The organism is Xanthomonas cassavae CFBP 4642 (genome assembly GCF_000454545.1).
GTDB classification, from domain to species: Bacteria; Pseudomonadota; Gammaproteobacteria; order Xanthomonadales; family Xanthomonadaceae; genus Xanthomonas; species Xanthomonas cassavae.
This window is the reverse complement of sequence record NZ_CM002139.1, coordinates 2,537,535-2,594,520: the sequence shown is the minus strand read 5'-3', so window position 1 is coordinate 2,594,520 and position 56,986 is coordinate 2,537,535. Positions and strand designations below refer to the sequence as shown.

44 protein-coding genes and 11 pseudogenes (2 of these 55 only partly in view) are annotated in these 56,986 nt (G+C 65.0%); 17 read left to right on the top strand and 38 right to left on the bottom strand.

The annotated features are described in order from the left end of the window. The 4 genes and pseudogenes from XCSCFBP4642_RS24650 to XCSCFBP4642_RS26975 all read right to left on the bottom strand — a co-directional run. On the bottom strand, positions 1-751 hold the 5' portion of the coding sequence (locus tag XCSCFBP4642_RS24650; protein ID WP_033899135.1) for a M61 metallopeptidase family protein. Its footprint begins 26 nt before the window's first position; only the first 751 of its 777 coding nucleotides appear in the window; its start codon is at positions 749-751; its stop codon lies off the left edge, out of view. A gap of 159 nt (positions 752-910) precedes the next feature. Then, positions 911-1,351 (bottom strand): annotated as a pseudogene (locus XCSCFBP4642_RS30485) (hypothetical protein); the annotation flags it as partial. Between the two features lie 492 nt (positions 1,352-1,843). Continuing rightward, positions 1,844-2,149: pseudogene (locus tag XCSCFBP4642_RS0111435) on the bottom strand (Tn3 family transposase); the annotation flags it as partial. 1 nt (position 2,150) lies between these two features. Next, positions 2,151-2,600 (bottom strand): hypothetical protein, encoded by a 450-nt coding sequence (locus XCSCFBP4642_RS26975; RefSeq protein ID WP_235048295.1) that lies wholly within the window; start codon positions 2,598-2,600, stop codon positions 2,151-2,153. A gap of 249 nt (positions 2,601-2,849) precedes the next feature. On the opposite strand from XCSCFBP4642_RS26975, the pseudogene XCSCFBP4642_RS0111430 reads away from it, so the two are divergent. The 3 genes and pseudogenes from XCSCFBP4642_RS0111430 to XCSCFBP4642_RS0111420 all read left to right on the top strand — a co-directional run. Continuing rightward, a pseudogene (locus XCSCFBP4642_RS0111430) lies at positions 2,850-4,985 on the top strand (Tn3 family transposase); the annotation flags it as partial. Positions 4,986-5,180: 195 nt separating this feature from the next. Continuing rightward, positions 5,181-5,429, top strand: a pseudogene (locus tag XCSCFBP4642_RS0111425) (cytochrome-c peroxidase); the annotation flags it as partial. A gap of 47 nt (positions 5,430-5,476) precedes the next feature. After that, a complete protein-coding gene (locus tag XCSCFBP4642_RS0111420) occupies positions 5,477-5,857 on the top strand; it encodes a DAHL domain-containing protein (protein ID WP_029219896.1) in 381 nt (126 codons plus the stop codon). 433 nt (positions 5,858-6,290) lie between these two features. Here the strand turns inward: XCSCFBP4642_RS0111420 and XCSCFBP4642_RS24640 are convergent. From XCSCFBP4642_RS24640 to XCSCFBP4642_RS0111380, 7 genes and pseudogenes are all read right to left on the bottom strand, one after another. Further along, positions 6,291-6,575, bottom strand: a pseudogene (locus tag XCSCFBP4642_RS24640) (SDR family NAD(P)-dependent oxidoreductase); the annotation flags it as partial. A gap of 43 nt (positions 6,576-6,618) precedes the next feature. Next, positions 6,619-8,145: a GMC family oxidoreductase gene (locus XCSCFBP4642_RS0111410; RefSeq protein ID WP_029219895.1), complete on the bottom strand. Its 1,527-nt coding sequence runs from the start codon at positions 8,143-8,145 to the stop codon at positions 6,619-6,621. Further along, positions 8,142-9,503, bottom strand: a complete 1,362-nt coding sequence (locus tag XCSCFBP4642_RS0111405) for an alpha/beta fold hydrolase (protein WP_029219894.1) — start codon at positions 9,501-9,503, stop codon at positions 8,142-8,144. Before XCSCFBP4642_RS0111405 ends, XCSCFBP4642_RS0111410 begins: the two co-directional genes overlap by 4 nt. Before the next feature lie 295 nt (positions 9,504-9,798). Then, positions 9,799-10,467: pseudogene (locus tag XCSCFBP4642_RS24635) on the bottom strand (glycosyltransferase family 2 protein). Beyond that, positions 10,464-11,066 carry a class I SAM-dependent DNA methyltransferase gene (locus XCSCFBP4642_RS0111395; protein ID WP_029219893.1) on the bottom strand — a complete coding sequence of 201 codons (603 nt, stop codon included), beginning with the start codon at positions 11,064-11,066 and terminating at the stop codon, positions 10,464-10,466. Before XCSCFBP4642_RS0111395 ends, XCSCFBP4642_RS24635 begins: the two are co-directional and overlap by 4 nt. Further along, on the bottom strand, positions 11,063-11,821 hold the full coding sequence (locus tag XCSCFBP4642_RS24630) for a PIG-L deacetylase family protein (RefSeq protein WP_033898287.1): 759 nt from the start codon (positions 11,819-11,821) through the stop codon (positions 11,063-11,065). The genes XCSCFBP4642_RS0111395 and XCSCFBP4642_RS24630 overlap by 4 nt, the downstream gene beginning before the upstream one ends. Next, positions 11,809-12,327: an acyl-CoA dehydrogenase family protein gene (locus tag XCSCFBP4642_RS0111380; RefSeq protein WP_029219891.1), complete on the bottom strand. Its 519-nt coding sequence runs from the start codon at positions 12,325-12,327 to the stop codon at positions 11,809-11,811. Before XCSCFBP4642_RS0111380 ends, XCSCFBP4642_RS24630 begins: the two co-directional genes overlap by 13 nt. A 926-nt stretch (positions 12,328-13,253) precedes the next feature. On the opposite strand from XCSCFBP4642_RS0111380, the pseudogene XCSCFBP4642_RS0111375 reads away from it, so the two are divergent. Both XCSCFBP4642_RS0111375 and XCSCFBP4642_RS0111370 read left to right on the top strand, forming a co-directional pair. Further along, positions 13,254-13,538, top strand: a pseudogene (locus XCSCFBP4642_RS0111375) (YqaA family protein); the annotation flags it as partial. A gap of 148 nt (positions 13,539-13,686) precedes the next feature. Continuing rightward, positions 13,687-13,962, top strand: a complete 276-nt coding sequence (locus XCSCFBP4642_RS0111370) for a hypothetical protein (RefSeq protein ID WP_029219889.1) — start codon at positions 13,687-13,689, stop codon at positions 13,960-13,962. Between the two features lie 328 nt (positions 13,963-14,290). Here the strand turns inward: XCSCFBP4642_RS0111370 and feaR are convergent, their stop codons facing one another. Beyond that, positions 14,291-15,445 carry a transcriptional regulator FeaR gene (gene feaR / locus XCSCFBP4642_RS0111365; protein WP_160170368.1) on the bottom strand — a complete coding sequence of 385 codons (1,155 nt, stop codon included), beginning with the start codon at positions 15,443-15,445 and terminating at the stop codon, positions 14,291-14,293. A 193-nt stretch (positions 15,446-15,638) separates the two neighbouring features. On the opposite strand from feaR, the pseudogene XCSCFBP4642_RS30765 reads away from it, so the two are divergent. The 6 genes and pseudogenes from XCSCFBP4642_RS30765 to XCSCFBP4642_RS0111335 all read left to right on the top strand — a co-directional run bounded on the left by XCSCFBP4642_RS30765 (position 15,639) and on the right by XCSCFBP4642_RS0111335 (position 22,209). Further along, positions 15,639-16,921 (top strand): annotated as a pseudogene (locus XCSCFBP4642_RS30765) (NAD(P)/FAD-dependent oxidoreductase). 62 nt (positions 16,922-16,983) lie between these two features. Beyond that, positions 16,984-17,190, top strand: a complete 207-nt coding sequence (locus tag XCSCFBP4642_RS0111355) for a hypothetical protein (RefSeq protein ID WP_029219887.1) — start codon at positions 16,984-16,986, stop codon at positions 17,188-17,190. 288 nt (positions 17,191-17,478) lie between these two features. Then, on the top strand, positions 17,479-18,447 hold the full coding sequence (locus XCSCFBP4642_RS0111350) for a helix-turn-helix domain-containing protein (protein WP_053329553.1): 969 nt from the start codon (positions 17,479-17,481) through the stop codon (positions 18,445-18,447). 224 nt (positions 18,448-18,671) lie between these two features. Continuing rightward, complete coding sequence (locus XCSCFBP4642_RS0111345) at positions 18,672-19,496, top strand: SphA family protein (protein WP_200859752.1); 825 nt, start codon at positions 18,672-18,674, stop codon at positions 19,494-19,496. Between the two features lie 33 nt (positions 19,497-19,529). Next, positions 19,530-20,747: an MFS transporter gene (locus XCSCFBP4642_RS0111340; protein WP_029219884.1), complete on the top strand. Its 1,218-nt coding sequence runs from the start codon at positions 19,530-19,532 to the stop codon at positions 20,745-20,747. 4 nt (positions 20,748-20,751) lie between these two features. Next, positions 20,752-22,209 carry an amidase gene (locus XCSCFBP4642_RS0111335; protein ID WP_200859751.1) on the top strand — a complete coding sequence of 486 codons (1,458 nt, stop codon included), beginning with the start codon at positions 20,752-20,754 and terminating at the stop codon, positions 22,207-22,209. 297 nt (positions 22,210-22,506) lie between these two features. Here the strand turns inward: XCSCFBP4642_RS0111335 and XCSCFBP4642_RS0111330 are convergent, their stop codons facing one another. Both XCSCFBP4642_RS0111330 and XCSCFBP4642_RS0111325 read right to left on the bottom strand, forming a co-directional pair. Continuing rightward, complete coding sequence (locus XCSCFBP4642_RS0111330; protein WP_029219882.1) at positions 22,507-23,829, bottom strand: PQQ-dependent sugar dehydrogenase; 1,323 nt, start codon at positions 23,827-23,829, stop codon at positions 22,507-22,509. After that, entirely contained in the window at positions 23,826-24,242 is a 417-nt protein-coding gene (locus XCSCFBP4642_RS0111325) for a hypothetical protein (RefSeq protein ID WP_029219881.1), read from the bottom strand. Before XCSCFBP4642_RS0111325 ends, XCSCFBP4642_RS0111330 begins: the two co-directional genes overlap by 4 nt. Before the next feature lie 524 nt (positions 24,243-24,766). Between XCSCFBP4642_RS0111325 and XCSCFBP4642_RS0111320 the strand changes: the two genes are divergently transcribed. Next, the gene (locus tag XCSCFBP4642_RS0111320; protein WP_029219880.1) at positions 24,767-26,134 is read left to right on the top strand and encodes a serine hydrolase domain-containing protein; all 1,368 of its coding nucleotides are present in this window, start codon (positions 24,767-24,769) and stop codon (positions 26,132-26,134) included. 8 nt (positions 26,135-26,142) lie between these two features. Here XCSCFBP4642_RS0111320 and XCSCFBP4642_RS0111315 read toward each other — a convergent pair whose 3' ends face one another. Further along, on the bottom strand, positions 26,143-26,847 hold the full coding sequence (locus XCSCFBP4642_RS0111315) for a LytR/AlgR family response regulator transcription factor (protein ID WP_029219879.1): 705 nt from the start codon (positions 26,845-26,847) through the stop codon (positions 26,143-26,145). After that, positions 26,844-27,866: a sensor histidine kinase gene (locus XCSCFBP4642_RS0111310; protein ID WP_029219878.1), complete on the bottom strand. Its 1,023-nt coding sequence runs from the start codon at positions 27,864-27,866 to the stop codon at positions 26,844-26,846. Before XCSCFBP4642_RS0111310 ends, XCSCFBP4642_RS0111315 begins: the two co-directional genes overlap by 4 nt. 612 nt (positions 27,867-28,478) lie before the next feature. Between XCSCFBP4642_RS0111310 and XCSCFBP4642_RS24620 the strand changes: the two genes are divergently transcribed. Next, entirely contained in the window at positions 28,479-29,111 is a 633-nt protein-coding gene (locus XCSCFBP4642_RS24620; RefSeq protein ID WP_033898281.1) for a carboxymuconolactone decarboxylase family protein, read from the top strand. Positions 29,112-29,207: 96 nt separating this feature from the next. Here the strand turns inward: XCSCFBP4642_RS24620 and XCSCFBP4642_RS0111300 are convergent. Next, positions 29,208-29,381 (bottom strand): annotated as a pseudogene (locus tag XCSCFBP4642_RS0111300) (IS5/IS1182 family transposase); the annotation flags it as partial. 57 nt (positions 29,382-29,438) lie between these two features. On the opposite strand from XCSCFBP4642_RS0111300, the gene XCSCFBP4642_RS0111295 reads away from it, so the two are divergent. Further along, on the top strand, positions 29,439-30,455 hold the full coding sequence (locus XCSCFBP4642_RS0111295; protein WP_029218148.1) for an IS30 family transposase: 1,017 nt from the start codon (positions 29,439-29,441) through the stop codon (positions 30,453-30,455). On the opposite strand, the pseudogene XCSCFBP4642_RS29395 reads toward XCSCFBP4642_RS0111295, so the two are convergent. Beyond that, positions 30,445-30,588: pseudogene (locus XCSCFBP4642_RS29395) on the bottom strand (IS5/IS1182 family transposase); the annotation flags it as partial. The gene XCSCFBP4642_RS0111295 and the pseudogene XCSCFBP4642_RS29395 overlap by 11 nt on opposite strands. Continuing rightward, positions 30,580-31,451, bottom strand: a pseudogene (locus XCSCFBP4642_RS29655) (autotransporter-associated beta strand repeat-containing protein); the annotation flags it as partial. The pseudogenes XCSCFBP4642_RS29655 and XCSCFBP4642_RS29395, both read right to left, overlap by 9 nt. A 713-nt stretch (positions 31,452-32,164) precedes the next feature. Between XCSCFBP4642_RS29655 and XCSCFBP4642_RS0111280 the strand changes: the two are divergent. Next, positions 32,165-33,976 (top strand): EAL domain-containing protein, encoded by a 1,812-nt coding sequence (locus XCSCFBP4642_RS0111280; RefSeq protein WP_029219874.1) that lies wholly within the window; start codon positions 32,165-32,167, stop codon positions 33,974-33,976. Between the two features lie 94 nt (positions 33,977-34,070). Here the strand turns inward: XCSCFBP4642_RS0111280 and XCSCFBP4642_RS0111275 are convergent, their stop codons facing one another. The 10 genes from XCSCFBP4642_RS0111275 to XCSCFBP4642_RS0111235 all read right to left on the bottom strand — a co-directional run bounded on the left by XCSCFBP4642_RS0111275 (position 34,071) and on the right by XCSCFBP4642_RS0111235 (position 46,786). Then, the gene (locus XCSCFBP4642_RS0111275) at positions 34,071-34,991 is read right to left on the bottom strand and encodes a M14 family metallopeptidase (RefSeq protein ID WP_029219873.1); all 921 of its coding nucleotides are present in this window, start codon (positions 34,989-34,991) and stop codon (positions 34,071-34,073) included. An 838-nt stretch (positions 34,992-35,829) separates the two neighbouring features. Further along, positions 35,830-36,087: a KGG domain-containing protein gene (locus XCSCFBP4642_RS0111270; RefSeq protein ID WP_005990975.1), complete on the bottom strand. Its 258-nt coding sequence runs from the start codon at positions 36,085-36,087 to the stop codon at positions 35,830-35,832. Positions 36,088-36,131: 44 nt separating this feature from the next. Further along, entirely contained in the window at positions 36,132-36,500 is a 369-nt protein-coding gene (locus XCSCFBP4642_RS30040; protein WP_235048291.1) for a hypothetical protein, read from the bottom strand. A 292-nt stretch (positions 36,501-36,792) separates the two neighbouring features. Then, entirely contained in the window at positions 36,793-37,539 is a 747-nt protein-coding gene (cobA, locus tag XCSCFBP4642_RS0111265) for a uroporphyrinogen-III C-methyltransferase (protein ID WP_029219872.1), read from the bottom strand. A gap of 65 nt (positions 37,540-37,604) precedes the next feature. Beyond that, positions 37,605-40,403, bottom strand: a complete 2,799-nt coding sequence (locus XCSCFBP4642_RS0111260) for a nitrate reductase (RefSeq protein WP_029219871.1) — start codon at positions 40,401-40,403, stop codon at positions 37,605-37,607. Continuing rightward, positions 40,400-40,765, bottom strand: coding sequence for a nitrite reductase small subunit NirD (gene nirD / locus XCSCFBP4642_RS0111255; RefSeq protein WP_029219870.1), 366 nt, complete (start codon positions 40,763-40,765; stop codon positions 40,400-40,402). Before nirD ends, XCSCFBP4642_RS0111260 begins: the two co-directional genes overlap by 4 nt. Continuing rightward, the gene (gene nirB, locus XCSCFBP4642_RS0111250) at positions 40,762-43,179 is read right to left on the bottom strand and encodes a nitrite reductase large subunit NirB (protein ID WP_029219869.1); all 2,418 of its coding nucleotides are present in this window, start codon (positions 43,177-43,179) and stop codon (positions 40,762-40,764) included. Before nirB ends, nirD begins: the two co-directional genes overlap by 4 nt. 58 nt (positions 43,180-43,237) lie before the next feature. Continuing rightward, the gene (locus XCSCFBP4642_RS0111245) at positions 43,238-44,407 is read right to left on the bottom strand and encodes a nitrate/nitrite transporter (protein ID WP_029219868.1); all 1,170 of its coding nucleotides are present in this window, start codon (positions 44,405-44,407) and stop codon (positions 43,238-43,240) included. Between the two features lie 737 nt (positions 44,408-45,144). Continuing rightward, a complete protein-coding gene (locus XCSCFBP4642_RS0111240) occupies positions 45,145-46,209 on the bottom strand; it encodes a CmpA/NrtA family ABC transporter substrate-binding protein (RefSeq protein ID WP_029219867.1) in 1,065 nt (354 codons plus the stop codon). A gap of 4 nt (positions 46,210-46,213) precedes the next feature. Continuing rightward, on the bottom strand, positions 46,214-46,786 hold the full coding sequence (locus XCSCFBP4642_RS0111235) for an ANTAR domain-containing response regulator (RefSeq protein ID WP_029219866.1): 573 nt from the start codon (positions 46,784-46,786) through the stop codon (positions 46,214-46,216). An 84-nt stretch (positions 46,787-46,870) separates the two neighbouring features. Here XCSCFBP4642_RS0111235 and XCSCFBP4642_RS0111230 point away from each other — a divergent pair, with 84 nt between their 5' ends. Next, a complete protein-coding gene (locus XCSCFBP4642_RS0111230; RefSeq protein ID WP_029219865.1) occupies positions 46,871-47,875 on the top strand; it encodes an NAD(P)-dependent oxidoreductase in 1,005 nt (334 codons plus the stop codon). Between the two features lie 128 nt (positions 47,876-48,003). On the opposite strand, the gene XCSCFBP4642_RS0111225 is transcribed toward XCSCFBP4642_RS0111230, so the two are convergent. The 6 genes from XCSCFBP4642_RS0111225 to XCSCFBP4642_RS0111200 form a co-directional block, all read right to left on the bottom strand. Continuing rightward, positions 48,004-48,366, bottom strand: coding sequence for a hypothetical protein (locus tag XCSCFBP4642_RS0111225; RefSeq protein WP_029219864.1), 363 nt, complete (start codon positions 48,364-48,366; stop codon positions 48,004-48,006). Beyond that, entirely contained in the window at positions 48,350-48,919 is a 570-nt protein-coding gene (locus XCSCFBP4642_RS0111220) for a molybdenum cofactor guanylyltransferase (RefSeq protein ID WP_029219863.1), read from the bottom strand. The genes XCSCFBP4642_RS0111225 and XCSCFBP4642_RS0111220 overlap by 17 nt, the downstream gene beginning before the upstream one ends. A gap of 37 nt (positions 48,920-48,956) precedes the next feature. Next, the gene (locus XCSCFBP4642_RS0111215; RefSeq protein ID WP_029219862.1) at positions 48,957-50,210 is read right to left on the bottom strand and encodes a molybdopterin molybdotransferase MoeA; all 1,254 of its coding nucleotides are present in this window, start codon (positions 50,208-50,210) and stop codon (positions 48,957-48,959) included. Between the two features lie 340 nt (positions 50,211-50,550). Continuing rightward, complete coding sequence (xth, locus tag XCSCFBP4642_RS0111210; protein WP_029219861.1) at positions 50,551-51,603, bottom strand: exodeoxyribonuclease III; 1,053 nt, start codon at positions 51,601-51,603, stop codon at positions 50,551-50,553. A 223-nt stretch (positions 51,604-51,826) separates the two neighbouring features. Then, positions 51,827-52,042 carry a hypothetical protein gene (locus tag XCSCFBP4642_RS0111205; RefSeq protein WP_029219860.1) on the bottom strand — a complete coding sequence of 72 codons (216 nt, stop codon included), beginning with the start codon at positions 52,040-52,042 and terminating at the stop codon, positions 51,827-51,829. Between the two features lie 107 nt (positions 52,043-52,149). Next, positions 52,150-52,413 carry a hypothetical protein gene (locus tag XCSCFBP4642_RS0111200; RefSeq protein ID WP_029219859.1) on the bottom strand — a complete coding sequence of 88 codons (264 nt, stop codon included), beginning with the start codon at positions 52,411-52,413 and terminating at the stop codon, positions 52,150-52,152. 263 nt (positions 52,414-52,676) lie between these two features. Between XCSCFBP4642_RS0111200 and moeB the strand changes: the two genes are divergently transcribed. Further along, a complete protein-coding gene (gene moeB / locus XCSCFBP4642_RS0111195) occupies positions 52,677-53,819 on the top strand; it encodes a molybdopterin-synthase adenylyltransferase MoeB (protein WP_029219858.1) in 1,143 nt (380 codons plus the stop codon). A 113-nt stretch (positions 53,820-53,932) separates the two neighbouring features. Here the strand turns inward: moeB and XCSCFBP4642_RS0111190 are convergent, their stop codons facing one another. From XCSCFBP4642_RS0111190 to bamB, 3 genes are all read right to left on the bottom strand, one after another. Beyond that, positions 53,933-55,153 (bottom strand): molybdopterin molybdotransferase MoeA, encoded by a 1,221-nt coding sequence (locus tag XCSCFBP4642_RS0111190; RefSeq protein WP_029219857.1) that lies wholly within the window; start codon positions 55,151-55,153, stop codon positions 53,933-53,935. 158 nt (positions 55,154-55,311) lie between these two features. After that, positions 55,312-56,709 carry a ribosome biogenesis GTPase Der gene (gene der, locus XCSCFBP4642_RS0111185; RefSeq protein WP_029219856.1) on the bottom strand — a complete coding sequence of 466 codons (1,398 nt, stop codon included), beginning with the start codon at positions 56,707-56,709 and terminating at the stop codon, positions 55,312-55,314. A 10-nt stretch (positions 56,710-56,719) separates the two neighbouring features. Beyond that, positions 56,720-56,986: the end of an outer membrane protein assembly factor BamB gene (gene bamB, locus XCSCFBP4642_RS0111180; protein ID WP_029219855.1), read on the bottom strand. 951 nt of this gene lie beyond the right edge of the window; 267 of the gene's 1,218 nt are visible here — the last part of the coding sequence; its start codon lies off the right edge, out of view; it ends in the stop codon at positions 56,720-56,722.

Below are 56,986 nucleotides of genomic sequence, written 5' to 3'. Positions count from 1 at the left end.
CGTCGATATCGCCCTGTGGCGTCGGCCAGCGATGCGCAACGCGACGCAGCTGCGGACCGAAGAGGTCTTCCGGCATTGCCGCATCCTCGCTGCCATCGATGAGCACGGCGCGAAACCTCTGCACCGCTTGCGGCCCCAGCTCGCGTGCCACGAAGGCCTCCCAATCCTGCTGTTCAAACCGGCCTCCGGCCTGGCGCGAGGCGAAGAGCGGGCGCATCGCCATCAGCAGCCCGCGCCGTCCCGCCGAACGCTGCCGCAGCTGCGCATCGACACCGGCGAAATACACCAGGCCGCGCGCATACGGCACACGCCGCACCGATTCTTGATCGAATCCGGCCGAATTGATGTGCTGCAACGACCAGCGTCGCCCCTCGCTACGGTAGAGATCGCCCAACTGCGTGTTGATCCGGGCCGCGCAGGCTGACCAGGGCATTACGGAGGCGCGACACGGGACGGTGGATTCGGCGAAGACATTGAAACCTTCGGCGAACCAGGGCTCCACGCCACTGGTGAGCTGGCCGGTCCACTGATGCGCCATCTCGTGGACCAGCAAACTACGCAATGCCTCGACTCCGTAGCCGTCGGAAAAGACACTGCCCACGGTAATCAAGGCGCCGCAGCCGCCGAGCCGTGCGGTGCCGGTTTCAAATGAGGGAATGTCCAGCGCACATATCAACAGCGTATAGGACGGGCGGCCCAAATAACCAAACGCGTCGGCAAGTGCATTGTAGGCTTGGCGTGCCCAGGCCATTTCTACTGGTGCGTCGAATGGCGGGCTACCGATGAGATACGCGTTGAAGCCGGTGTTCTGCTGCGCTTGTCCACGCAGTGCCGGCCCAGCCAGCAGCCAGTGGTCGTCGAGCGCGGAGGGTGGCCCTGGAATCACCAGCGTGCCCTCCCCGCCGCTGGCCACGCCGATGGAGCCCGGCGCCAACGCCTTGAGATCCCAGGCAAGCCGGCTGGCCTGGCTGGAGACATTTTCTGGAATCAGCAGGAAGCTCTTGGTGCTACCGGCCACGCCCTGCCCGGCAGCCTTGATGCCGTAGGGCGGGCCACCGGCCTGCGGCCGCTGCAGTCCGGCGCGGTAACGCAGCGAAACTTGACCCGCGACTGCCCTTTGTGCGGTCCATCGGCGCAGCGGGAACGCCTCTCCGTCAACATCCGAGGTGCGCAGTGCCACCTCGCCGCCGGCATCACGCATCAGCAGTTCAGTGATTGCATCGGCGTTGCGCGGTGCGCCCGGCATGGCCAGCGGAAGCACCAGCGTCAGCACGGATGGCGTATCGCCCAATGCAATGCGCTCTTCCACCGCCATCCCGTCCACGCGCCCGTCGGACGCCACCGATGGCATCAGCACGACCTCAAAGCCTGCCGCCGGCAAGCCATCGACCTTACTGTCAACTGCCAGCGCGGGGTTGATGGTCAACGCGACCATGCAGCAGGCAGCGGACACCACATGCAGCACAGACGATCTCATCATCAATCACACCCTCGGGTTACCAACAATGAAAAGCCGCACACGCCTTGGTGTGGTCGACAAAAAGCGGCGGTTCGCGTTGCCGTGGCAACGCAGTGCGCGTCGTCACGCGTCAGCCGACATCTGCTGGAATGACCCCGCGACAGGCATGCTGACAGAATTTCGGCCTGCAAACTGATGCAGTCCAACCCAGGCTCAGCATTGGCCGAATGACACAAGGCGTGTCTGCAACGCTCCCGAGCGAGCTCGGCAGCCGTCGTATCGCGTCCTGCATGGGGGTTCAGCCGACATACGTGTAAAAATAGCTCACAAGATCGGATTTCATCCATTGCATCAGTGAGTTAGCGGATATTTTGGCGACCAAAACTACCCTGCCAATGCCAGTTCAGTCTCATACGGTTCCGGGACCGCCTCCACATCAATCAGGTAATCCCCGAAGCGCTTCACATGGCTGGTCACGTACGGGCTGAGGAACGCCACGTCCTCCCGCGTGATCTTCCACCCCTGCCGCATCAGAGACGTCATGATTCGGGTCTGTTCGACCACGTTGTAGAAGATGACGACATTGGAGACCAGGTCGTTGTATTGGACGGCCTTCTCCTGCTCAACGGGGTCATTGTCGGCAATCACTCCTTCCCCGCCGAAGAAGAAATACTTTGCATTGTACGAATCCCTACCGATCCTCAAATTGGGGGCGCTCAAAAAAATTAGGATAATCAGCCACAAATTGACTTTCAGATCTAAGCATTGCCTCGATATCGGGAACTATTCCATGTCTAAATGGGGGCATTTCGATACCATGAGCTGAGGCGATTGATCGTGCCGCGAACTCGGCTTTCGCGGCACTGCCGCGCTTATCTGACGCTCCACTTGCTGCCCACCAGTGCAGTCGGGCTATTAGCTCAAAGGCCTCATGCTTCTCAAGCGATGGATCAATTGCTTGCAAGTACAGAGACTCCAGATGATCTTTTATAGTTTTAATACATTCTGAGCCAGTATGGGTGATCATATTAGGATGTGAAGCTGCCATGCTTTCTCTTGCCTGTTGGCGTTTATCTTTCGGAAAGTTTCGCAGCCTCGCGCTAATGGCATTATCATCCACTGCCGCACTGACTGTCGTCATTGGGATAGTTTCCCCTGAAATCACTCCATACTGCCGATACACCTGGCGGTCTCAACTTGCAAGTGCAACACGTGAGTTGAATTGAGCGATCTCTTCTTCCAGCGCCTGGTTCGGCGTCTTCCAGCCAAGCGTCTGCCGTGGCCGGGCGTTCATCANACGCCGACGGCCTATGCCCAGCACCTGGCCAACAGCGATATCATCAACCCCGGACTCTAAACCCGACTGCTACTCAGGATGGGGGGACGTCGGATCCACCGGGCCCGGGTCCAGACGCGCGACGATCTCGCGGAGATGTTCATCAAACGCATGGGGAACATCCACAACCGGGGCCGAGAGGAATTGGAGCGGCTGAGGGCACGCTATCGCGAAAATACCGAGGCAATTGTGGCGACGATGTCGGATGTAGCCCGCCTCCTCGACAGTCATACGAGCGACACCGCGGCGGGGCGTGAAATTCGTCGCCTAGTTGACAATCACGGCGGCGTGCAGACTCTGCAGGCCGACTGCAATGCCATCACGGCGCACAGTGGCGACAACTACTTGCCGCTGCTGTGGCCGTTTTACAAGAGTCACCGCGCCACGATCCTACGGATGGTGCGAATGCTCGACTTGGCCACGACCACAGAGGATCGTTCACTGGTCAACGCGATCGAGCTGATCCTGACGCAGGAACGAAGCCGCAGCAATTGGTTGGACGAAGCGGTCGATCTGGCATTCACCACCCAGATCTGGCGCAAGACCATCGTCCATCGCACCGAAGTGGGCGGCGAGGAGCGCATCCACCGGCGCCTGTTCGAGGTCTGCGTGTTCTCGTCGCTCGCCAACGAACAGAAATCGGGCGACGTGGCTGTGCGCGGATCGGAAACCTACGCCGACTACCGCGAGCAATTGCTTCCGTGGGACCAGTGCGAACCTCTGTTGAAGGATTACTGCAAGCAGGTGCGGCTGCCGGCCACAGCCGTGGGCGTCGTCAATGCCTTGCAATCGCGCCTGACGCAGGTCGCCGAGCTGACCGATCAGGGCTATCTGGAGAACGGCCAAGTGGTCATCGGCGAGGATGGCATTCCGGTACTCAAGCGCAGCAAGGCCAAGGAGATGAGCTGCGGAGCCCGTACCCTGGAAACCGCCATCCTAGAGCGCATGCGCGAACGCAGCGTCATCGAGATCCTGTGCGATGTGGCCCACTGGACGCGCTGGCCCCGGCACTTCGGTCCTCTATCCGGCTCGGACGCCAAGATCGAGCAACCGACCGAGCGCTACGTCCTCACCGCCTTCACCTATGGTTGCAACCTCGGACCGGCCCAGGCTGCCCGACACCTGCGTGGCGCCGTCTCGGCACACATGCTGTCGTTCGTCAACCGCCGGCATGTGGATGCCAACAAACTGGCGGCGGCCTGTCGGGACATCATCAACAGCTACGCCGGCCTGCAGATCCCCAAATGCTGGGGCGATGGCAAGAGCGCAGCCGCCGACGGCACCAAGTACGACCTCTACGACCAGAATCTGCTCGCTTCGTACCACATCCGCTATGGCGGCTACGGCGGCATCGCCTATCACCACGTGTCCGATACGTACGTCGCGCTGTTCAGCCACTTCATTCCGTGCGGTGTCTGGGAGGCGGTCTACATCATCGATGGCCTGCTGAAGAACACCTCCGACATCCAGCCTGACACCGTCCACGCCGACACGCAGGGGCAGTCGCTGCCGGTGTTCGGCCTTTCGCATCTGCTGGGCATCCAGCTGATGCCGCGCATCCGCAACTGGCGCGAATACAAGTTCTTCCGTCCCGATGAGGACATTCGTTACGAACACATCGATGCGCTGTTCCGCGACACTGTCGACTGGGATCTGATCGAGACCCACTGGAAAGACCTGATGCAGGTCGTGCTCTCAATCAAGACCGGCAAGATCGCGGCTTCGACGCTGATGCGCAAGCTGGGCAACTACAGCCGCAAGAACCGGCTGTACCAGGCCTTCAAGGCGCTCGGTTCGGCCGTGCGCACCTTGTTCCTGCTGCAGTACATCTCCAACCGCGAGCTGCGCGAGCAGATCACCGCCTCGACGAACAAGGTGGAGGCCTACAACGGCTTCGCGAAATATTTCTTCTTCGGCGGGGAAGGGGTGATTGCCGACAATGACCCCGTTGAGCAGGAGAAGGCCGTCCAATACAACGACCTAGTCTCCAATGCCGTCATCTTCTACAACGTGGTCGAACAGACCCGAATCATGACGTCTCTGATGCGGCAGGGATGGAAGATCACGCGGGAGGACGTGGCGTTCCTCAGCCCGTACGTGACCAGCCATGTAAACCGCTTCGGGGATTACCTGATTGATGTGGAGGCGGTCCCGGAACCGTATGAGACTGAACTGGCATTGGTAGGGTAGTTTTGGTGCGCCAAAATATCCGCTAACTCACTGATGCAATGGATGAAATCCGATCTTGTGAGCTATTTTTACACGCATGTCGGCTGAACCCCTGCATGCACCTCCAAGCATGCTGCGTGGGTGTGACGGTCCGACGGCATCCCCTCACGCGCCCGCGCGCTTTTGAAACGCAAACGCGGTGGGGCGAGCCGATTCCTATCCTGTCACCAGGGCGCCACTGTAGGAGGCAACCTGTTCCAGCGTAGCGGCATCTTCGTGCCGGCAACGCAGGATGGCAGGCCGGTGCTGCGCGTTTCCAGCTTGCGCAACCTTGCCACCACCGCGCCCTACTTCCACGACGGCAGCGCAGCGACGCTGCCCGAGGCCATCAAGGCGATGGGCACCGCACAGCTCGGCGTGACCCTGGAGGCGGCGGAGGTGGCGGATATTGCCGCGTTCCTGTAGACCCCGACCGGCACCTACCAGGGCCGGCCAGTGACGACGCCCGATCATTGAAATGGGCAGCGATCCTCAGCGCGCTGTTACTGGCGGGGCTGATCTTTTTCAGCCTGTTCATGGGCTCGCTCGACTGCGATACGCGGCGTTATGGACCCGCGGTGGATGCGCTGGACGCACTGGCGTTGGTCGATACCGGCATTGACTACGATGTACTGAAGGCACGCGTCAGCCTGCTGCGCGATGACGACTCGTTGGTAGCCGGCGATCTGCGCGCACGCGCCACGCTGCAGCACCTGCGGCATCTCGCCAGCGACGAGCCGCCGCTGCTGCAGGCGATTGAAGACCTGGAGTCGAGCTACGAGGCAAAGTCGCTGCAACTGGAGGTGTTCAAGTCGCAGAATTCGCTGCTGTCCAATTCGCTGGCGTATTTCTGAAGCGAAAGCAAGCGCCCAATCCTGCAGGGCGGCAAGACCAGCGCCGGCCGTGCCGCCAGCCTGCCGACCAGCGCCGTGCATCGCCTGAGCCTGGATACCACCAGCGATGCCGTCACGCAGGCACGCCGGCGCCTGGACGGGGAAATCGAGTATGGGCTGGCGCGACTGGCGCGCTGGATGCACCTGCCAAGCGCCCGGCTTGCGCTGATGCCGGCTGGCGGCGTTGCACGCATCTGGCCCGCAGGACGAGACGTTCCGGACCATTGTTGCCGCGGTGGCGACGTCCCGGCCCGATGCGGCCAGCACGCTGGTTGTGGATGCCGACGGCTCCATCCCACGCGCTGCGCGAGCCCGGGCGTGCAAGCGGGGCGCAGTGGCTGCGCCTGCGAAAACATGCAGAAACCGGTACGCGCGCCTTGCCGTGCTTTCGCCTTCCGGTGACGCCGGCCGCATTGATGTAGATGTCCGGCTCACCCAGCTGTTCGCGCACCTGCGCCCAGATGGCGGTGACGTCCTGTTCGCGCGTCACATCGCCTTCGATGGCGATGATCTCTCCCAGGCCGGACAATTCGACCAGTGCCTGGTCGAGTGTGCCATCGGGAAGATCGGTGATCGCCACGCGGACGCCTGCTTCGAGCAGCTGGCGAGCGGTCTCCTTGCCCATGCCGGAGTCGCCGCCGCAGACGAGGGCGATGCGCTGGTTGATTCCGAGATCCATGTCGAGCTCCTGGTAGCTGAAGGTCGTGGCGGCGCGCACGCCGCTAGCGCGCGAGGAAACGTTCTGCAGTACGCAGCCCCAGCGCCATTTGCGTCAGCGCCGGATTGGCCGCCAGTGCGCTGGGAAAGATCGAGTTGTCGCACACGTAGAGGTTCGGCACATCGAAGGCGCGGCCGTCGGGATCGACCACGGCTTGCGCGGGATTGGTGCCCATCCGGCAGGTCCCCAGCGTGTGCGCCGAGCGTGCGGCCGCGAAGACGTTGCGGGCGCCAGCGGCGCGCCAGATTTCCTGCAGCACGGCGCGCGCGTGGGCATCGATGGCCTGCTCGTTCGGCCCGTAGCTGAAATCGATACGCGCCTTGCGCTGCCCGAAGGCGTCCTGCTCGTCAGACAGCGTCAGCCGGTTGCCATCCTGCGGCAGGCATTCGCCATTGATGCCGATACCGGCCAGACGGTTGTAGCGCCGCATGGTGGCGATCAGCTGCCTGCCCCACAGGCCGGCGCCGCGTGCCAGCGTGTTGGCCAGCGTGACCGGCTGCACGCCCAGGCTCTGCACCAGATAGCCGCCGATGAAATCGGCATCGGCCGGGCGAAGCATGTCCTCGGTCATCAGCGAGGAAGGGTATCCCCGGTTCATGCGCATGTCGGCGTCGAATTCGCCCCAGACCTGGGTAGCCACATGCGCCATGAAATTGCACCCTACCTGTCCGCTGGAATTGGCCAACCGAAGGTTGAGCAGCAGGCGCGGCGTCTCTACCCCGCCAGCACACAGGAAGACGTTGCTGCATCGCTGGCGATACTCATGCCCATGCTGGCGATAGATCACTGCGGTCAGCGCACCGCGGCCATCGCGTTCCAGATCGATCACGCGGCTGTCGCTGCGCAGTTGCGCGCCGCACGCTTTTGCGAGCGGAAGCCAGGTGGTATCGACGCTGACCTTGGCCGCATTGCTGCAACCCTGGTGACAGGCGCCACAATTGTTGCAGGCCCCGCGCAGGCCCCAGTGCGGCTGCTGGTGAGGGCGGCTGACCAGTGCAGCGGGCGCATCGGTCGCGCTGATACCGAGAGCGCGGCAGCCGCGCTCCATGGCCGCGGCCGACGCGTTGCGTTGTGGCGGTGAATAGGCGTAGCTCCGCTGCGGATCCCACGGGTAATGCGCGGGACCGGAGACGCCGATAAACGCTTCGACGCGACAAATGTAGGACAGCAATTCCTGGTGCGGGATCGGCCAGTCGGCGCCCTGGCCGGTTTGAGTGAACAGCGTGAGGTCGCGCCGGTCCGGTCGTGGGCAAAACGCGCCCCAGTGTAGCGTGGAGCCGCCAAGCCCGGATCCGGAGTTATTCGGCCCGAACGCGGTCGGCGTCTGTCCACCGCTCAGGCGCTCGTCCATCCAGTAGATGCCGGTGGTCAATTCGTCGGGGATGTGGGACTGCGGCGTGAACGCCGCGCCCGCCTCCAGCACCACTACCGAAACGCCGGCCTGCGCCAGCCGCGCGGCCAGGGGGCCACCGCCAGCACCGCTGCCGATCACGACTGCATCGACAACATTCTGCGTACCAGCAGCCTTCATCGGTCGGCTCCGGAGGCGTGGAGTTGCCAGGGTTCATGCCGATCCGCGGCGGTTTCTTCGTAGCCCACGCCCCCGGTTCCCACATGTCCAACAGCAAACCCGTCGTAGCCCAGCGCAGCCATCGTGGCGGGAAGACTGGTCCAGATGCGGACCGTCTCGGCACGCACGTCCTCGAACCAGTGCGCCAGCTGGGCGGCATCCAGCCCATGCGCCGAGGTGTCGCCTATCGCCGCGTGCGCAATCTCCTGCAGCCAGCGCTCCTGGGCAGCGGCGGACTGTCCGGCAAAGCCGCCGGCCAGCCCATCGAGCACATCCAATCCCAGCGGTACTGCCAGGCGATCGGCCGGCAGATCCGCATGCCGCCAGCCATCGCCTGCGCCGGCTGCCAGCTGCACATCGATGCGCCGCGCAATCTGCCGCGGGTCGCCTTCGCCATCCAGCACGCGCGCGACCACTGCTGCCAGCACCTCCAGCTGGCGCAGGTTCAACACGCCGTCGGCCGTGGCAGGCGGGCCCGCGTGCCGCGCGAGCAGTGTCTTGCGCATGCGCGGCATGACGCGCCCGGAGTTCAGCAAAGCGATGAAGTCCTCGGGCAGGCAGTGCGGCCTGCAGTGCTCCACATGTGCCGCGATCAACCGTGCCAGCTGCTGTGGCTGCTCGTACGGGATCAGGTGCGCGGCATCGGCTACAATGGCAAGCTGCGCCTGCGCATAGTGCGGCGCATTCAAGCGCCGCTGCGCGGCCTCGCCCAGATCGCCATCCTGCCCACCGGCCACGATCATTGCCGGTACGCCGATGCACGCGGCTTGCGCCGTGCAGTCTTCGCGACTGGCGCGTGTGAGCCATGCACTCCACGCACTGGGCGCGGTACGCAGAACGTCGTTGATCGCGGCATCCCTAAGCTGATCCGGCAGCGTCGAGGCGCAATTGGCATCCACGAACTGTGCTGCCTCTGCATGCGTGGGCTGTCCCGATTCGAACCAGCCCAGCATGGTACGGCGGCGCGATTCCTCCATGGGTTCCGGCGCCGGTGGCGATGCGGCAACGAGCACCACGCCCGCCAACCCGGCCAGGCCTGCCACGCCATCGCGCGCGCGCGCCGCTGTCAACGTGGCGATCTTTCCGCCCATGCTGTGCCCGACCGCGAACCAGCATGCCGGTTGCCGCTCGATGATTGCAGCGCTGAACCAGTCGACCAACGCGTGCGTATCGACATGCTCCAACGCCGCCGCATCGCCGAAGCCGGGGATGTCCAGGGCAGCACAGTCGAACTGGTCACCAAGCTGCGCGATGACACTGCTCCACTCATGCCGGCTGCCCCCGAGGGCATGCAGGAAGAACAGAGTTGGCTTGGCCATGTCGCACCTTGATCTGCGGGTTCGGCATGGTGGCGTACGCTTCGTCCACGTCTCGTGCAGATGAGGTCGAAAGCCGGTCTATCGCAGGTAAGCGTGGTTGCGCGCGATGCCGTTGTTCAATCGCAGGCAGTTACAGGGAAATTTCCCTTCTCGGTTGCTTGCCCCGCTACGCCGCAACCTTGAGGACGCGGTGGCGATGAAAGTCTATCCGAATGACTTTCTGTGCAATTCGCAAGCTACGTATGGCAACCGATATCGCTCTTTCAAGACCGGCGTACCTTGGCTACATCGCCTCTTATGCCGGCACAAAAGGCAACGCTTCCAGCTGCTTCAAAAAGTCGGAGAAGCCACCGCGCGCGCGCGCGTGCCTGCGCGCACTGGTCCACACCACCGAGCGTGGCGACCAGGCGATGGACGCCTTGATCGCCTGCAGCGCGTGGACCAACGCAACATCTTCGCTGCAGGTCAACGCAGGGAATCCACCGCACTGTTGATACAAGTCAGCGCGAACCCCCAGGTTGGCACCGTGAATGCGTCCGTGCCCTTCACCGGTTGCCTGGGTCTGTTCGAACCGGTGGCGCACCTCATCGGAATAGTCCAGCCAGTCCTCCACTTCCACCACGCCGCAGAACACACCCGTGCCTGCGCGGCGTTGTTCCAGCAGCCAATCGGTGGGGACGCGCGAGTCGGCATCGGTCACGGCCAGCTAGTCGGCACCTAGCGCAATGGCCTGGGATGCGGCTGCGGCGCGCGCGATGCCCACGCCGCCTGGTATGGGGACGTCGACCACGTGCGCGCCCAACGCCAGCGCCAGCTCGGCGGTGGCATCCGTGCAGCGGTCCACCGCAACGATCACCTCCACCGGCTCATCCAGCTCGGGATGCGCTGCAGCACGGAAGACCGATGTCAGGCACGCGGCCATGCACTCGGCCTCGTTATGTGCGGGGATGATGACCGCAATCACCGCAAACCTTCCTGTTGCGCCACCGACAGCGGCTGGGCCGTCCACGCCTCCAACAGGAAATCACTGTCTTCGTAGCGGTAATTCAAGGGCAAGGTGAGCAACCGGGCGATGCAGGCATGCACGGCGAAGCCATCCTGCTGCGCCTGCTCGAACGGATGCTTCCAGTGGCAGGCCACCAGTAGTCCGTCTGGCGTGAGCGCCTCCTGCAGACGCACGATCAGGTCATCAAGTTCGACGGCCACAAGGTAGTAGCCGATCTCGCTCAGTACGATCAGATCGAAATTGCCAACCGGCCATTGCTGCGGATGGCAGGCCTGCACGATCTCGACATTGCTGCGCTGGCCTACGCGCTGTTTGGCTTGTTCCACGGCAGCCGCAGACATGTCGGTTGCCAGCAAGCGTTCACAGCGGGCTGCCAGCCCGCGCGTCGCTTCTCCGTTGGAACATCCCAGTTCCCAGCCGCGGGCGAATCCGATGCGAGGCAAGGTGGCCAACAGGATGTCGCGTTTGCGCGTCTCGTACCAACGCGTCCCATAGCCAAAGGGATCCTGCTGCTGGTAGATACTGTCGAAATACGCGGCATTGGCCTGGGCAGTCATGGGAGATAGACCTCGAAGTCGCGCCGGAACCGTGCCAGCGCCCAGTCGGGAAGGATGGGGTTGCGCAGCGCGGGCGTGACGTGACCGGTCTGCGTCCTGAACGCTGCCATCGCCTGCATCTTTGCAGCGTGAGCAGCGGACGGAAGCGCAAGCCGCGTAGCCGATGCCAGCATCTGGCTGTGGTCCGGGTTGTCCCAATGCCATGCCCATACCGGAAACTGGATCAACCGCGCCTCGCAACGGGAAGCGGCGTTGATCGCGGCATCGGCGCATGCTTCATGGTCGGGATGGCCATCGCGTGCATACGTCACCAGTACTGCGTCGCTTGGTTGCAGCAGTTCGGAAAGCTGCGCACCCAGTGCGCTCACGCCTGCGCGGACCTGGCCGTCTCCCGCGTCCAGCCTGACCAGGTGGCAGGGATCGATCCCCAGGCATGCCAGCGCATCGCGCAATTCGTCGCGACGCGCAGCGGCCAGACGGGCCGGCGGCCACGCGTCTTCCTGCGGATAGGCCGCTTCGCCGTCGGTGACGGAGACGATCAGCACCTGCCGTCCCGATGCGACCGCCATGGCAAGCAGCCCGCCACAGCCCAGCACTTCGTCGTCAGGATGTGGAGAGACCACTACCACACGGCTGGTGTCGCCAAGCAATTGCCCGATGCTGGTGGTGGGCAGTTCAATCAGTTGGCGCGATGCCTGCCAGCGCGTCTCGGGGACGCCCTGCCCTTCGATATGCTCGCCTCTCACAGCAGCCATGGGTTGCCCTCGCGTGCATGCAGCTGTTCACCCAGCCATTGCTCGTCCTTCTCGCCGTGGGATTGGCGGATGAAGGCAGCCAGGTCCGCGCATCGTTGCGCATGTTCGGCGTCGCAGCACAGCGAAGCAGGCCCTAGTGCCAGTGCGGCACGTTCGATCACGTCCCGGCAGATGCGGTCCATCAGGCTGCGTAGCCGCACGACCGCAAACTGATGGCTCTCGGTGGGCGCGGTATCGATCGCATCTGCCAGGTCCTGCAGCATCAACCGCGCCGCTGTCAGCTGTTCGTCGATCGCACCAAGGTGCGCTGCAGAAAACGGGTTGTTCGCCACCCGTGGCGAACGACGCACCTGCTCGGCGATGGCCATGGCGGCGCCATACCAGCACGCGGCGATGCCTGCCCCGCCATGCCAGAACCCCGGCCGCTGCAGATAGAACGCCGGTTCCCCCAACAGGGCGGCAGGGGCATGCGTGAAATGGCCGCTACCGGTCGCAACGCCGGCCATGCCCGGGCCGTGCCACCGACTTGCATCGAGGGCGAAGTGACGCTTGGCCAATGTCACTGCTGCAAGTGGTTGCTGTTGGCCGCTGCTCACCGTCACCAACGCATGCGTCACTACATCCAGCTCTGCACTACACCATGGTTTGATGCCGGAGACAGTGCATGAGCCTGCTTCGTATGTTGCGGTGTCTTGCGGCCCACCGGCAGCCCATACGGCCCAGATTTCCCCGGTTGCCGGCGCTGGCTGCCCGGCTTCTGAAAAGATCGACAGGGCGTCGTAATGGGCCTCCAGCACCTTGGCGAGCGGCAGGCTTTCAGCGCCCAATCTGCTCAGTGCCTGCCACCGCTCGCGCGTCTGCCCTGCCCCAGGATGCGGAAGCTGCGGTGTCGCGCGCACATACTCACGCACACGCTGCGCAAGCGCTGGATTTGTGGGTGTAGGAGGCGTGCCCGGCAGGTATTCACGGGCGTAGACTGGTTGAGACATGCGCCAATCTAGGCGCCGACTCGTCAACCCAGGGTGAGCCTGATACGCCTGCTCATAACACAATGATCATGTTGATCCACTGCATGGCCCAGGTCGGACAAGCCACGGGGCGAAGCATCCATCACGCGCTGAAGAACTCAGGCCATTACAACGAGCGCTACCTGAGATCAAGCGAGATCATTTCCTGGAGTCCGCGCCTCACCTATCACGCGGTCGCAGCAACGGGCTTGGATCTTCGAAAAGTCGTTGATCGTAGCAGCTGCCCGCAGTCCCGAGCAGAGCACTGCTGGTGCGCTTGCGACACGAAAAATTCTGCAGCAACGCCCGCCGTTTCGTTACAGGCGCCGGTTGGTCATGCGCGTCGGAATCGGCAACCATGCGCTCGAAACGACCGGATTGCCGGCATCCAGGCGTTCCTGCCTGACAGCGCTCGATGCCGCGCGTTGGGCTCGCTGATCACTTGGTGGATCGGGCGCGAGGCGCTGCGTTTCCAGGAGCGGCGCTGGTTTCCGGTCACGCCACGCGCCCTGCAGCGTGCCCGGCGCTGGTACGGAAAGTACGGCAGGTGGTCGCTGCCATTGAGCTGGATGCCGATCATCGGCGACCTGCTCACCTTGGCCGCCGGTGTGATGCGCGAGCCACTGCGCATCTTTCTGCAATTGGTAGCGATCGCCAAGACCGCACGTTACCTCGTGGTTGCAGCGGCAACGCTGGCGCTCATTCCCTGAGCCTTGAAGCAGCGCGCAGGATGCGTGGCGTGCCACGCCGCCACCCATGCGCACGAGCGTTTAACGCGACACGCCTATGCTATCGGCGCGCCGCAGGCCTTAAGCGGTGCACAGGACGCTGCACATTGGACATCGCAAAGGAGATCGTATGAAGACGCTGCATAGCATGCTGCTCGCCGGATGCCTGCTTGGCCTCAGCCCCCTGGCCTCTGCCGAGGTTGCCAACCTTACCAATAGCGCCGATGGCGCCAACCGCGAGGCCGGCATCACCTCGGTCAAGAAGAAGCTGCAGGACGCCTGCGAGTCGCGCAAGGGCAAGGTGGACATGGCCTCGTTCGAGGTGGTGTTCGAAAAGACCAGCACCAATCCGGACGTGCCCAACCCCTATTACGTGGACGGCAAGATCAAGTGCGATCTGCCCTGAGTCGCCGATAGCAGTGATGCTGCCATCTCAGTGGCTGAGAGTACCCATGAAAGCGGGTGCACCGCCACCGGCGGCGTGCGGTTGGTGCGCAACATCGGCACGGTCCGTTCGTGCACTCCGGTCCCGGGCGTGCCTTCCGCACCTATCTGACGTCTACGCGCGACGTGCTGTTCGCTGTTCTCGAATCGAGGCCAAGAGGCCCCGTGTTGCGGGACGTGTTGTTTCTGCCTGCGGTGTGTTCTTCGTCGCGCGGCGTTGGTCGCTGGCATGCTGCTCAGTCGCCGACAGCCGCGCGGCCGACACAGCGCCATTCTCACGCATCCCATCGTCACGCATCGTGGGCAAACACAGCGCACTGGACGTCGGCGCGATAGTCGCGTGGCGTGCAGGAAAATTGCTTCTTGAACGTGCGACTAAAGTGCGCCGAATCGGTGAAACCCCATCGCCCCGCGATCTGGGTGATCGACGCATGTCGCAGCTGCGGGCTGCGCAAATCGTCGGCGCTGCGCACCAGCCGGCGGCGCAGGATGTAGCGGCACACGGTGTCGCCATCGTCGAACAGGCGATACAACTGGCGCAGCGATACGCCAAGCTGGTGCGCCAGGGCCGCCGGCGCCAGCAAGGGGTTGTCGAGCTGGTGTTCGATCAACTGCTCGGCATGGCGCCGCAGTTGCGTGGACGCCGCATCCAGCAATCGCTGCCCGTCCGCACCGTGGGGACCAGTCCCCAGGGCCGAAGGCACCAGGGCCAGGATGGCCTCGCGCACCGCGCAGCGCTCGGCCCGGGTCAATGCCTCGCCCGCCTTCCACACCTGCTCAACCATGACGCGTAACATCTGGCCGCTGACCGCATGCGTGGAGAGCTTGCCGAACAGTGCCTGGCCCGGCGGCAGCCGCCGTTGCAGGTCGCGGCGATCCAGGTGAATGGAAAGGTGGTCTATCAATCCGCAGCCAACGATATCGTAGGGCTTTGCCGAATCCATCAGCATCATCTCTCCGGGCTGCAACTGCAACGTGTGCTCGCCCTGGTGCAGCATGCGGCTGCTCCCGCTGCATTGCAGGACCAGGAAGCAACTGCGGTCATCCAGCCGGTCTGTGCTGGTGCGTCGGTGCATGATATGCGCCACATTGGTGCGAATCAGCGAGGTCTTGAGCTCGCCGTCGTCGTCATGATCCAGTTCACCCACGAACCCGGCGCGTTGTGTATCCACGCTGGCGCGGAACCCGCCGCAAGCTGCATCCAGCGCATGGTTCCAGGCTTCGACATCGTTGCAGATCCGGACAGGTGCGCGCATTTCACACTGGAATGTGATGATTGACCTGTTTTTGTAACGCAAACACCATGCCAAGTCATGGTGGCGTGCAGCATCCAGGCCTCCGCCGCGAGCCTGAGGCTCGTTCGATAGACGATGCCGATCGATGACGCGCTCCGATATCGATGGAGCCAAGCACCGTCGTCGAATCGATGGCACGCCCTTTGCCACGTTGCCCGTGCCAGCACTGCGCTGATGGCCCAGCGTGCCGGCGAACGGCCCTGCGCGCTGCCCGGGCCTGAAGGCTGGGCACGCAGCGGCGGCTGGCACCGAGGATCAAGTCCGTTGGCAGGCAGCGACAAGCGTTGCGGTCGCGCCCGTGTTTACAGTGCAGGCGACCGCCGCGCAGGATCTCCGCCGCTCCATGATCAACACCGAAACCCCCACCTACTACACCGCCACCCGCAGGTACGCGCTGAGCTTCCGCTCGCTCGAGAAGGAGGTCGATGCGGAGGTCGTCATCATCGGCGGTGGTTTTTCAGGCATCAATACCGCGCTGGAACTGGCCGAGCACGGAGTGACCCACACCATCGTGCTGGAGGGCCGTCACCTGGGCTATGGCGGCCAGGTCATGGCCGGGATCGGCCACGACCTGGATGCGCTGGTGCGCGACGTCGGCCGGCAAGGCGTGCAGGCGCTGTTCGCGCTGAGCGATCTCGGGCCGCAGATCATGCGCGAGCGCATCGCCCGCTACGACATCGATGCCGACTTTCGCAGCGGCTACGGTTACATGGCCTTCAATGCACGCCAGGCCCGGACGCTGCGCGCGTGGGAAACCGAGTTCAAGTCGCTGGGGTCGCCGCACGAAATACGCTATCTGCAACGCTCGGAAATCCAGCAGGTGCTCGGCAGCGATGCCTACTGCGCCGGCCTGCTGCACATGGGAGGCGGCCATGTGCATTCGCTCACCTGCTGCTGGGCGAAGCCAAGGCGCTGAGCCAGAGTTACGGCGTGCGCATCTTCGAGCACAGCCCGGCGCTGGAGGTGAGCTACGGTAACCGGATCACGGTGCGTACCGCCAACGGTCGCGTGCGCGCGCGCAAACTGGTGTGGGCGATCGACGGCTTCAATAACGCAATGGTGCCGGAACTGCACGCCCGCACCATCAATGTCTACGCCTACAAGTCGGTGACCGAGCCGCTGAGCCGCGAACTGATCGAGCATATCAGCCCGATTCGCGGCGCCTTCAGCGACATCCGCCCGGTCATCGATTATTACCGCGTCACCAACGACAACCGGCTGATGTTTGGTTCGTCCACGCCGTTCGTCGAACACATTCCAGGCGATCTCAAACACTGGAATCGCCGCCTGATGCTGAAGATCTTTCCGTATCTAAAGGATGTCGCCATCGACCTGGCCTGGGGCGGCCCGCTGGCCTGTTCCAGGAATCTGTTCCCGCAGATCGGCACCTTGCCCGACCGCCCGAATGCCTTCTACGTGCAGGGGTATTCCGGCTTTGGAGTCACCCCCAGCCAGATCATCTGCAAGGTGCTGGCCGAAGGCATCCTGGGCGGATCGGAGCGCTACCGCCTGATCAGTTCGATCAACCACGCCGCCATTGCCGGCAAGGATCAATTCCGCAAACTGCTGGTGAGCCTGGGCAACCTGATGCACCAGGGCTCGGGCTACTGGCACGGGCGGCGTTGAGCCCTGCCCCGCGTTCGCCTCGTATCGCAGTTCACCTGACTATACCCAAAGGAGCCACCCGCATGACCTTTACGCCCATCACGCACGCGCTGAGCCTGGACGACCTGGACGACTGGGGCAATGTGACCGACCTTGGCGCGCAGATGCTCGGCGACGAGCTCAAGGCCTACGGCCGCATGACCCATGGCGCGCCGACCGATCCGATCAGTGCCGCCTATTTCGGCACCACCAAGGGCAGGTTCCGCATGACCCACCCCTTCGTCGTCTGAGCATACGCGCCAGCCAACTGCGCCGAGTGCTGCGCGGATCCAGCCGATGGACGGCGGGATCCGCGACACCGCACGGTGACCGCGCCGATACACACGCTGCGCTGCAGCGTGGCTGCAGACACTCATCGTGTCGCAGCGTGCTCGGGATGACACGCTCGCAGCCCGCCCGCGCCGGGATGCACCCATGCCCGATTCGTGCAACAGTGCGGTCTGCCGAAGGCGGCGCCACTGCGCGCCGGGGCTGCAGCGCTGTCGTCTTCGCACCTCCTTCCAGCTCCGGGACCTGCCATGTCAGCCAGTTCCGTTTCCGCATTCGTGGTCCAGCACTGCAGCACCGCTGCGGTGGAGGCACATGCTCAGGCCATGCCGCGCTGGCAGGTTCGTTACGACCAGACCAGCAGCGGGCGTTTCACCGGACACCTGGACGACTTGCAGCTGGATGGCATCCAGGTGGTGCGCGATCGCGCCAACCAAGCCATGCTCAAGTGCGGGGAAGCCTGGCCCGGCGCGCTGGTCATCAGCCTGCCGCTGCGCGGAGCCGACATGGAGATGTACTGCGAGGGCTATCGCTACCAGGATCCCTGCCTGCTGGTCACGCCCGGCCATCGCCTTCCCGAACTGCAGACGCCCGCGCAGGTGGAAGTGCTGTCGTTCGCGATTGACCAGCATCTGGTCGATTGGCTGCTCGAACGCCAGCACTGCCCGCCACCGGCACGCACGCGAACGTTGCGCCGGACGCCCCCGCGCACCCTGCACGCGATGCAGGGCGTCAGCCAGGACCTGTTCGATTCGCAAACGCTGACCACCGCGATGCACACACATGCCGTGGTGCGTCGCGGCACCCGGGACGGGCTGCTGCAACTGCTGCTGAACATGCTAGACACCACCGACGCCGCGCCGCTGCGTCCCAGCGCGAGAAAGCGCCTGGTCGATCGCGCGCGCGACTACGCGCTGGCACACGCCGAACGCGCGCCCACGGTACTGGAGTTGTGTGGGCATGTCGGTGCCAGCCGGCGCAAGCTGCAGTACTGTTTTCAGGAAAGCCTGGGCACCAATCCGGTGGCCTATCTGCGCACCCTGCGACTGAACCAGGTACGGCGCTCGCTGACCAGCAAGGGGCCGGGCCGCTCGGTGCAGGACATCGCTGCGGCCTGGGGATTCTGGCATCCGAGCCGGTTTGCCGGGGAGTACCGTCAGTTGTTCGGGCAAAGCCCGTCGGAAACCCGCCATCAGGCACTGGGCACCTTGGCGGGGTAGGACGAGCGTTACGCACGCGGCCGCGACAAAAACAGAAATACATTGCCGATTCTGGATAACGGGCATGCAAACGTTCCGCTTAGTTTGGAGTTGTAACTCCGACAGGCAAGGAACTCCCGATGTCCCAGCACCGCTGTCGTCCGCTCCGTTCGCTGTCTGCAAGCATGCTTCTCTGTAGTGCATTCGCTGCCCAGGCCACCGAAAACGGTGCGCCCTCCACCCCGATGGGACTGTACGATTTCGGCGGCGGCTTCATGCCACCCAGCACTCCGGTCGGCACCTTCGGCGTGCGCACCGCGTACTACTCCAGCGACCGCCTCAACGACGGTGCAGGCCATCGCAGCCCCAACGATGTTTCGCTGGATGTGCTGTCGCTGGGGCTGGCCTATATCCGCATGACCGACACCCGCATCCTCGGCGCGCGCTATGGCTTCGGGACGGTGGTGCCCTTTTTCCGCATGGATGCGGGCCTGGCGGTCAGGGCCAATGGCATGACCGTGTTCCAGGACCAGGCCAGGGTATTCCGGCTGGCCGATGTGCAGGTGACGCCGGTGATCCTGCAATGGACGCCATCGCGCAACCTGGGCATCAACTTCCAGTTCCAGATCCAGGCACCGACCGGCGACTACGAGGCCAGCCGGCTGATCTCTCCTGGCCTCAATCGCTGGACGTATTCGCCGCTGCTCAACGTCAGCTGGATCAGCCAGGGCGGCCTGGAGCTGTCTTCCTCGTTCCAGTTCGATATCAACACGCGCAACCCCGATACTGATTACCGCAGCGGCGTGGAATACCGCCATGAATTCGCCATCGGCCAGCACCTGGGATCGTGGACGGCGGGTGTGGGCGGCTACTACTACCGCCAGGTCACCGATGACCAGCGTAACGGCCAGGATATCGGCAACCGCGCGCGGGTAGTGGCACTGGGACCGGCAGTGAGCTTCTTCGAGCCGGGCAAGATGCCGCTCTGGCTCCATGTCTACAGGAAGTTCGGCGCGCGCAATCGTGCCGAGGGCTACACCGTGGCGTTGCGCTTTGCGCACACTTTCTGAGCTGCGGCCATGATCACGTCTAAGGGGGATGCCATGAATGACGCCAACGGCGCAGTCCGTCAGGCAGGCCGCGCGCAAGGCGCGGTGCTGTTGCTCGGCAGCAGCCTGACCACTATGGGTGCAGTGATGATTGCGCCCGTGTTACCCAAACTCGGCGCGCAGTTCGGCCCGGTCGATCCACAGGCGGGCCTGCTGGTACCGCTGGTGGTGACCGGGCCGGCACTGGCGATCGCGCTATTCGCACCGGCGGCCGGCGGGCTGGCCGACCTGTTCGGCCGCAAGGGGCTGCTGATCCTGGCCACGCTCGCCTACGCCGTGCTCGGCGTTCTGCCGGCATTTCTGCAGGATCTGACCAGTATCGTGGGTGCACGCCTGCTGTTCGGGTGTGCCGAAACGGCGGTGATGACCTGTTGCACCACGCTGATTGCCGACTACTGGCAGGGCGAACGCCGCTTGCGCTATGTCAACCTGCAGGTGGCGTGCATTGCGCTGATCGGCTCGCTGTTCTTCGTGGTCGGCGGTGCGCTTGGCGAACATTCCTGGCGCATGCCGTTCTATCTGTACCTGCTGCCCTTGCTGCTGGTGCCGGCAATGCTGAAGGTATTGTGGGAACCGACCGCAACGCAGGCAACACCGCTGGCGGCGGCATCGGAAGGCAAGGTCGGCCGCTCCGCGCTGGTGGTGGGCTATTTGCTGGTGTTCTTCGGGATGTCGCTCTGCTACATCGTGCCGGTGCAGGCGCCGGTGCTGCTGGTCGCCATGGGCGTGACATCGAGCACGATGATCGGCCTGTCTGCCGGGCTGGGATTGCTGTCCACCTTGGGCGGTTCGCTGGTCTGGCCGCTGCTGCGTCGCTGGGTTGGCATGCCCGCGACCAATGCGCTGCTGTTGGCGCTATTGGCGTTGGGCCTGTGGCTGCTGGTCGGCGCACAGACCTACGCACAGGTGTTGCTGGCGGTGAGCGTGCACGGGTTCGGTGCCGGGCTGCTGGTGCCCAATGCGATGACCCCGGTGATGAACGCGCTGCCGTTGCGCGTGCGCGGCCGCGGCATGGGCGGCTTTACCTCCAGCCTGTACCTGGGCCAATTCGCCAGCCCGTTGCTGATCACTGCCTTGCTGCCGGCCGGTGGCGATCTGCACGGCGCGATCCGGATCGCCGCCGGCGCCGCGCTGGCGGTCGCCATGCTGTGGGCGGCGCGTGCGTTGCTGCGCCGGGCGCCTGCTCTTTCTACCGATTCGCAAGCGAGGTGATGGCATGATGCAGGATATCGATGCGTTGTTGGACAGCCACGATGGAGTCGGCCTGGCTGCGCTGGTGAGGAATGGCGAGATCCAGCCGCTGGAACTGACCGAGGCCACGATCGCGCGGCTGGAACGGGTGGCATCGCTGAACGCGGTGGCCGAGACGCTGTATGACCAAGCGCGTGCCACCGCGCGCCAGCCTGCCACCCGGCAGGGCGCGCTGGCCGGCGTGCCGACGCTGATCAAGGACCTGTTCTCGCCCCTGCGCGGAGCGCGCATGGGCAATGGCTCGCTGGCGCAGGGCGATGCGCGCGCCGATCTGGATTGTGCGGTGGTGGAGCGGTTGCGGGCTGCCGGCTGCGTCTTCCTGGGCACCAGCACCTCACCGGAATTCGGCACGTCCTACACCACCGAATCCACCCGCTTCGGTGCCACGGCCAATCCATGGGACATCACCCGCAGTGCCGGCGGTTCCAGCGGCGGCGCGGCCGCGCTGGTGGCCGCACGCGCGGTGCCGTTTGCGCATGGCAACGATGGCGGCGGATCGCTGCGGGTGCCTGCCTCGTGTTGCGGGGTCTTCGGGCTCAAGCCCAGCCGCGGCCGCATGCCATCCGGGCCGCTGATCGGCGAAGGCTGGGCCGGCATGGGCATCACACACGCCATCACCCGCTCGGTCCGCGACAGCGCGGCGCTGCTGGACGCCACCGCCGGTGCCGATCTGGGGGCGCCCTACGCTGCGCCAGCCCAGGCTGCGCCGTTCATGGCCGCGATCGAACGCGACCCCACTCCCTTGCGCATCGCGCTGGTGGAACACCTGGCGCCCTGGCCCAGCGGCGCGGACGCGCTGGCCGCGGTCCGTCATTCGGCCGGGCTGTGTAGCCTCCTTGGCCATCACGTTGAAGCGGCGCGCCTGCCGGTGGACCTGCCGGTGCTGGTGGACCAGCTGTTCGACATCATCGGCCCCAGCACGCGCTGTTATCTGGACATGCTGGGCCATCTGCGGGGCGCGCCGGTGACCGACGCCGAACTGGAACCGCGTACCCGGGTGATCCTGCGCGAAAAAGGTCATGTCAGCGGTGCGCGCTATGCTGCTGCGGTGGCCGCGATCCACGTCCTGGGACGGCAGCTGGCGACCTTGCTGCAGGACTACGACCTGATCCTGACCCCGACCCTGACCCGCGCACCGCCGCTGCTGGGAACGCTGGATGCGTTCGACGACACCATCTCGCTGGCGCGGCTGATCGACGACTTCCACAGCTATTCGCCATTTACTGCCTTATTCAACGCAAGCGGTCAGCCGGCGATGTCGGTACCGTTGTACTGGAGCCCGGCCGGGTTGCCGATCGGTGCGCACTTTGCCGCGCGCTTCGGCGAGGAAAGCACATTGCTGGCGCTGGCCGCGCAACTGGAACGCGCGCAACCCTGGGCCGGACGCGTTCCTCCGCTCAATGCCAGTGCGGTGGGCCGTTAAGGCGCGAATGCTGATGGGCTTCTGGCGCAGCGCGCGCTGCGCCAGTGCATCTGCATGCAAGCATGCTCCGTCGGCAACGGTGCGGAACGTCTGATGCCACTGTCAGCGGCCTTGCTGGCGCGCAGCGATCGCACCTGTGCGCATTCAATGCCTGCGGGGAAACGCCTGTTACGCAATCGGCGTATCTGCCAGAGCGTCTCAATCGCTATGACGAGATCAAGCCAAGGCGATATCAGGCCGCAAAGCTGTCACGGCGCGAACGCCGTGTCAGCCTGAGTCGCGATTGCTCGCACCGCTTCAGCGCATCGCTTGCGGCGACGATGCTGGCGCGGTGTCCGGCGTCACACGCCAGATGATGTTGGCCAGGTCATCGGCCACGAGCAGCGCGCCGCGCGGATCGACCGTCACGCCTACCGGGCGGCCGTGCGTCTTGCCATCCTCACCATGGAAGCCGGACACGAAGTCGATGGGGTCGCCCGCGGGCCGGCCGTCGCGGAACGGCACGAACACCACCTTGTAGCCCACCGGCGGATTGCGGTTCCAGCTGCCGTGCTCGCCGACGAAGACGCCGTCTGCGAACTTCGCACCCATCACCGGCGCGGAGAACGCGACGCCCAGTGCTGCCACGTGCGAGCCCAAGGCGTAGTCCGGCTCGATCGCCGAGGCCACCTTCTGCGGATCCTGCGGCATGACCCGCGTGTCCACGTGCTTGCCCCAGTAGCTGTAGGGCCAGCCGTAGAAGCCGCCTTCGCGAACCGAGGTCAGATAGTCGGGCACCAGGTTCGGGCCGATCTCGTCGCGTTCGTTGACCACCGCCCACAGCGCGCCGCTGCCGGGCTGGATGGCCAGCGCGGTCGGATTGCGCAGACCGGTGGCATACGGCCTGTGCGCGCCGGTGGCCGCATCGACCTGCCAGACCTGCGCGCGATCGATTTCGACATCCATGCCGCGCTCGGTAATGTTGCTGTTGGAGCCGATCGCCACGTATAGATAGCGGCCGTCCGCACTGGCGGTCAGCGCCTTGGTCCAGTGATGGTTGATGGCCGACGGCAGGTCGGTCAGCTTGCTTGGCGCGCCGCTGGCCTTGGTCTGGCCGTCGCGGTAGTCGAAGCGCACCAGGGCATCCTGGTTGGCGACGTAAAGCGCATTGCCGATCAGCGCGAGCCCATACGGTGCGTTGAGCTTGTCGGCGAAGACGGTCTTCAGTTCATAGGTGCCGTCGCCGTCGGCGTCACGCAACAAGGTCAGACGATTGCCGCTCTTGACCTGGGTGGTGCCCTTGGCCTTGATCGGGCCGGCAATGATGTCCTTGGGCTTGAGCTTGGGCGCAGAGCCACCGCGGCCCTCGGCCACCAGGATGTCGCCGTTCGGCAGCACCAGCGTCTGCCGCGGAATGGCCAGGTCGCGCGCAATGGCGGTGATGCGGTACCCGGACGGCACGGTCGGGGTGCTGTTGCCCCACGCAGTGGGCTCGGCGATCGTCATGTCCGGCAGCACGCCGCGATCGGGTGCGGGCAAGTTGGGCGTCGCGCCGTGCTGATCCAATTCGGGCGCCTGACCACAGGCCGCCAACGCGGCAGCGAGGATGGGGACCACTAGCACTCGGGATTGGCGGCTCATCGTGCACCTCCCAGACGCAGACCGGACAGCCCCGACCAGGCGGCAACCACCGCAAACAGCGTTGCGATGCCCGACAGCACCAGCGCCCCCGGCATGATGGCCCATGCGTCGCGTGCGTGATGCAGGGCATCGAAGAAGCCCACCACCCAGGTGGCCACCAGCGCCAGCAGGTAGACCCGATTGCCGCTGCCGCGGACCAGCCCGATCACCGCGGCCAGCAATGCAATGGTGGTCGTCACCATCGCCCCGACCAGCAACCACGACGCGAAGTTGCTCCACTGGATCTGGTAAGAGCTCCAGTAGGCGTAATCGCTGAGTAGCGTGCCCAGGAACAATGGCCACACGCCACCGAGGATGGCGGCGTGGAACGGATGGATGGCCCGCAAGCGGGTCGGGACAACGGTTGCATTCATGGCGGACTCGTATGGCATGGCAAGACGTGAATCCGATGCTGCCAGCTTGCATGTGATGAGCAGGACGATATTGGCCGGACGCCACGCCTGTGTCCCCAGGCCATTGCGTTTCTGGCCGATGCATGCGGGCGCAGTCCGGTGCGACGTCGCGGCCGACGCAGCGCCGCCACGCGCAGGCCCGCATCGGCAATCTTGACCGGCATTCCGAGTATTGCCACACCGATCGCTGCAAGGCAGCGCTCGCGCAGGTCTTCACGACGCCACCGCCCAGGAACATGTTCGAGTGCAGCAGATCCGTCCCTACCCGTCCGCCGACCTCGCTGCGTGCGTGGCTGTTCGATGGCAATACCGGCGGTGTCCGCCTCGGCCCGACCTTCGCTCACCCTGCTCCACAGCGGCCGTAGGACCTGCCATTCGTCCTGATGCACAACCGCTCGCAGGCCACTGCGACCGCATGTCATAGAGTGCTGGGGCCACCGCCCAGCCTCTCCTACGCTGGCCTCATTCACTGAAGGAGCAGGTGCATGAAGACGTTCGGGATGGTGGTGCTGATGACGGTACTGGGCATGGCAGGTCCGGCCGTCGCCGGGCAGGCGCAGGGCGCAGCGGATGCACGCACCGCGCTGGCGCGCGAGGCGGCTACCTTTTTCGAGGACAGCCAGCCCGGCGGCGTGGTGCTGGTCACCCGCGGCGACCAGGTGCTGCTGCGCCAGGCCTACGGACTGGCAGACATCGAGAATGGCGTGGCCATGCAGCCGGATGCCGCGCTGCGGCTGGCGTCGGTGACCAAGCAGTTCACCGCCGTGGCGGTGCTGCAACTGGTGCAGGCCGGCAAACTGCAACTCGACGCCACGCTGGTGTCGCTGGATCCGGCGTTGAGCGGGCCGCTGGCCCAGGTGACGGTGCGGCAGCTGCTCACCCATACCTCCGGCATCAAGAACGTCAGCAGCATCGCCGCCTCGCGTGCCGCACGCCGCGAGGACACCGACGCGGCAACCCTGCTGAACACCTTCAAGGACCTGCCGCTGGAGTTCGATGCCGGTACGCGGTTTCGTTACAGCAATTCCAATTACATCGTGCTGACCCACCTGATCGGGCGCGTGTCAGGGCAGCCCTACCCCACCTACATGCAGCAGGCGCTGTTCGCGCCACTGGGCATGCAGCACACGCGCTACGACAGCCACCTGGCGGTGATTGCCAAACGGGCGCACGGCTACCGGCGCAGCAAGGGCGAACTGCAGAACGCCGACTTCATCAGCATGACGCAGCCGCAAGGCGCCGGCGGCCTGATCAGCACCGTGGACGACCTGGCGCGCTGGCACCGCGCCCTGCGCGACGGCGTGCCGGTGTCCGCCGGACTGCTGGCGCAGGCGATGCGCAAGACCACGCTCGCCGATGGCAGTGCTTCGCCTTACGGGTTCGGCTGGATCGTCGGCCAGGCGAACGGCATTGCCGACGTGGAGCACGGCGGCTTCATCAATGGCTTCAACAGCTACATCGTGCGTCTGCAACAGCCGGATGTCTTCGTCACCGTGCTGACCAATGCCGAATTCCTGGACCCGACCGACCTGAGCGTACGCCTGGCCGCCATCGCTGCCGGCAAGGCCTATGCACCGGCGCATGCCGGGCGCGCGACCGACACTGCCCCGCTGGGCCGCTACCGCTTCGGCAAGGACGATGTGCGGGCCCTGACAAACGTCGACGGCCATCTGCAACTGCAACACGAAGGAGACGAACCACGCGCCCTCACGCTGCACGCCGATGGCCGTTACTACCTCGATACCGGCCTGGATGCGTTGAGCTTTGCCACCGATGGTAGTAGCCGGACAATCATGACCCTGCACGATCGCCTGATGGGCGACAGCAGCGGCACCCGCGAGACGGCACCGTAACGCACGCGCTAGAGGCTGAGCATCTCGCGGAACCGGGCACTCTGCCGACGTGAGATCTCCACTTCCAGGCCGCCGCGCAGGGTGAGCATCAGGCCGCCGTTGCTCCACGGCGCCACCTGCTCCACGAAGTCGAGATTGACGATGTACTTGCGGCTGGCACGGAAGAACTTGTCCGGCGCCAGCTGCATCTCGATCGCGCCCAGCGGGCGATACAGCATCGGCGACTGGCTCTGGAAGTACACCCGGCTGTAATTGCCAACCGCTTCGATCGCACGGATCTCGCGCGGCTTGACCAGAAAGCACTGCTCGCCATCCTTGATGAAGATGGCGACATCCATCGAACGCCGTACCGGCGTGGCCGGTACGGCCTCGCCCAGTTTCGCGATCGCCTGCGCCAGCCGCAGCGGCTCGATCGGCTTGAGCAGATAGTCCACCGTGTTGTAGCCAAAGGCCTTGAGCGCATGCACGTCGAACGCCGTGGTGAAGATGATGCGCGGCACCTGGCTCAGCCGTTGCAGCACATCGAAGGCGGTGCCGCCCGGCAGATCGATATCCAGGAACACCACGGCCGGCGCAGCCGATTCGATCAGCGCCACCGCCGTCTCCACATCGCCGGCATGGCCGATCACGCGCAATTGCGGGTAGCCCTTGAGCTGGTGCTCCAGTTCGAAACGGGCCAGCTCCGAATCCTCCACGATCACCGCTTCGATCACGCAATGCCTCCAATCCACACCTGGGCAACCACGTGCCCGCCCGCGTCGTCCAGTCCCAGGCCGGCACCCGTGCCGAACGACAGCTGCAGCCGCTGGCGCAGGTTCGCCAGGCCGGTCCCACTGCCATCACTGTGCACCAGCTGGCCGGTGTTGCTCACCCGGATCTGCAGGCGCGTGCCGTGCAGCGCGATGTCCACCTGCAAGTCGCCCCCACTGCTGCTTGGCCCCAGGCCGTGCTTGATCGCGTTCTCCACCAACAGCTGTACGCAGAAGCGTGGCACGCGCATCGGCCGGGCCTGCGCGTCCACCTGCTCGGCATAGCGCAGGCGCTTGCCGAGCTGCATGCCGACCAGGCCCAGATAATCGCGCACCACCGCCATTTCCTCGTCCACCGTGACCAGCGCTTCTTCGCCTCCGCTGAACTGATAGCGCAGCGTGCTGGCGAACCGGGTGATCTGTTCGCGCGCCAACTCCGGGTCCATCAGGATCAGGGCACGGATGTTGTTGAGCGTATTGAAGGTGAAGTGCGGGCTGATATGGCCGAGCAGGCGCTGCAATTGCGCTTCCTTGAGCGCCAGGCGCAGATCGTTCTGGTGTCGCGTGGCGTCGGCCAGCCGCGTCTGCCGGCTGATCGACAGGTACAACAGGCTCCAGGCGATGTAGGCAGGCAACAGCAAGGCGGTGCCGGAGATCATCGGCTGGGACTCATGTAGTGCCCGCACCGCCGGCGACACATCGCGCAGCGCCCACAACACGCCATGTACGGCCAGATCCACGCCCAACGCCATCGCCAGGCTGCTGACGAACAACAGCCCCAGCCAGCGTAGCTCGCCATAGCCATCGGCCTGCAGTGTCCGGTAGATCCAGCGCAATGCCAGGCTGCCGATCATCCCGCCGACGCTCAGGCTGACCACGCCGGCACCTTGCAGCGCAGCGGGCACCAGATCTTCGCTCGGACGCGCCAGGTAGGCGATCGCCAGGAACAACGACCATCCCAAGGCCTGCATCAACCAGAACATGCGCCTTACACCGCGCATGGCGGCCCTTTCGCGGTATCGATCACCCAACCCACCCCATTGGTGCGCAGGCAGGCCAGCCCTGCTGCAGGCAGCCGCAGAGCATAGAGCGATGGGAAGCCCTGCACCAGTCGCCGGATGCGCGATGCGTGGATTGCGGTGACCGATGTGGTGGCGCCAGGCGCGTCGACAGCGTGCCGGCTGATTCTGGTCTGAGCGCTGCGAAGAAGAAGGCCCGCTCGCAACTTGCCTCCGCGATCGACTGACTTGGCAGGCAATCACACCGCCCCCCTGCTGCGTGTCCTGCATCAGCGTTCATGGCCCACACCGATGAAACAGCCACGTCGAGACAACTTGCTTGCCGTGGCAACCTCGTCTTGGCAAGGCGAGACAGCCCGCGTGCTTCTTCACAGGGCACGTGACGCTATGGCCTTTGGCCGCATGCCGCTGTCGAAGTCAGTGCTTGGAATTACGCACATCGGCCCCTAAATCCATGAGTGCACCCATGCTGCAGATCGGCGTGATGCCCGCTTGCGTGGCGGCATGCGTCGGCGTTGCAGTCCTCTGTGTCGTTGCCCCTCCCCCGCGGCAGCATTTCCCCCGGAGTCAATCGTGATGCCCATTTCCGAAAGCCTGTCGCCCTGGCAGCAAGCCATTGCCCCGATCGCCGCATTCGCGACCACGGGCGATATCGAACGGTTGAAGCCGGCGCTGGACGCCGGCCTCGACGCAGGCCTGACCATCAACGACTGCAAGGAAGTGCTGGTGCAGGTCTACGCTTACGCCGGCTTTCCACGCAGCCTCAATGCGTTGGCGGCATTGATGCAGGTCATCGAGGCACGGCGGCAGCGTGGCGTTGTCGATCCGCCTGGCGACTCGCCGGGCCCGGTTCCGACCGGCCAGGCGTTGCTCGCATTGGGAACCGCCAATCAAACCCAACTGGCAGGCGCACCGGTGACCGGGCCGCTGTTCGAGTTTGCACCGGCCATCGACCAGTATCTGAAGACGCACCTGTTCGGCGACATCTTCGCGCGCGACAACATGGACTGGATGAGCCGTGAGCTGGCCACCGTGAGCATACTCGCCGCACTGGAGGGTGTGGAAGCGCAGTTGCAGTCGCACCTGAAGATCAGCCTGAACATCGGCGTGACCACGGCGCAGCTCAACGCACTGGCACAGGTGCTGGACAAGCGTGTCGGCGCTGCCGCCGGCACGCGCGCCAAGGCGGCGCTGGCGAAGACGCAGTAGCCCCGCGCTGGGGGTGAGCACTGCTGGCTGAAATCTGCGTGCCTGGCGGCGATCAGGCCGAGCCGGCCTTACTCAGTCGTCCCTGAAAAATCCCATTCAATCACCCACTGCCTGCGTTGACCGCTGCACGGCACGCAAGGACATCCATACCATCGCGCCCATCCAGGCACGCAAAAACGCGATCCAGCGCAGCAGCCAGCGTAGGTTGTAGCCGGCGGCGCAGCCGAGCACATGCAACGCATCGCCTTCGGCGCCGTTGAGCCGGCGACGACGCAGCTTAGACTCAACTTCCAAGTGCAACACCCCGCCTTGACGTAGGGTAGCGGCATGGGCACACAGTACAGGCACCTGGGTTCCGAAGAACGCGCTTTGCTTCAAATTGAACTCGGTAACGGAATGAGCATCAACTCCATTGCAAGGCGACTCAATCGCAGTGCGTCCACCCTGTCGCGCGAGATAAGGCGACAGGGCGAACCTGTCTATGCGGCAACCAGCGCAGCCAGCAACTATCGGCTGCGCCGCAGAGCGTGCGTTCGAAGGCGCCGGCTTGTTGAAGGCAGTGCGCTCTTTCAGCAGGTGCGTGACGACTTGGTTCTGTATCGTTGGTCGCCCCAGCAAATTGCTGCCAAGCTCAAGGCCATGCATCCGGATGATCCAAGTCAACGCGTGAGTCACGAAACAATCTACGCCGCTATCTACGCGCATCCGCGTGGTGGTTTGAAGAAAGAGCTTGTGGAGGCGCTTCGTCAGCACAAGCCGACGCGAGGCTTGCGCCGTACAACCGCTGCCAAGCGCACGTGGGTGCCGGAGGAGCTGCGTATCGTCCATCGGCCTGAAGAGGTGGCGCAGCGCTTGATTCCTGGGCACTGGGAAGGCGACCTGATCAAAGGGGCTTTCAACCGCTCGTGCGTAGGCACGCTGGTGGAGCGAAAGACGCGCTTTGTGGTGCTGTGCAAGATGGATGGCTGTACTGCACAGGATGCGCTGGAGGGCTTCACGCGACAGATGAAGAAGCTGCCGCGTTTCCTACTGGGAAGCCTCACCTATGACCGCGGAACCGAGATGACGTGTTATCCAGAGCTGATGAAGCGGCTCAACATCGATCTTTGGTTCGCCGATCCACATGCGCCCTGGCAGCGCGGCAGCAATGAGAACACCAACGGCCTGCTGCGCCAGTTCATGCCAAAAGGCGCGGACTTGTCCAAGGCGAGCCAGGAGTATCTCAACAACGTCGCCGACCTGATGAACGCCCGGCCACGGCAGACGCTTGGCTGGAAGACGCCGAACCAGGCGCTGGAAGAAGAGATCGCTCAATTCAACTCACGTGTTGCACTTGCAAGTTGAGACCGCCCAGACGGCAGTCCTCTTTCAGATGTCCGATCACCGGTTCTACCGCCTGACGGCGTTTGATCCAGCGCCATTGCCGTCGCGTCAGCATCCTGGCCTTGCCGCGATGGAGCACCTGCACCCCATCGACCACGCCGGTTTGCGCAAAGCGCAACAGGCGGCCGGGACCGAGTACCTTCAGGCCAGGGCCGCCCGCGCTACTGATGCTGCTGCCGGTCACCGCAGCGAAGGTGTTGGTGTGTTGACACCCATTGTCACGCTGCCGCTGATGGCGCCGGCATTGAGGAAGGTATTACCGGCGGCGGACGACTGGAAGCCGACGCGTCCTTCGATGGTACCGGTGTTGACGGCGTTGCCGGTGCCACCGCCACTTACTGCAATGACCGGGGTATCGGCTCCAGGACCGACAGGTTGAGAAGCGCCCTGCTGCTGATCAGGCCGGCGTGTCTGACCTTGACCATGCCGTTGCTGGCGGAGGTGATCCCCAGCGCCATGCCGTCGAGATTGAGCAGGTTGGCGCCGACCACCCCACCGATGGCGTAGATACGGCCGCCTGCGAGATTATTGGCAATCACTGACGTTGAACTCGCATTGCCCATGGCGACGCCGGTGCCCAGCACCGACAGCAGGCCAAGGATGGACGGGTCGATGGCGTCGTTGTTGTTGAGCGTGGCATTGGTGCCGCCACGTGCGATCGACGTGCCGCCAGCAGACCCGCACCCATTTGCGTGCCGGCTGCCACGTTGAGGTGAGGTTGCGTGCGTTGCTGGCAAATGCGTTGCTGGTGCCGGCAAGCCCGGCAGGTAAGGTTGCGCCCGCCGCAGGGATCTCGGGCGTGCAGGCTCCCCAGGCCAACGAGGGCTGGCGGCCCCTGCCGCCAGCATCACCAGGCCCGGCAGGGCGCGTCGTCCTGCACCCGACTTGCGTCGACGGCGTACCAGTTCATGCGTTACCGATGGCCGCGTTCCAGATAAGCGCAAATGCATGATTCATCCTGATTCCCCTGATGGCCGCCCACACGCATGCGCCAATGGCTGTGCCCGCTCAATGCCGGCGGTGGATTGAGGTTTGAGTCTTATCGGGCAAGGACCTGGCCCGCGCCCGCCAGATAAGGGATGGAGAGCGATTAATACCAATTGCAAAACTCACAGCAAGAAATGAGCAGCCGAACCAACACCCTTGAAACCGTGCTGAATATCACTAACCATGCGTTAATGCATGGGCACCTGGCCAATCTGTCTTATGGTCTGCTCGCGCTCGATGATTTACAAAAATGGCAGCGCCTGTCGTATCCAATGGTCGGGAATGCTTATTCATCGATGCAATTTGCGACATTTCCACGCCCTTGCAGCTGTATAGATTGCGCCCGGCAATCGATGGCGAGCGGGTGCAGGCCCATCATGTCGACAGCAAGGCGAACCATTGCAATATATAGAAGAGCACCTCAATCCTATCCGGCCAGGCGTGATCCGGTGCTTTTAACTCCAGGCACGCTCTGCCGAGTCATGAGACCACTTCCGTGAGGACATTGTTGCAGCGTCGGACCACCCTGATAGGCAATATCTGCAGACTGCGGTGAAGACTTTTACTGTCGGGCTTGATTCCTCACCTGATAACGCCTCACTGCGTTTATCCTGTCGATGGTCAAAGGCTGCGCCTCGTCACTCGTCCACGACCTGGCATTGTTTCTATTAGGGACGCAGTGTGTGACCTTCGACACGGAATCTGACGATATGACGCTTGGCACAGGGGACAAATCGCAGGACCGCCATTCCGACTGGTCGGGGGTTCCGATCGATCTGGGTGGGATGGAGCCACTGGAGCAGATCGCACGTCTGCTGTGTCATGCGTTGGTCGCCCCGGCGGCGGCGCTCACCATCACCGAAGGTGGCCGCATGCGGGTGCTTGCCGCGCGTGGCATCGATCCCGGCCATGTCGAACAGGCGATTGCACTGTGCCCTTCGCCACTGGCCTCCAGCAACGGCGTCGCGGAGCTGATCGAGCACCAGGCGCTGGAGCAGATTCAACTTGGCGATGCAGCCTTTCCCGGCTTGCCCGCGCGATTCATCGCCTGTGTCTCGGTTGGCGCGCCGCAGACCGGCATTTGCGGCACCCTGTGCGTCATCGACTCACGCGAGCGCCACCTGGCCAGCCAGGAGCATCAGCAGTTGCGCATGTTCGCCAACGTGGCCGCTGCACAACTGGAACTGCAGTTCGGTGCCGGCCGTCGCGAGCCGCATAGCGGGCTATTCAATGCGCGCCAGCTGCAGTCGGATCTGGATGCCCTCGCCCTCGGCAGCCACTGCGTACCCACCATTGCCGCCTTCATCGAGGTCTACGACACGCAGGCGGCCAACGAGGCGTGGCAGGCGCTGGGCATGCAACCGCTGGAAGAACTGATCCGGCATGCCAGCTACGTGTTGACGCGCGCCCTGCGCGGCAAGGCAACGGTCTACCACGTCGCCCCGATGCGCTTCGCCTTCTTCCTGCTGAACTCTGCGCCCGACGAGGTGGAAGACCTGCTGCTGGATCTGCGCGACATGCTGCAAAAGCCGGTGGACGCGGCCGGGGTGCCGATGTCGCTGACCTTCCATGCCGGCGTGGTGCGCTTTGCGCCGCAGCAGCCGGATACCAACGATGTGATGCGCAAGGGCCTGGTGTCGCTGGGCGATGCAATCAACAACCACGCCGTGGTGTGCTGGTACAGCGCATCCCAGGACGATGCCATCCAGCGCTCGTACCGCCTGGCGCTGGACGCGGAAAAGGCGCTGGATGCCGGCGATTTTCGGCTGGTCTTCCAGCCGCGCATCAACCTGGAAGACTTGTCGGTGACAGGCTTCGAGGCATTGTTGCGCTGGCATCACGCCAGCCTGGGGCCGATTGGCCCGGATGAGTTCATTCCCCTGTTCGAGAAAACCGCACTGATGTGCACGGTCACCAACTGGGTGATCGAACATGCGCTGCTGCAGCTGGCGCGGTGGCGGGCGCAGGGCCTGGACTTTTCCATCTCGATCAACCTCTCGTCGCGCGATTTCGGTAACACCAATCTGGCTGCAGACGTGATTAACCGCTGCAGCGACCTTGCCATCCCGACCACGCGGGTGGAGCTGGAGATCACCGAAGGCCGCTGGCTGCGCAGCAATGTCGAAGCGGTTCCACGCCTGCGTGCACTGCGCGAGGCGGGCGTGAGCGTGGCCATCGACGATTTTGGCACCGGCTACAGCAATTTCGGGTACCTCACCGAGCTGCCGATCAACGTCCTCAAGCTGGACCGCTCGCTGGTCACCGGTATCGCCGTGAAAGCCGGCATGCAGATGCGTGCGGAAGCCGTGGTGCGGCTGGCCAGTGCACTGGGCTACCGTACCGTGGCCGAAGGCATCGAACATGCCGACGAAATCGCCCTGCTGCGCAGCTGGGGCTGCGACGAGGCGCAGGGGTATCTCTTGTCCAGGCCAATGGAGGCGCATCTGGTGGCTGGGTACGTCCAACAGGCCACAGAACGACAACGCCTTCCCTGAGGCGACGATGCCGGCGCGCAGACAACGCCGGCTCGACCGACTGGCAGGCCGTACGCATGCAGACAGGGAAAAGATCCACTGCCACATCGCGTACTCAGGGTGCCGACAGCGCGTAATCCAGCGCGGCACAGATCGCCGCCACCTGCGCCGCGTTGCATTGCTCGGGCCTGGCACGCGGGCTGTCCGGGTACACCTCGGTGGTGGTGCGATAGCGCGCATCGGTCACGCCGGCACACAGGCCCAGCCGCCGTACCGGATAGTTGATGACGCCGTGGCCCACCACTGGTGCGCCGATGATCTGCCCCTGCGCATCCGGTGGCGCGATATGCGTGACCTGGGCCACCGCGGCGATCACCGCCTGCTGAAAGGCAGGCTGCGGATCTTCGCTGTCGCCGACCAGGTAGAACCCGTCCGGAATGCTGCCCGGTACGAACACCACACCATCGCGTGCCGCCAGCGCAGGACGAAACTCACTTTCGTCGCTGTCAGTGGTCTCATGCAGGTCGATATGCACCAGCATCCTGCCGGCGGTGTCGGCAACCAGCTGCATCAGCGCCGCCGACTCCGGGGCCGGGTTGTGGTCGCGGAACGCGCGGTTGGGATCGATCGCCGCGTCGTTCCAGCGCTGGATTCGCTCGTAGCCCCAGGGATTGATGCAGGGAGCGACCAGCAGATTCAACCTGCCCGCATAGTCGGCTCCGCACTGCTGCAAGAACTGCAGTGCGCCCTGCACGCCACTGGTTTCGTAGCCGTGCACGCCGCCGGTCACCAGCGCGCACGGCAGGGCGGTATCCCACGTGGCGCTGCGCAATGCCAGCAGCGGGTACTGCGTGGAGTCGGCAGCAATCGTTCCGTAGTGCACGCGCGCATAGCCGTCGCCCAGCGCGTCGATGGCATGCACCACCTCGGCCGCGTAGCTGCGCTGTACCCGCTGCCTGGCGCGCCACGCGCTGCGTTCGTCATCGCCCCAAGCCTGGCCAGGGGTACCGATCGGATAGCCGAGTTGCGTTGTCATCACCAAGATCGCGTTATTGGAGGCGCCCAAGGGTAAGCGCTGGGCCTGCAGAAAGAAAAATCCCGGCTTGCGTCGTCGTTCATGGCGAGGTACGACGAGCGCAGTGGTCTCGCTGCTGTGGCGCATGAGCCCGCGTGCCGTCTGGACATGCCCAGCGGCGTGGTGGGCAGGAGCTGTACCTGCAGCGCAGGGCCTCGACGTCGCGCCGCTGCCCTGCGCCGCGCGGCTGGGGGTGTGTCGAGCCAACAGTCCAACAGGTCTCTGCGCCCAGGCAGGCGCCACTGCTCCTCAGCGAAACGCGCCGGCATCGACGGATGCCAACGCTGCACGGCAGCGGTGGATCAGCATGCAAAGCGTGCAGACATCGCAACGACGCGCAGACCGGACACAGCACCGCGTGCGGATAGTCAAGCGCCGCAGGGGGCTGACGCTAGATCGTGGCTTGCTTGGCCAACATGCAACGGTCGGCGTCGCAGCGAGGCTGGCCAGTGACGGTGAACCACACGCTGTGCCACGGCAGCAGTTGCAGATGTTGCCTTCGTCGCGATCACGATCGCGACGAGATGGAAAATATTCCCTGCAATCGATGGCGAAGCGAAAACCTGCTGCAGAAATTTTCGTCTGGTTTGTGAAACGTGATGCAGCAGGCGCTTGGACAGGTTCAAGCGCCCTGAGCTGGCCTGCTGCCTCCGCAAAATCGCATCGTAATGCAATCGATTGCTTTTGAGGTCGAATGCAAACGGTGGGGCTTCCCCCACAAAACAGCAGGCCCTGGGCCATTTCGGCCCAGGGCCTGCACCCCTTAATCAATGACGGCATGCGCTGCATGCCGCCTTGATTATGCGGATTCTTCCTGCGGCTTGGCCTGCTTGGAGCGGCCGCCCTTGCTGCCGATGCGCGACATGTGATCGCGGTCGCGACTTACCGCCTGCCCTCCCTTGCGGCCTGCCTCGCGTGCTTCGTCGCTGGTGAATTCATGTGCGTTACCGCTGGCGTGTGCGGCCTTGCCACCGCTGCTAGCCAATACGCGACGCTTTTCAGGGTCCAATGCGGCAAAACCGCGCCGGCTACGGGTACTGTTCTGTCCGTCTTCCACTGTGCCTCCTCTCGATGCATCGGGTACGTCGTTGGGTAATGTAGTTACCGCAACAATCGTGCCAACCCGCAGAAGCAGGCTATACGGTAGCAAACGGGCACATGCAGGAAAAAACCGCTGCGCTCGCTGCGCAAATCTTGCACACCTTCACAGCCATTGCCGACTGCAGCGCGCTGCGGAATGGGTAGCGCTACCAAATGGCGCACCCATTCGTTGCACCGCGATGCGGCTGCCACCATGAGCTGCGCATTCACATCGGTGATACCGGGATCGTTCTCTCCGATGGCGCGCCATTTCGATCCGTGGTGGTGCAGCGCAATGACTGCCCAGGCGGCGCGATTGCGCCTGACCGGGATACATCGGCGCGGCAGGCCGTCTACAGGCCGCCAAAGCCCCAATGATCCGAGCCACACGCGTGGGATTGCGCGGCCAAGCGTCGGCCATGGGTCTGCCGGCTACGCGCCGCGGCGCTGACCGGCGCTGGACTGCAAGCGGCTTGCGGCCTCACACCCGGTGCGCGGACGATCCGTCATCGCCGGTGTGCGGATGTGTGGACGCATGACAACGCTGCTTGTCCCAACTGCACAGGCCGTCACGCGACGGACAACAGCTCAGAGCTGTGCAGGCTGCAAAGCGCCTCGGCGATCGAACGACTGCGCTGCCGTTGCGGCGAGATGTCGTTGCGCACGCACCGACGCCACTCCCCTATCCCACTGCCTGTTCCAACACGGCAGCACAATGATCGTCGCAGGCGGCCGACGCGTGTGCGAGCGCATCGCCAACCAACAGCAAGGTCGGCAGGCCTGGCAGCAGCGCCGCTGCGGCGGCGCCAAGTTCGCCCAGCGTGGTGAGGCGACGTTGTTGCTCGGGACGTGTGGCTGCCTGCACGATGGCTGCCGGCGTAGCGGCCGGCAGATGCGCCAGCAGCGCCGTCGCCAGCGCGTCCGCACGCCGCAGGCCCATGTAGATGCCCAGCGTGGTGCCACTGGCGGCCAGTGCACCCCAATTCGGCTCGCCGTGGTCGTGCGTATGCGCAGTGACGAAGGTGATGCCATGGCAATGGTCGCGGTGCGTCAGCGACACGTCCAGCGAAGCGGCGGCGGCGAACGCGGCGCTGACCCCATTGATCACCTGCACACCGACACCGGCGCGACGCAGGAAGTCGATCTCTTCGCCAGCCCTCCCGAACAACAAGGCATCGCCGCCCTTGACGCGCACCACGCGCAGACCCTGCAATGCATAGCGCCGCATCAGCCGGCAGATGAACTCCTGCGGCGTGGAGCGGCAGCCGCCGCGCTTGCCGACGCGGATCACGCGCGCCTGCGGTGCCAGCTCCACGATCTTGGGATTGGCCAGATCGTCGAGCAGCAGCACCTGCGCCACTGCCAGCGCCTTGACTGCCTTGATGGTCAGCAGCTCCAGATCGCCGGGACCGGCAGACAACAACACCACATCACGCGCGCAGGAAGGGATGACGGACATGAGAGATCTCGCAGTGTGTGGAGGGGTGAAGTGCGTCAGGCCAGCCGCGGTTGGCGGCACAGCCGGGTCAGTTGCGGAACGCAGGAGCCGCAGGCGGTGCCGCAACCCAGGCGTTGTTTGAGTTGCGCCACATCGGCGCCGTCGTCGATGGCCGCATGGATCGCCGACGCCGCAACATTCATGCAGGTGCAGACGATCGGGTCGCTGGGCACGGCAGGCGTCTGTGCGAACACCGCCAGCCGCGCGCCACGCCACGGCTGGCCTGCCAATGCGGTGCTCAGCAACGCCCGATTGGCCTCGCTGGGTTGCGCGGCCGTGAGCAACAGGCCGTCGATATGACTGAGCCCGTCCTGCGTTCGCCAACCGACGCGGCGCATCAGCCCACGGCGCAGATCGCGGTATTCCAGGACATCGGCACCGGCCGGCAGCTGCAAGGCGGCAACCAGGCGATCGATCCAGGTCGCCTCAGGCGCCCGCTCGCAGGCGGCGTGCAGCACCGCCCACTCGCCGGCGGCCTCTGGCAAGGGTTCGGCATGCAGGCGCAGGCTGGCATAGCCGCAGTCGCGCAGCAGCGGCTGCAGCGCCTGTTGCAGCGCCAGCGCATCGCCACGACGCGCGGCCAGCAGATGCCAGCCGAACACGGCCTTTTCCACCCGCACCGCCGCGTGCTTGAGCTCGGGCTGCTGCGAGCGCGCATCCACTGCCGGCGTACTCACTTCGTTGATGCCGCCGCTGGAAAGCGTCTGCCCGCTCCAGTGCATCGCCGCGAACACGGTACCCGAGCGCAGTTCATCAGAGAGTTCCAGCGGCAGCACCAGCGTGCCACGCTTGCTGGCCACCCGCACCAGTTCGCCGGTCATCAGTCCGCGCCGCGCCGCGTCGTCCGGATGCATGCGCAAAGACGGTTCGGGACTGTGCGCAAACGCAGCCGCCACCCGTCCGGTGCGCGACATGCCATGCCACTGGTCGCGCAGGCGCCCGGTCAGCAGCCGCATCGGGAAGCGCGCCGAGGTCGCCTCGGCCACCTTGCGATACGGGGTCGCATGGAAGCGTGCACGCCCATTGTCAGTGGCGAAGACGCCATCGATGTAACGCCGCGCCTGCCCCTGCGTGGCACCGGCTGGAAACGGCCATTGCTGCGGACCGGTGTCCAGCACCGCGTAATCCAGCCCGCCGATGTCAAGGTCGCGGCCCACCGTCAACGCACGGTGTTCGTCGAAGACCTGCGCAGTGGTGTCGAAGGCGAACAGCCCGGCCGCGACGCCGGGTTGCAGCTTGGCCTCCAGCCGGCGTGCCACCGCGTTGGCAATCCACCAATCCGCACGCGCCTGACCCGGCGGCTCCACCGCCTTGCGCACGCGGGTGATGCGGCGCTCGGAGTTGGTCACGGTGCCGTCCTTCTCGCCCCAGCTGGCGGCAGGCAGTAACACATCGGCATACGGCACGGTGTCGGTGCCGGCAAACGCCTCCTGCACGATCACCAGCTCGGCCTGTTCCAGCGCCGCGCGCACGCCAGCGATATCCGGCATCGAATGCACGGGGTTGGTGCACACGATCCACACCGCCTTCAGCGTGCCGGCACGCAGGCGTTCGAACAATTCCACGGCAGGCGTGCCGGGCGTGGGGCTGATGCGCCCGGCCGGCACGCCCCACAGCGCTTCCACCTGCGCGCGATGCCCGGCATTGCCGATCTCGCGGTGCGCCGCCAGCATCGTCGCCATGCCGCCCACCTCGCGCCCGCCCATCGCATTGGGCTGGCCGGTCAACGAGAACGGGCCTGCACCGGGTTTGCCGATCTGCGCGGTGGCCAGATGCAGATTGATCAATGCGAGGTTCTTGTCGGTGCCATGCGCAGACTGGTTCAAGCCCATGCAATACAGCGACAGCGCCGCCGGGCTGCGCCCGAACCACTCGGCCGCCTGCACCAGGTCCTCATGCGAGATCCCGCAGAACTCGGCGCTCATGCGCGGGGTGTAGTCGCGCAGCATCCGCTTGAGGGCATCGAACTCCTGGGTATGGCCCGCAACGAAACGCGCATCCACCAGACCCTCCCAGATCAGGTGATGCAGCATGCCGTTGAAGAGCGCAACGTCGGTCCCCGGTTCGATCGCCAGGTGCAGGTCCGCCATGGCCGCGGTGTCGGTGCGGCGCGGATCGATCACGATCCAGCGAATCTCCGGGTTGCGCGCACGCGCGGCTTCCAGCCGACGAAACAGCACCGGGTGCGCGTAGGCCATGTTGCTGCCGGCAAACAGCACCGTCTGCGCCAGCTCCAGGTCTTCGTAGCAGGTGGGCGGGCCGTCGGCGCCTAACGCCAGCTTGTAGCCGGTGACGGCGCTGGACATGCACAGCCGCGAATTGGTGTCGATGTTGTTGGTGCCGATCAGACCCTTGGCCAGCTTGTTGAAGACGTAATAGTCCTCGGTGAGCAGCTGCCCGGAGAGATAGAACGCCACCGCATCCGGGCCATGCTCCTGGATGATGGCCGCCAGTTTGCTGGTGACATGCTGCAAGGCCCGATCCCAGCTCACCGGCGCACGCGGCGCCTGCCGGTGCCGACGCAATTCGGGGGCCAGCACGCGCCCCTGCGTGCTGGTGGTGGTCTGCGGCAACGCCAGCCCCTTGCTGCACAGACGGCCATGATTGGCCGGGTGCTGCGGGTCGCCTTCGATACCCACGATGCGCTCGCCGGCATCATCGTGCTCACTGTGGATCAACACGCCGCAGCCGACACCGCAGTAGCAACAGGTCGAGCGCGTGATGCGGTGCATCGGCGATGCCGCAGACGCGTGCGCAGCGGTCTGCGATGCCGGCGGCGGCAGGCCCTCGCTCATGCGGCCGGCTCGGCAACCGCCTGCGGCTCGGGGACCGGCTGCAACACGATCCACACCGCACCGGCATCCACCTTCACCGGATATCGCGGGGCGCAGCCCACGTCCGGTGCACAGGCCTGCCCGCTCTGCAGGCCGATCGCCCAGCCATGCAATGGGCAGGTCACCGTGTCGCCGGCCACGATCCCTTGCGACAACGGGCCACCCTTGTGCGGGCAACGATCGCGCAGCGCAAACACCTGATCGCTGGCGGTGCGGAAGATGGCGATCGGCGGCAGGCCTTCGACCTCCAGGACGCGCGCACCCAACGCCGGCAACTCCTGCAAGGCGCACACATGCACCCACGCCTGATCGGGCATGCTCATTCCTCCACCGTTGCCGCGGGCGCTGCGATCCGCAGCGGTTGATACTCCTGGCGACGCTCGCCGGCGATGCGTGCCTTCCACGGATCGACCAGGCCTTCCAGCGAAAACAGCAGGCGCTCGTACAGCGCTCGCCGGTTTGCCGCATCGTCCACCACCTGCGCACGGATGTAGTCCAGGCCCACGCGCGCGATGTAGTGCACCGTGCGGTCCAGGTAATAGGCCTGCTCTCGGTACAGCTGCAAAAATGCGCCGGTGTACTCGCGCACTTCCTCGGCGGTGCTCACCTTGACCAGGAAACGCGCCACCTCGGTCTTGATGCCGCCATTGCCGCCAACGTGCAGCTCCCAACCCGAATCCACCGCGATGATGCCCACGTCCTTGATGCCGGATTCGGCGCAGTTGCGCGGGCAGCCTGACACCGCCAGCTTCACCTTGTGCGGGCTCCACATATTGGCCAGCATGGTTTCCAGGTCGATACCCATCTGCGTGCTGTTCTGGGTGCCGAAGCGGCAGAACTCGCTGCCCACGCAGGTCTTCACCGTGCGGATCGACTTGCCGTAGGCATGGCCCGACGGCATGCCCAGATCGCGCCACACTTCCACCAGATCTTCTTTCTTGACCCCGAGCAGATCGATGCGCTGGCCGCCGGTGACCTTGACCATCGGCACCGCGTACTTGTCGGCCACATCGGCAATGCGGCGCAGCTCACCAGCATTGGTCACCCCGCCCTTCATCTGCGGAATCACCGAGAAGGTGCCGTCCTTCTGGATGTTGGCGTGCGCGCGTTCGTTGATGAAACGCGACTGCGGGTCGTCGATGGCTTCGTGCGGCCAGGTCGAGAGCATGTAGTAATTGATCGCCGGCCGGCAGGTGGCGCAACCGTTGGGCGTGCGCCATTCCATGAAGGCGTAGGCCTGCGCATGGGTGAGCAGCTTGTGCTCGCGGATGGCGCGGCGCACATCGCCGTGGCTCAGGTCGGTACACGCGCAGACGGCCTTGGTCTTTGGGGTTTCCTGGAAATTGGAGCCCAGGCAGTTCATCAGAATCTGCTCTACAAGCCCGGTGCACGAGCCGCAGGAACTCGCTGCCTTGGTGTGCTTCTTCACTTCATCGACGGTAAACAGGCCCTGCTCGCTGATCGCCTTGACAATGGTGCCCTTGCACACGCCGTTGCAGCCGCAGACCTCGTCGCTGTCGGCCATCACGCTGGCGCGGTCCTGGCCGCCGGTGCCCGAATCGCCCAACGCGCTTTCGCCGAAGATCAGCTGATCGCGCTGCGCCTGGATCGGCGTGCCGTCCTTGAGCAGTTTGAAATACCAGCCGCCATCGCTGGTGTCGCCATACAGGCAGGCTCCCACCAGCACGTCGTCGCGGATCACCAGCTTCTTGTAGACCCCGCCGGCCGGATCGGACAACACGATCTCCTCGCAGCCATCGCCGCCCATGAAATCGCCGGCCGAAAACAGATCGATGCCGGTGACCTTGAGCTTGGTCGACGCCACCGAGCCGCGATAGATGCCGATGCCGAACTGCGCCAGGTGGTTGGCGCAGACCTTGGCCTGCTCGAACAGCGGCGCCACCAGGCCGTAGGCGATACCACGATGGTTTGCGCACTCGCCCACCGCGTACACGCGCGGATCGAAGCTCTGCAGACTGTCGTTGACCACGATGCCGCGCGAGCAATGGATGCCGGCTTCTTCGGCAAGGCGCGTGTTGGGGCGGATGCCGGCGGCCATCACCACCAGATCGGCCGGGATTTCGCTGCCATCGGCGAATCTGGCCCCGATCACTTCGCGCTGCGCGTTGCCGAGCAGCGCGCTGGTTGCGGTGTTCAAGCGAAATTCCAGGCCACGTGCGCGCAGTGCCTGCTGCAGCAGATTGCCCGCAACCGGGTCGAGCTGACGTTCCAGCAGCCAGCCGGCCAGGTGCACCACGGTCACGTCCATGCCGCGCACCTTCAAGCCATTGGCCGCTTCCAGACCAAGCAGGCCGCCACCGATCACCACCGCATGCTGCTTGCTGCGCGCGGTGTCGATCATGGTGCGGGTGTCCTGGATATCGCGATATCCGATCACGCCCTTCAGCTCGTTGCCCGGGATCGGCAGCACGAACGGCACCGAGCCGGTGGCGATCAGCAGGCGGTCGTACTCGGCCTCGGTGCCGTCGGCGGCAATTACCCGGCGGCGCACGCGATCGATGCGGGTGACTTCGGTGTTCAAATGCAGATGGATGCCGTTGTCGCGGTACCACTGCAACCGGTTCAACACGATGTCGTCGAACTCCTGCTCGCCGGCCAGCACCGGCGACAGCAGGATGCGGTTGTAGTTGGGATGCGGCTCGGCACCGAACACGGTGATGTGGTACATGCCCGGCATCAGCTTGAGCAGCTCCTCCACGGTGCGGATGCCGGCCATGCCATTGCCGATGACGACGAGTCTGGGTTGCTTCATTGCCTGGATTCCTGTCGACATGTCAGACGCGCGCCGCGCCGGCGGTGGACCATTCGCTGCGCCACTGGGTCTTGACGCCCGCTAGCAAGCCCCAGCCGCCAAGCGCGAATGCAGCGAACAACCACATGCCCAACGCATAGCTGCCGGTGTGCTGCTTGAGCACGCCCAACCCGGCCGCAAGCGCGAAGCCGCCGATGCCGCCGGCCATGCCGATCAAGCCGGTCATCACCCCGATATCCTGGCCGAAGCGCTGCGGCACCAGCTGGAACACCGCACCATTGCCGGCGCCCAGGCACAACAACGTCAGCACGAACAACGCCAGCGTGATGGTGGCGCCGCCGGCACCGAACCCGGCAATGCCTACCAGCGTGGCCACCAGCAGATACACCGCCAGCAAGGCACGCGTGCCGCCTACACGGTCGGCAATCACGCCACCCAGCGGGCGCATCACCGAGCCGGCCAGCACGCAGGCCGCCGTGGCCCAGCCCGCGGTCCGCGCGTCGAAATCGAACTGGTCGTGGAAGTACCCCGGCAACGCACTGGCAAAGCCGGAAAAGCCTCCGAAGGTGATCGCGTAAAAGAACATGAAGCGCCACGCGTCGCGGTTGCCCACCAGCACGCGGCCGTAGTCGGACCACTGCTTGCGTGCGACCGGTGTCGGTGCCTCCTTGGCGATCGACGCAAACACGATCAGCGTCAGCACCAACGGAATGCACGCCAGCCCGAACACGTTTTGATAGCCGAAGGCGGCCGCCAGCATCGGGGCGAACAACGCCGCCAGCACCGTGCCGGAATTGCCTGCACCGGCGATGCCCATCGCGGTGCCCTGATGCTCGGGTGGATACCAGCGCGACGCCAGCGGCAATGCCACCGCAAACGACGCACCGGCGATACCGAGCAGCACACCCAACAGCAGCGCCTGTCCCATGCTGTTCACGCCCAGTTGCCAGGCACCGAACAGCGCAGCGATCACGGCGAGCTGCGCGACCATGCCGGCACGCTTGGCGCCGGTGCGATCGGCAAACATGCCCAGCACCAGGCGCAACACCGCCCCGCACAGGATCGGCACCGCCACCATCAAGGCGCGCTGCTGGGTATCCAGGCCCAGCGATTGCGCAATCGGCACCTGCAACGGACCGAGCAGATACCACACCATGAAACTCAGGTCGAAATACAGGAAGGAAGCGAACAAGGTGGGCGTGTGCCCGGATCGCCAGAACGAGCGCTGCATAGAGACCTCTTCGAATGCGATGGTCAAAAAAAAACGGCGCCCCTCCGGTAAACCGGAAGGACGCCGTTGTCCTGGATGCGTGCGGATCGCCGTTGAACCGCTGCACCGTGTACGTGTTGTTGCAGGCACGCCGTTGCACCTGCACATGACTGCTACGCAATCACCATGCCAACTTGTTCACTCCCGCGTCGCGGCGGTATAAGTACTTGAAAAATTGGTGATTTAATTATAAGGCGGCTGGGCAGTGTGGAATCAGTAAGGCCGGAACCATGGCCCGATTCCCGGCTTTCGTGCAGCGATGCACCAAACCTGTGCGGCGCGTTCTTGCGGCGCTGGGTACGCCAGGCATTCGCGGCCAAGCCATCGATCTTTCGCACCGCGAACGATCTGCCTATCTGCGCTGATGTCAGCGAGCCATGGGTCCAGACTCCGATTTTTCCCTCGACGAGTTAGCCGAGCACACAATGCTTTGCGATCCCAGGCAAGAGCCGCCGGCAGATCGCTTGTCCCATGCACACCGACCCTCTCGAGCGGGCAAGGGCCCTGCAGCCACGCCTCGGATCAGCAGCGTCGCAAGCCAACCGTTGCAAGCGCGCAGTCCAATCAATCCAGACGCCTGCGGAAGATGCGCAAATCCAACAACAGACGTCAGGCACATCCATAGGCCTGGAGACCGCAACAAGGTGCCATCAGCCGCCTCACGGCGTATCGAGCAAGCGGTTGCTGCGATGATCGCTGTCGCCCACCGCCACACCCACGCGCGCTGCGGCACGACGGTAGTTGTCCAGGCGATGGATATCCCGTAACCGCGCAATATCCTCGTCCTGGACGGCATGCCACCCCCACCGCTGGAACTGGCCCAGGAACCATTCGCCATCGGACAGCCACGGCATGTTCACCGCACCATCGCGATGAAAGGCCAGCGCCGTCGCATCGCCGCTGGCCGCATCGGTTTCGGCATCCAGACACGCAGCAAGATGCGCTGCCGACACTCCGATATGCTGCGGTTCGGCCAGCCACTGCGCACACTGTGCGCGGTGGTCCGGCCCAGCATCCAGCCAGCGGCAGGCTTCCAGTACGCAAGCCGTCAGCTGCTGCGTCAGGTCCGGCTGCAGGGCAGCGAATTCGCGCCGGCAGGCCAGCACCTTTTCCGGATGGCCGGGCCACAGCTCACCGCTGCGGATCACCCGTGCACCCACGCCTTGCGCCTGTGCCACGGCCGCCCATGGTTCGCCGGAGCAATAGCCATCCACCAGCCCGCTGCCCAGCGCGTCGGGCATCTGCGGTGGTGGAATGCTGAGCACATCGACATCGCGCATCGGGTCCACCCCGCCTGCGGCCAGCCAGTAATACAGCCACAACGCATGCGTGCCGGTGGGAAAGGTCTGCGCGAAGACCGCGCGTCGCCCCAGTCCGGCCAGTGCCTGCGGCAACGCCTGCCCGTCTGCCAGTGCCTGCGCCAAGGCAGGCGCCAGGGTGATTGCCTGACCGTTGTGATTAAGCGTCATCAGCAAGGCCATCGCGCACTGCGGCCCGGCAATGCCCAGGTCGATGGCGTACACCAGGCTGGCCAGCGCGTGGGCGGCCTCCACCTCGCCCGCCAGCAGCCGATCGCGCACGCCCGCCCACGAGGCCTGCCGTCGCAGATCCAGGTGCAGGCCATGCGCGTGGTCCAGCCCCAGCCGCTGCGCAGCCACCAGCGGCGCGCAATCGATCAGCGGCATGTAGGCCACGCGCAACACGGGAAGGTCGGCTTGGCTCATCGGTTCATCCCAGCAATTCGGCCATGGCCACGATGCGTCGCGCCACTTCGGCCAGCTTGACGCCCTGCTTCATCGCCTGCTGGCGCAGCGCGGCATAGGCATCGGCCTCACTGAGGCCGCGTTTTTCCATCAGCAGACCCTTCGCGCGATCGATCTGTTTGCGGTCCTGCAGGGCTTGCTGCACGTCGTCCAGGCGTTTGCGCATGCTGCTCTCGTGCGCAAACCGCGCCAGCGCCACCTGCACGATCGGCGCCAACCGCGCCGGCGCCAGGCCATCGACCACATACGCGGTGACACCTGCACCGACCGCGGCATGGATCAGTGCATCGTCACCATCGCCGGAAAACATCACCACCGGTCGCGGCGCATGCGTGTGCAGCATCGACAACTGCTCAAGGGTGTCGCGCGAGGGCGAATCCACGTCGATCACCACCACATCCGGCTGCTGGCTCTGTACCGCATGCAGCAGGGCACCCACCGAGGCCACATCGTCGAGCACCGTGTAGCCGGCGCGCGTGAGCGCCTGGCGCAATTGCCCGATCAGCTTTTCGGTATCGTTGACCAGCAAAACACGCATTGGCGGCAGCGAGGCGTGTGGACGTGATCCGATGTTGCCATGCAACATGCCGTTGGTGCGAGTCATCTTTTTGGGAGTGAGCCGATGCCGTTGTTCCCGTTGTTCGCCAATCTGCAGGGGCGCGCTGTGCTGGTGATCGGTGGCGGCGAGGTCGCCACGCGCAAGGTGCTGGCGCTGCTCAAGGCCGGTGCGCAGATCCGCCTGTACGCGCAGGCGCTCTCGCCCGAGCTGGCGGACCTGAGGCAGGCCGGTCGCTTCGAGCAACTGGGTGGCGAGTTCGATCCTGCCTGGATCGACACGGTGTGGCTGGTGGTCGCGGCCACCGACGACACCGACTTGAACCAACGCGTTGCCGCCGTCGCGGGCGCGCGCCAGCGCCTGGTCAACGTGGTGGACGATGCCGAGTTGTCCTCCTATCAGGTGCCGGCGATCGTGGACCGCGACCCGCTGGTGATCGCCATTTCGTCTGCAGGCGCCGCGCCGATGCTGGCACGGCGCCTGCGCGAGCGGCTGGAGCGCGAGCTGGATGCATCGGTGGGCCGCTTCGCCGGCCTGTTCGCGCAGCATCGCGAGCGCATCCGCAGCCAGTTCCCGGACATGAACCGGCGCCGGCGCTGGTTCGATCGTGTCATCGACGGCCAGGTGCCTGTGCTGCTGCAGGCCGGCGACGAGGTGGCGGCCGAGGCTGCATTCAGGGCGGCGCTGGACGACGCCGGCGCGGTACCGGCGCGTGGCAGCGTGCAGCTGGTGGGGACCGGCCCGGGCGATCCGGGCCTGCTCACCTTGAAGGCGCTGCGTGCGATGAACCTGGCCGACGTGCTGGTGGCCGGCGATGATATTCCCGATGCGGTTCTCGACCTGGCGCGCCGCGACGCCTCCCGTCGCAGCATGCCGCACGCTGCCGAAGCGCAGCGGTCCCTGCTGCTGGAACTGGCCGGCGACGGACTGCACGTGGTCGCGTTGCGCAGCGGCACCGGCTACGACGACGCTGCCGCCGCACCGATCGAATCTGCGTTACTGGCACAGGGGCTGGTCTGCGAGCGCGTGCCGGGCATCTACCAGGAGCGGCGCAAGCGACCTGCCGCGTGATCGCCTAGATGGCCACGCCTGCGGAGCACGGCGCACCCTTCAGGACGCAGCACAAAGTCGTCCGCATCCGGCATGCAAGCGTCAACGGCAGGCAGCCTGCAAGGCGGCGACGCGCCTGGTCCAACAGGTCATTCCTTCGGCAGTCGCTTGCGCGCACTGTCACGTACGTCGATATCGAAGGTCACCTGCAGCGCCATGTGCTCGGCATGCCCGGCGCCTGCGTCGAAGCTGAAATGCAATCCCTCTCGGCTCGGCAAGCGCCGCACATGGTCTTCCAGCGCGTTGCGCGGCACCAGCAATTGCCAGTGATCGGTGGCGCAGTTGCAGGCCGCGTGACCACCGGTAAGGCTCACGCTGTGGCGTACCAGACGCGCGCCCTGCCCACTGGGCAGCCGGCTCAGATTATCGACGCTCTGCCCGGCCAGCAGCGTCGCCAGTTCGTCCTCGTCGATGCGGAACCGCACATGCTGGCCTTCAATCTGGATTTTCATGGGTGAGCTGACTCCATTGCTCGGGCGTATTGCAATTGACGAACGCGGCGCGTTCGCTGGCGGTGACAGCCACGCGATGGCTATGCAACGACTGCTGCAAGCCACGCAGCGAGCGTGACGATGCGGCGCCTGCCATCAACACCGCCACCGCATTCCGCACGGTGGCATCCACGCGCAGGCGCATCGGCAGCATCTGCGCTTCGAAGGTCACGCAGCGCTGCCGTGACGGCGCCAGCAACCGTGCCAGCAGCGGCTCGGAGAGCAAAGGCATATCCACCGGCACCACCACCATCGTGGTTTCATCGGCGACACGATCGATCACGCTCGCCAGCCCGCCAATCGGCCCGAGGTCGGGCTGCCTGTCCGCGATGCCGGCGTACTCGGGCCGCTCGCCGCTGACCAGTACGTCCTGAGCGCCCGCCGCGCGCAGCAACGCCTGCATGTGCGCAATCAACGGTTGCCCATGCCAGCGGAGCAAGGCCTTGTCCTGCCCCATTCGTGAAGAGCGGCCGCCGGCCAGCACCACGCCGGTCCATGCCGATGCCGCGCTCATGCAGCGCATGGCCTTGCAGCGACGTCTTCACGCCGGCTCATGGCAGCACCGCCGGTGCCGCCGGCTGCAGATGCCCCAGGCCGAACACCTCCACCTGGGTGCTCGCTGCTGCGGTGTTCTCCTGCGGCTCCAGCACTGCCCACACATTGGCCTGCAATAGCGGGGCAACGCGGAAGGATTCCTGCTGCGGCAGGACCTGTACGCGCAACACTCCCGCGGCAGTGCACTGCAGGTGCGCGCGCAGATGCTGGCGCCAGGTCGGCCGTGGCTGCATCGGCGTCTGCAGAGCTACCCGCATGCCGCGCTCGGCCGGCATGCCCAACAAGCCGCGCAAGGCCGGCTCGACGAAGAAACGCAGCCCGGCGGCACTGGCCATCGGATTGCCCGGCAGGCCCACACACAACACCCCGTCGGGAAACCGCGCCAGCAGCACCGGTTTGCCCGGTCGCACCGCGACCTTGTGAAACAGCAAGCCCGCGGCATGCCGCGCCAACGCGTCGGGCACGAAGTCATAGCGCCCACGCGAGACGGCACCGGTACTGAGAATCACGTCGGCCCCTGCACTGCGCGCCTGCGCAAGCGCCGCATCGAAGGCAGCATCGTCATCGCCCACCTGCCCTTGCCACACCAGCTGGGCACCTGCTGCACGCAACTGGCTGCATAGATAGCTGCTGGTGCCATCGCGGATCTGGCCGTGCTGCAATGGCTGTGAGGAATCGCTGATCAATTCGCGCCCGGTCGCGATCAAGGCCACGCGCGGGCGCCGCACAACCTGGATCTGCGCGCACCCCAATCCGGCCAACAGCATCAGATGGGCACCACGCAGCACGGTGCCCGCCTCGATCACCACATCGCCCAGGCGCACATCTTCGCCGCGGCGACGAATATGCTGCCCCGCCCGTACGTGCGCGCGCAGACGAAACCGGATGGGGCGCGCGCCGTCGTATTCGAGTACGTGCACCTGTTCGATCGGCACCACCGTGTCGGCACCTGCAGGCACAGCGGCACCGGTCATGATTTCCCATGCTGCACCCACAGCGGCGGCGACTGGATCTGCACCGGCGGGCACGGTATCGGCAACCAGGTGTTCGCTTCCCTCCACCGCGCCAAGCCCGCGTGTGGCGAGTGCAAAGCCGTCCATCGCACTGTTATCGAAGGGCGGAAGCTCGGCCGGGCTCGACAGTGCCTGCGCAAGCACCCTGCCTTCGGCATCGGCGCTGTCCACCCATTCGCTGGCGAGCATGGCGACCTGCTGATGCACGATGGCGAGTGCTTCGGCGTAGCTGATCATGAACGACACTGCCGAGCGATGGATGACCGGGCTAGGATACCGGCCCGCCCCGTGGCCGGTATAGCCGCGGCATCCGCGCGAATGTGCCGCGGCGACGGCTCACGCGACCGTACACCTCGCAACGATCGGCGTCTTGCCCAGGCAACCGGTGTCCATCATCGGGCGTCGCGCCCGACAGCCACGCGTGTCGGCGAGGCCTTGCTGACACGACTGCCAAGTGCTCATCAAAGGTTGCGAACCTGCAGGCAGGCACGGCGAATGCGGCGTGCGGTACCTGCACCCACTGTTCTTGCGCGTCCTCGCGTAGCCCCGTTCGCATCCGGCGGTCGCCCGTCACGGCTCAATGTTCACCCGCTTTCTGCCGGCGACTCGCACGCTTTTTCGTCGCGACGTTACGCGGCTTCGCTCCCTTGGTCGGCGGCGGGTGTTTTGCCGCGATTTTCTTTGTCGCCTTGCCGGCAACGGTCTTCTTCGCCAAACGCTGCGATGCACGCTTTGCAGTTGTCGGACTCAGCGGATTCCGACATGCCGCCTTCTTGGCAACGACTTGTCTGCGCGTGCCCGCAGCCGCTTCGATGGCGGCGTCCGCCTGCACCGTTGCCTCCGGCAGACGCACGCGGATCCACGTCGGTGCATGATCGCTGGCCTTTTCCAGAGCGCGCACCCATTTATCCACACCGGCGTCCTGCAGACCGGAGGCCAGTGCATTATTGAGCAGCAGATGGTCGATCCGCAGGCCGCGATCGCGCGCAAAATGCTGGCGGAAATAGTCCCAGAACGTATACGGCGCCGCCTCACCATGCACTGCCAACAGACTGTCGGTCCAGCCCTGCTCCAGCAGAGTCCTGTATGCCTCGCGGCTCTCCGGCTGCAACAAGGCGTCCTTGCGCCATCCCTTGGGATCGTAGATATCCGCATCGGTCGGCACCACGTTGAAATCGCCGATCAAGGCAATCGGGTGCGGCAACTCCACCAGTGTTCTGGCGTGACGGATCAACCGCTGGAACCAGGCCAGCTTGTAGTCGAACTTCGGTCCCGGCTGCGGATTGCCATTGGGCAGATACAGGCAGGCCACCACCACGCCATGGATCGCCGCTTCCAGATAGCGGCTTTGCGTATCGCCAGGATCCCATGGCAAGCCGCGTCGGATCTCCACGGGCTCGGCATCGCGCGCCAACAGTGCCACACCGTTCCACGACCGCTGCCCCTGCCAGATCACGCCATAGCCGGCGTCACGGATCGCCTGTTCCGGAAACGCCTCCTGGGTGGCTTTCAGTTCCTGCAATCCTACAATGTCGGGCTGCTCGCACTTGAGCCATTGCAGCAGATGCGTCAGCCGGCTGGCGATACCGTTGACGTTGAACGTGGCGATCTTGCGCGTGATCGGTGCCATGGCGTCCCCGCGACTTTTTGGCCAATGTGATGGCGCTGCAGGGCAGCGGATGCATGAGATCGATGCGCGGGCCAACTCAAGTCGATTGCATATGCGGCAACGGTTGCTCAGACGAGCCGGCCACTACTATGAGGCGCATCGCTCTCCAAGCCGACAGCGACGACGCGAGGCGCAAGTGAAAGGCAGTGGCTGCCAATCGAAGCCGGATGCCCGTGCCCCTATCTCACGCCCCGGGGTCGGCAGGCCCCAGCTGATGGGCGGCCAAGAGTTCTTCGATCCGTTTTGCAATCTGCGCGGCCTGTTCCGGCGAATCGGCAGTGCCGCTGATTGTCTCTGCGCGCGCATGAAACACATCCCAGAAATCATCCGGGTGTTGCTTGCGGATCTGGGGCAACTGCTCTTCCAGCTCTTTCAACTGCGCATCGATGTCGGGGGTCATGCAGGTTTCCTCTCACATTCAATCGGCTAAGGGCAAACGGCTTTCGGCGGCAGGCCGGGCTACATGCCGCTGGGGATTTGTCCGCACCGTGGAGGTCAGGCGTGAGGTCATTGATCGAGCACGGAGCGAATACGAACCTGTCCCCACCCTACTGCCTCGCCGGTGAGCCTCGCGCCAATGCGTGATGCAGCCAGCACGACCTGCACCAGAGACGGCCGGACACCTCGACCGGTCAGGCGCCGGGGCTCGCCACTGCCTGCAAAGTCGGTGCTCTCGACAGCGAGCTGAGCCGCTGCAACGCGCATCTCATCGATTGCATCAAGCAGCTGCCCCCTGTCCAATCCAGCAGCACCATCGGTGAAACGCATCATCACTGCGGTCGCGCCGCATCAGCATCCTTGCGTGGCGATGTATCTTGCGCGCCCTGGAACACCGGGCATTTTTCGGATCATTTGCGCATGTCACGCGCAATGCGCGCTACGCACAGACAGATAGTGCCAGTAAGTAGTGCCGATTCCGTCCGACGTAACCGCAACCCGGCCGCAGTGCCACAACCAGGGTCAACCCGCGCGGGTTGGCGCCGGTACAGCGCAGCGCTGCACATTGCACACCAGCGTTGCGCGACAATAGCGCCATGAGCAGCCACGACATCTCCCCCGCCGATGCGCGCGTACGCGCCCTGCAGGGCGCCTTGCTGATCGATATCCGGCTACTGCACGAGCGCGCCAGCGGCCAGGCCGAAGGCGCCACGGCCATCGCACAAGGTGATCTGGAAGCTGAGCCCGGCCACCACCTGCCCGAGCAGGCGCGCGAGATCGTGTTGATTTGCCAGAGCGGCAAGCGTTCTGCGCAGGCGGCCGCAACCCTGCGTGCGCACGGGTTTACCCGGGTGACCTCGGTGCTGGGCGGTACCACGGCATGGCAGAGCGCCGGCTTGCCGGTGGTGCGCCCGTCGCTGCCCGCAGACGAGCACGACTTTCTGGAACGCTATTCGCGGCACTTGCGGCTGCCGCAAGTCGGGTTCGAAGGCCAGCAGCGATTGGCACGTGCGCGCGTGCTGCTGATCGGCGCAGGCGGCCTTGGCTCGCCGGCGGCGTTCTATCTGGCGGCGGCTGGCGTTGGGCACTTGCGTCTGGCCGACGATGATGTGGTCGACCGCAGCAATCTGCAGCGCCAGATCCTGCATACCGAAGACAGTGTCGGCCTCGCCAAGGTCGACTCGGCGGCGCAACGTATTGCCGCGCTCAATCCGCGTGTGCAGATCGACGCAGTGCAGACACGTGTCACCGCAGAGAATGTGGAAGCCCTGCTGCAGGACGTGGACATTGTGGTCGATGGCGCCGACAACTTTCCTGTGCGCTATCTGCTCAACGACGCCTGCGTCAGGCTGGGCAAACCGCTGGTCTACGGCGCAGTGCAACAGTTCGAGGGCCAGGTGAGCGTGTTCGATGCTGGCCGCAATCGTGGCCATGCGCCCTGCTACCGCTGCCTGTTCCCCGAGCCGCCGCCGCCCGAATTCGCACCCAGCTGCGCCGAAGCCGGCGTGCTTGGCGTATTGCCCGGTGTGATTGGCCTGCTGCAGGCAACCGAGGCGGTGAAGTTGCTGCTCGGCATTGGCGACAGCCTGGCCGGGCGTCTGCTCAGCTTCGATGCGCTGTCGATGCGGTTTCGCGAAATCCGCCTGCCGCCGGATCCGCAATGCCCGGTCTGTGCGCCAGGCACCCCGTTTGCGGGGTACCCGGATTACGCCGCATTCTGCGGCAGCGCCCTCGGCTGACACCTGCCATCGTGCTGGCCATTTGCAGGCCCACGTAGCGCAGTGGCCGCGCTACGCCGTAGTGCCAGTCAAGTAGTGCACAAGCACAAGGAATGCGCGCATGCCTCGCACGCCTACAGCGCGTAAGGAATCACCCGCACGATCTCGCCAGCTTCGAAACGACGCGCCTGCTCCGGCAGCACGATCAGCGCATTGCTGTCGGCGGCACCACGCAGCAGATGCGAGGCGTCGCCACGATGCGGCAACGCGCTCAGGCGTCCATCCGCGCCGCACTCCAGCCGCCCGCGCAGAAATTCCAGCCGATCATGGCGCTTTTCCCAGGGGCTGGCCAGCGCGGCATTCCACAGCGGCCGCGGCTCGCTGCGGCCCTGCAGGCCATCCAGCAACGGCACACCATAGGCGATCAGCGTTGCCAGCACCGAGACCGGATTGCCTGGCAGCCCCAGGATCACGCAGCGGCCGATCTGCCCCAGCACCGCCGGCATGCCCGGGCGCATGCGTACGCGCCAAAAATGGATCTGTCCCAGTTCGCCAATCAGCCGCGGCAGATAATCCTTTTCCCCCGCGGACACGCCGCCACAGGTGATCACCACATCGAACGCTGCCGCTGCATCTTCCAGCATGGTGCGGATGCGCTGCGGATCGTCCGGCAACGTCGGCCACGCGGTGGGCGCATAGCCCAGCGCCCGCAGCTGCGCCATCAGCATGTCGCGATTGCTGTTGTAGATCTGTCCGGGCCCCAGCGGCATGCCCGGCTCCACCAGTTCGTCGCCGGTGGCCAGCACCGCAATGGTGGGCCGCGGCGCCACCGCCAGCCGCGAGACCCCGAGCGCCGCCGCCAGCCCGATGCGGGCCGGGGTCAGCACCTGCCCGGCCTGGATCACCAGATCGCCGGCACGCACATCGCTGCCAGCCAGGCGCACCGAGGCACCGGCGCCTGGCGCAGTACGAATAAGCACCAGCCCATCGCGCTCTTCGGTGTCTTCCTTGGGCACCACGGTGTCGGCACCGGCCGGCAGCGGCGCGCCGGTAGTGATGCGCAGGCATTGCCCTGGACCCAGGGTGCCGTCCCAGCGCTCGCCGGCAAATTGCTCGCCGACCAGTTGCAGGCGAGGTTGCGCCTCTACCAGATCGGCATGCCGCAGCGCAAAGCCGTCCATCGCACTATTGGCGAACGCAGGCAGCGCGAGCGGAGCAATCAGATCGCCGGCACAAATGCGCCCATCGGCACGTGCGGTGGCAATCGTCTCGTCCGGCGGACGATTGGCGCCCGCCACGGCATGCAGGATCTGCAGCGCCTGCGCGTAGGCAATACGGGTGGGAGAGTCGTTCATGCCGCGAAGGATACCAGCGCCCTGCGACAGACCGGTGCGCAGCGCCGCCTCGAAAGACAGTGCTGCAGGCGGCCCTGTCTGGCGCACGACACGTAGCGGCCCATGCGCGGCCGCGTCGTCGCCACCACCACGCCGCGCATGCGACGCGGTGGCGGGTCTCACTTGCCCTTGACGTGCCGCATCAGCCGCCGCTTGCGCGCAACCTGGCGGTCGGTCAGCGGGTTCTTCTTGCCTTCGTACGGATTGGCACCTTCACGGAAGATGAAACGCACCGGCGTGCCGACCAGCTTGAAACGCTTGCGGAAGAAGTTTTCCAGATAGCGCGTGTACGACTCCGGCAACACCTTCAGGCGCGTGCCATGCACGATGAAGGTCGGCGGGTTCGCACCGCCCGGATGCACGTAACGCAGCTTGGAGACGTGGCCACGGATGCTCGGCGGCGGATTGGTCTCGTAGGCGATTTCCAGCGCCTGGTTCACTTCGCTGGTGCTGAATTCGTGCGTCGCCGAGGCGTGCGCGCGGTGAATCGCCTGGAACAGCTCGCGCATGCCCGAACCATGCAGCGCGGAGATCCGCACCGCCTCGGCCCAGTTCACGAAACCCAGCTTGCGCGACAACAGGTCTTCGGCCTGCGCCCGCTGGTAGTCGCTCTGCCCGTCCCACTTGTTGATCGCCACCACCAGCGCACGGCCGGCATCCAGGATGGCGCCCAGAATCGTTGCGTCCTGATCGGTCACGCCTTCGGTGGCATCGAGCATCAGCACGGCGACCTGGCACTGCTCGATCGCCTGCAGCGTCTTGAACGCACTGAATTTTTCGACCGCCTCTTCCACCTTGCCGCGACGGCGCAGGCCGGCGGTATCGATCAGGCGGTACTGGCGATTGTCGCGTTCCAGATCCACCGCGATCGAATCGCGCGTGGTGCCCGGCACTTCGGAGGCGATCATGCGCTCCTCGCCCAGCAAGCGATTGACCAAGGTGGACTTGCCCACGTTCGGCCGGCCGACGAAGGCGATACGCACGCGCGCCGGGTCGTTGTCCAGTAGCTCGCCGGCCCCTTCTTCCGGCAGCCGTGCACCGACGTCCTCAAGCAGTTCGTCGATGCCCTGCCGATGCGCGGCAGACAACGCCACCACATAGGAGAACCCGTAGCGCGCGAATTCCGAGCGTACGGTTTCTTCATCGGTGCCGTCGATCTTGTTGATCACCAGTACGGTCGGGCGCGCCAGTTTGCGCAACCAGGCCAGGATCTCGTCATCGAGCGAGGACGCACCTTCGCGGCCATCGACCACGAACAACACCAGATCGGCTTCGCCGGCGGCGGCGCGCGCCTGACGCGCGGTGGCGCCGGCCAGGCCTTCTTCCTCGCCGGCGATACCGCCGGTATCGACGACGATGAAGGGTTGCTGCTCGTCCAGGCGGCAGACACCGTAATTGCGGTCGCGGGTGACGCCGGGCTGGTCGTGGACCAGCGCGTCACGGGTGCGCGTCAGCGCATTGAAGATGGTGGACTTGCCGACATTGGGCCGTCCAACCAGGGCGACCAGAGGCAGCATCGCAAGGTCCTTATTGTGCCAACCGGAAGGCGGAGAGATCGCCATCGGTATTTTGTACCAGCAGAATGCCATCCACGACCACCGGCTGCGCCAGCAGCGTGTCGCGTCCAGCGCGAGCGCGCGCGGCCAGAGCACCGTCGCTGAGCTTCAGCCAGTGCAGGTAACCCTTGTAGTCGCCGACCACGGCATAGTCGCCCTGGATGGCCACACCGGTCAGCGAGCGGCGCGCCAAGGCGGCCTGCGACCACATCGCCGCACCGCTGCTCTTGTCCAGGCC

Coding starts and splice junctions, on each gene's coding strand:
- XCSCFBP4642_RS26975 (WP_235048295.1), bottom strand. CDS start 2,600: ATGACGACAGTCAGTGCGGCAGTGGATGATAATGCCATTAGCGCGAGG.
- XCSCFBP4642_RS0111410 (WP_029219895.1), bottom strand. CDS start 8,145: ATGAAGGCTGCTGGTACGCAGAATGTTGTCGATGCAGTCGTGATCGGC.
- XCSCFBP4642_RS0111405 (WP_029219894.1), bottom strand. CDS start 9,503: ATGGCCAAGCCAACTCTGTTCTTCCTGCATGCCCTCGGGGGCAGCCGG.
- XCSCFBP4642_RS0111395 (WP_029219893.1), bottom strand. CDS start 11,066: ATGACTGCCCAGGCCAATGCCGCGTATTTCGACAGTATCTACCAGCAG.
- XCSCFBP4642_RS24630 (WP_033898287.1), bottom strand. CDS start 11,821: ATGGCTGCTGTGAGAGGCGAGCATATCGAAGGGCAGGGCGTCCCCGAG.
- XCSCFBP4642_RS0111380 (WP_029219891.1), bottom strand. CDS start 12,327: ATGGCCGGCGTTGCGACCGGTAGCGGCCATTTCACGCATGCCCCTGCC.
- XCSCFBP4642_RS0111370 (WP_029219889.1), top strand. CDS start 13,687: ATGAAGACGCTGCATAGCATGCTGCTCGCCGGATGCCTGCTTGGCCTC.
- XCSCFBP4642_RS0111355 (WP_029219887.1), top strand. CDS start 16,984: ATGACCTTTACGCCCATCACGCACGCGCTGAGCCTGGACGACCTGGAC.
- XCSCFBP4642_RS0111350 (WP_053329553.1), top strand. CDS start 17,479: ATGTCAGCCAGTTCCGTTTCCGCATTCGTGGTCCAGCACTGCAGCACC.
- XCSCFBP4642_RS0111345 (WP_200859752.1), top strand. CDS start 18,672: ATGGGACTGTACGATTTCGGCGGCGGCTTCATGCCACCCAGCACTCCG.
- XCSCFBP4642_RS0111340 (WP_029219884.1), top strand. CDS start 19,530: ATGAATGACGCCAACGGCGCAGTCCGTCAGGCAGGCCGCGCGCAAGGC.
- XCSCFBP4642_RS0111335 (WP_200859751.1), top strand. CDS start 20,752: ATGATGCAGGATATCGATGCGTTGTTGGACAGCCACGATGGAGTCGGC.
- XCSCFBP4642_RS0111330 (WP_029219882.1), bottom strand. CDS start 23,829: ATGAGCCGCCAATCCCGAGTGCTAGTGGTCCCCATCCTCGCTGCCGCG.
- XCSCFBP4642_RS0111325 (WP_029219881.1), bottom strand. CDS start 24,242: ATGAATGCAACCGTTGTCCCGACCCGCTTGCGGGCCATCCATCCGTTC.
- XCSCFBP4642_RS0111320 (WP_029219880.1), top strand. CDS start 24,767: ATGAAGACGTTCGGGATGGTGGTGCTGATGACGGTACTGGGCATGGCA.
- XCSCFBP4642_RS0111310 (WP_029219878.1), bottom strand. CDS start 27,866: ATGTTCTGGTTGATGCAGGCCTTGGGATGGTCGTTGTTCCTGGCGATC.
- XCSCFBP4642_RS24620 (WP_033898281.1), top strand. CDS start 28,479: ATGCCCATTTCCGAAAGCCTGTCGCCCTGGCAGCAAGCCATTGCCCCG.
- XCSCFBP4642_RS0111295 (WP_029218148.1), top strand. CDS start 29,439: ATGGGCACACAGTACAGGCACCTGGGTTCCGAAGAACGCGCTTTGCTT.
- XCSCFBP4642_RS0111275 (WP_029219873.1), bottom strand. CDS start 34,991: ATGACAACGCAACTCGGCTATCCGATCGGTACCCCTGGCCAGGCTTGG.
- XCSCFBP4642_RS0111260 (WP_029219871.1), bottom strand. CDS start 40,403: ATGAGCGAGGGCCTGCCGCCGCCGGCATCGCAGACCGCTGCGCACGCG.
- nirD (WP_029219870.1), bottom strand. CDS start 40,765: ATGAGCATGCCCGATCAGGCGTGGGTGCATGTGTGCGCCTTGCAGGAG.
- nirB (WP_029219869.1), bottom strand. CDS start 43,179: ATGGCCGGCATCCGCACCGTGGAGGAGCTGCTCAAGCTGATGCCGGGC.
- XCSCFBP4642_RS0111240 (WP_029219867.1), bottom strand. CDS start 46,209: ATGAGCCAAGCCGACCTTCCCGTGTTGCGCGTGGCCTACATGCCGCTG.
- XCSCFBP4642_RS0111235 (WP_029219866.1), bottom strand. CDS start 46,786: ATGCGTGTTTTGCTGGTCAACGATACCGAAAAGCTGATCGGGCAATTG.
- XCSCFBP4642_RS0111230 (WP_029219865.1), top strand. CDS start 46,871: ATGCCGTTGTTCCCGTTGTTCGCCAATCTGCAGGGGCGCGCTGTGCTG.
- XCSCFBP4642_RS0111225 (WP_029219864.1), bottom strand. CDS start 48,366: ATGAAAATCCAGATTGAAGGCCAGCATGTGCGGTTCCGCATCGACGAG.
- XCSCFBP4642_RS0111220 (WP_029219863.1), bottom strand. CDS start 48,919: ATGAGCGCGGCATCGGCATGGACCGGCGTGGTGCTGGCCGGCGGCCGC.
- XCSCFBP4642_RS0111215 (WP_029219862.1), bottom strand. CDS start 50,210: ATGATCAGCTACGCCGAAGCACTCGCCATCGTGCATCAGCAGGTCGCC.
- xth (WP_029219861.1), bottom strand. CDS start 51,603: ATGGCACCGATCACGCGCAAGATCGCCACGTTCAACGTCAACGGTATC.
- XCSCFBP4642_RS0111205 (WP_029219860.1), bottom strand. CDS start 52,042: ATGACCCCCGACATCGATGCGCAGTTGAAAGAGCTGGAAGAGCAGTTG.
- XCSCFBP4642_RS0111200 (WP_029219859.1), bottom strand. CDS start 52,413: ATGATGCGTTTCACCGATGGTGCTGCTGGATTGGACAGGGGGCAGCTG.
- moeB (WP_029219858.1), top strand. CDS start 52,677: ATGAGCAGCCACGACATCTCCCCCGCCGATGCGCGCGTACGCGCCCTG.
- XCSCFBP4642_RS0111190 (WP_029219857.1), bottom strand. CDS start 55,153: ATGAACGACTCTCCCACCCGTATTGCCTACGCGCAGGCGCTGCAGATC.
- der (WP_029219856.1), bottom strand. CDS start 56,709: ATGCTGCCTCTGGTCGCCCTGGTTGGACGGCCCAATGTCGGCAAGTCC.